The 57,671-nt window shown below is 67.7% G+C and carries 51 protein-coding genes and 1 tRNA gene (2 of these 52 only partly in view); 23 read left to right on the top strand and 29 right to left on the bottom strand.

The window, feature by feature from the left end; genetic code table 11:
- Together OG225_RS27690 and OG225_RS27685 are read left to right on the top strand one after the other, a co-directional pair.
- Positions 1–434, top strand: partial view of a uroporphyrinogen-III synthase gene (locus OG225_RS27690; protein ID WP_216908032.1) — the end only. Its footprint begins 814 nt before the window's first position; 434 of the gene's 1,248 nt are visible here — the last part of the coding sequence; its start codon lies beyond the left edge, outside the window; the stop codon is at positions 432–434.
- A gap of 46 nt (positions 435–480) precedes the next feature.
- Positions 481–1,239 carry a sirohydrochlorin chelatase gene (locus tag OG225_RS27685; RefSeq protein WP_405177939.1) on the top strand — a complete coding sequence of 253 codons (759 nt, stop codon included), beginning with the start codon at positions 481–483 and terminating at the stop codon, positions 1,237–1,239.
- An 89-nt stretch (positions 1,240–1,328) separates the two neighbouring features.
- On the opposite strand, the gene OG225_RS27680 is transcribed toward OG225_RS27685, so the two are convergent.
- Positions 1,329–2,012, bottom strand: coding sequence for a GlxA family transcriptional regulator (locus tag OG225_RS27680; protein WP_405177938.1), 684 nt, complete (start codon positions 2,010–2,012; stop codon positions 1,329–1,331).
- Between OG225_RS27680 and OG225_RS27675 the strand changes: the two genes are divergently transcribed.
- The 4 genes from OG225_RS27675 to OG225_RS27660 all read left to right on the top strand — a co-directional run bounded on the left by OG225_RS27675 (position 2,001) and on the right by OG225_RS27660 (position 4,432).
- Positions 2,001–2,366, top strand: a complete 366-nt coding sequence (locus OG225_RS27675) for a hypothetical protein (protein WP_405177937.1) — start codon at positions 2,001–2,003, stop codon at positions 2,364–2,366. The genes OG225_RS27680 and OG225_RS27675 overlap by 12 nt on opposite strands.
- 120 nt (positions 2,367–2,486) lie before the next feature.
- Positions 2,487–3,464: an alpha/beta hydrolase gene (locus tag OG225_RS27670; RefSeq protein WP_405177936.1), complete on the top strand. Its 978-nt coding sequence runs from the start codon at positions 2,487–2,489 to the stop codon at positions 3,462–3,464.
- Positions 3,465–3,497: 33 nt separating this feature from the next.
- Positions 3,498–3,833: a TfoX/Sxy family protein gene (locus tag OG225_RS27665; protein ID WP_405177935.1), complete on the top strand. Its 336-nt coding sequence runs from the start codon at positions 3,498–3,500 to the stop codon at positions 3,831–3,833.
- Between the two features lie 146 nt (positions 3,834–3,979).
- On the top strand, positions 3,980–4,432 hold the full coding sequence (locus tag OG225_RS27660) for a VOC family protein (protein WP_405177934.1): 453 nt from the start codon (positions 3,980–3,982) through the stop codon (positions 4,430–4,432).
- Positions 4,433–4,483: 51 nt separating this feature from the next.
- Here OG225_RS27660 and narI read toward each other — a convergent pair whose 3' ends face one another.
- From narI to OG225_RS27640, 4 genes are read right to left on the bottom strand one after another with little or no spacing between them, the layout of a single operon-like run.
- The gene (gene narI, locus OG225_RS27655; RefSeq protein ID WP_216908017.1) at positions 4,484–5,242 is read right to left on the bottom strand and encodes a respiratory nitrate reductase subunit gamma; all 759 of its coding nucleotides are present in this window, start codon (positions 5,240–5,242) and stop codon (positions 4,484–4,486) included.
- Positions 5,239–5,919, bottom strand: coding sequence for a nitrate reductase molybdenum cofactor assembly chaperone (gene narJ / locus OG225_RS27650; RefSeq protein ID WP_405177933.1), 681 nt, complete (start codon positions 5,917–5,919; stop codon positions 5,239–5,241). Before narJ ends, narI begins: the two co-directional genes overlap by 4 nt.
- Positions 5,920–5,977: 58 nt before the next feature.
- Positions 5,978–7,714, bottom strand: a complete 1,737-nt coding sequence (gene narH / locus OG225_RS27645; RefSeq protein WP_405177932.1) for a nitrate reductase subunit beta — start codon at positions 7,712–7,714, stop codon at positions 5,978–5,980.
- Between the two features lies 1 nt (position 7,715).
- Positions 7,716–11,471, bottom strand: coding sequence for a nitrate reductase subunit alpha (locus OG225_RS27640; protein ID WP_405177931.1), 3,756 nt, complete (start codon positions 11,469–11,471; stop codon positions 7,716–7,718).
- Positions 11,472–12,441: 970 nt separating this feature from the next.
- Between OG225_RS27640 and OG225_RS27635 the strand changes: the two genes are divergently transcribed.
- Positions 12,442–13,218, top strand: coding sequence for a helix-turn-helix transcriptional regulator (locus tag OG225_RS27635; protein WP_405177930.1), 777 nt, complete (start codon positions 12,442–12,444; stop codon positions 13,216–13,218).
- Between the two features lie 371 nt (positions 13,219–13,589).
- Positions 13,590–14,537, top strand: a complete 948-nt coding sequence (locus OG225_RS27630; protein WP_405177929.1) for a hypothetical protein — start codon at positions 13,590–13,592, stop codon at positions 14,535–14,537.
- A gap of 9 nt (positions 14,538–14,546) precedes the next feature.
- Here OG225_RS27630 and mtnC read toward each other — a convergent pair whose 3' ends face one another.
- The 9 genes from mtnC to OG225_RS27585 form a co-directional block, all read right to left on the bottom strand.
- Positions 14,547–15,254 (bottom strand): acireductone synthase, encoded by a 708-nt coding sequence (gene mtnC, locus OG225_RS27625; protein WP_405183385.1) that lies wholly within the window; start codon positions 15,252–15,254, stop codon positions 14,547–14,549.
- 5 nt (positions 15,255–15,259) lie between these two features.
- A complete protein-coding gene (locus OG225_RS27620) occupies positions 15,260–15,835 on the bottom strand; it encodes a 1,2-dihydroxy-3-keto-5-methylthiopentene dioxygenase (protein WP_405177928.1) in 576 nt (191 codons plus the stop codon).
- On the bottom strand, positions 15,832–17,499 hold the full coding sequence (gene mtnA / locus OG225_RS27615; protein WP_405177927.1) for an S-methyl-5-thioribose-1-phosphate isomerase: 1,668 nt from the start codon (positions 17,497–17,499) through the stop codon (positions 15,832–15,834). The genes OG225_RS27620 and mtnA overlap by 4 nt, the downstream gene beginning before the upstream one ends.
- 106 nt (positions 17,500–17,605) lie before the next feature.
- Positions 17,606–19,918 carry an arylsulfatase gene (locus OG225_RS27610; RefSeq protein WP_405177926.1) on the bottom strand — a complete coding sequence of 771 codons (2,313 nt, stop codon included), beginning with the start codon at positions 19,916–19,918 and terminating at the stop codon, positions 17,606–17,608.
- A gap of 306 nt (positions 19,919–20,224) precedes the next feature.
- Positions 20,225–20,404 carry a hypothetical protein gene (locus OG225_RS27605; protein ID WP_405177925.1) on the bottom strand — a complete coding sequence of 60 codons (180 nt, stop codon included), beginning with the start codon at positions 20,402–20,404 and terminating at the stop codon, positions 20,225–20,227.
- A gap of 125 nt (positions 20,405–20,529) precedes the next feature.
- Positions 20,530–22,329 carry an NTP transferase domain-containing protein gene (locus OG225_RS27600; RefSeq protein ID WP_405177924.1) on the bottom strand — a complete coding sequence of 600 codons (1,800 nt, stop codon included), beginning with the start codon at positions 22,327–22,329 and terminating at the stop codon, positions 20,530–20,532.
- 109 nt (positions 22,330–22,438) lie between these two features.
- Entirely contained in the window at positions 22,439–23,188 is a 750-nt protein-coding gene (locus OG225_RS27595) for a VOC family protein (protein ID WP_405177923.1), read from the bottom strand.
- Positions 23,189–23,207: 19 nt separating this feature from the next.
- On the bottom strand, positions 23,208–23,525 hold the full coding sequence (locus OG225_RS27590; RefSeq protein WP_405177922.1) for an MGMT family protein: 318 nt from the start codon (positions 23,523–23,525) through the stop codon (positions 23,208–23,210).
- A 3-nt stretch (positions 23,526–23,528) separates the two neighbouring features.
- The gene (locus tag OG225_RS27585; protein ID WP_405177921.1) at positions 23,529–24,308 is read right to left on the bottom strand and encodes an alpha/beta fold hydrolase; all 780 of its coding nucleotides are present in this window, start codon (positions 24,306–24,308) and stop codon (positions 23,529–23,531) included.
- A gap of 93 nt (positions 24,309–24,401) precedes the next feature.
- On the opposite strand from OG225_RS27585, the gene OG225_RS27580 reads away from it, so the two are divergent.
- Positions 24,402–28,235 carry an ATP-dependent helicase gene (locus OG225_RS27580; RefSeq protein ID WP_405183384.1) on the top strand — a complete coding sequence of 1,278 codons (3,834 nt, stop codon included), beginning with the start codon at positions 24,402–24,404 and terminating at the stop codon, positions 28,233–28,235.
- 103 nt (positions 28,236–28,338) lie between these two features.
- Positions 28,339–32,286, top strand: a complete 3,948-nt coding sequence (locus OG225_RS27575) for a UvrD-helicase domain-containing protein (protein WP_405177920.1) — start codon at positions 28,339–28,341, stop codon at positions 32,284–32,286.
- Positions 32,287–32,294: 8 nt separating this feature from the next.
- Here OG225_RS27575 and OG225_RS27570 read toward each other — a convergent pair whose 3' ends face one another.
- Positions 32,295–32,693 (bottom strand): hypothetical protein, encoded by a 399-nt coding sequence (locus OG225_RS27570; RefSeq protein WP_216907990.1) that lies wholly within the window; start codon positions 32,691–32,693, stop codon positions 32,295–32,297.
- A 139-nt stretch (positions 32,694–32,832) separates the two neighbouring features.
- On the opposite strand from OG225_RS27570, the gene OG225_RS27565 reads away from it, so the two are divergent.
- Together OG225_RS27565 and nudC are read left to right on the top strand one after the other, a co-directional pair.
- Positions 32,833–33,897, top strand: coding sequence for a potassium channel family protein (locus OG225_RS27565; protein WP_405183383.1), 1,065 nt, complete (start codon positions 32,833–32,835; stop codon positions 33,895–33,897).
- A gap of 15 nt (positions 33,898–33,912) precedes the next feature.
- Complete coding sequence (nudC, locus tag OG225_RS27560) at positions 33,913–34,812, top strand: NAD(+) diphosphatase (protein WP_405177919.1); 900 nt, start codon at positions 33,913–33,915, stop codon at positions 34,810–34,812.
- A 77-nt stretch (positions 34,813–34,889) separates the two neighbouring features.
- Here the strand turns inward: nudC and OG225_RS27555 are convergent, their stop codons facing one another.
- Entirely contained in the window at positions 34,890–35,120 is a 231-nt protein-coding gene (locus OG225_RS27555) for a mycoredoxin (RefSeq protein WP_109528594.1), read from the bottom strand.
- Between the two features lie 204 nt (positions 35,121–35,324).
- Between OG225_RS27555 and OG225_RS27550 the strand changes: the two genes are divergently transcribed.
- The 3 genes from OG225_RS27550 (at position 35,325) to OG225_RS27540 (ending at position 38,411) form a co-directional block, all read left to right on the top strand.
- Positions 35,325–37,472, top strand: a complete 2,148-nt coding sequence (locus tag OG225_RS27550; RefSeq protein ID WP_405177918.1) for an ATP-dependent DNA helicase UvrD2 — start codon at positions 35,325–35,327, stop codon at positions 37,470–37,472.
- A gap of 112 nt (positions 37,473–37,584) precedes the next feature.
- The gene (locus OG225_RS27545; RefSeq protein WP_405177917.1) at positions 37,585–37,947 is read left to right on the top strand and encodes a hypothetical protein; all 363 of its coding nucleotides are present in this window, start codon (positions 37,585–37,587) and stop codon (positions 37,945–37,947) included.
- Between the two features lie 194 nt (positions 37,948–38,141).
- A complete protein-coding gene (locus tag OG225_RS27540) occupies positions 38,142–38,411 on the top strand; it encodes a WhiB family transcriptional regulator (protein WP_216907984.1) in 270 nt (89 codons plus the stop codon).
- A 317-nt stretch (positions 38,412–38,728) separates the two neighbouring features.
- Here the strand turns inward: OG225_RS27540 and OG225_RS27535 are convergent, their stop codons facing one another.
- From OG225_RS27535 to OG225_RS27520, 4 genes are all read right to left on the bottom strand, one after another.
- Complete coding sequence (locus OG225_RS27535; RefSeq protein WP_405177916.1) at positions 38,729–40,072, bottom strand: ABC1 kinase family protein; 1,344 nt, start codon at positions 40,070–40,072, stop codon at positions 38,729–38,731.
- Positions 40,073–40,155: 83 nt separating this feature from the next.
- Positions 40,156–41,019 (bottom strand): hypothetical protein, encoded by an 864-nt coding sequence (locus OG225_RS27530; protein WP_405177915.1) that lies wholly within the window; start codon positions 41,017–41,019, stop codon positions 40,156–40,158.
- 150 nt (positions 41,020–41,169) lie between these two features.
- Positions 41,170–41,364: a hypothetical protein gene (locus tag OG225_RS27525; protein ID WP_405177914.1), complete on the bottom strand. Its 195-nt coding sequence runs from the start codon at positions 41,362–41,364 to the stop codon at positions 41,170–41,172.
- Positions 41,365–41,783: 419 nt separating this feature from the next.
- Positions 41,784–43,169, bottom strand: a complete 1,386-nt coding sequence (locus OG225_RS27520; protein WP_405177913.1) for a zinc-dependent metalloprotease — start codon at positions 43,167–43,169, stop codon at positions 41,784–41,786.
- Between the two features lie 161 nt (positions 43,170–43,330).
- Between OG225_RS27520 and OG225_RS27515 the strand changes: the two genes are divergently transcribed.
- The gene (locus OG225_RS27515; protein WP_216909629.1) at positions 43,331–44,353 is read left to right on the top strand and encodes a PDZ domain-containing protein; all 1,023 of its coding nucleotides are present in this window, start codon (positions 43,331–43,333) and stop codon (positions 44,351–44,353) included.
- A 13-nt stretch (positions 44,354–44,366) separates the two neighbouring features.
- Here OG225_RS27515 and OG225_RS27510 read toward each other — a convergent pair whose 3' ends face one another.
- A complete protein-coding gene (locus tag OG225_RS27510; protein ID WP_216909631.1) occupies positions 44,367–44,945 on the bottom strand; it encodes a PPA1309 family protein in 579 nt (192 codons plus the stop codon).
- 242 nt (positions 44,946–45,187) lie between these two features.
- On the opposite strand from OG225_RS27510, the gene OG225_RS27505 reads away from it, so the two are divergent.
- Positions 45,188–48,193, top strand: coding sequence for a UPF0182 family protein (locus OG225_RS27505; RefSeq protein WP_405177912.1), 3,006 nt, complete (start codon positions 45,188–45,190; stop codon positions 48,191–48,193).
- A gap of 97 nt (positions 48,194–48,290) precedes the next feature.
- Here the strand turns inward: OG225_RS27505 and OG225_RS27500 are convergent, their stop codons facing one another.
- Entirely contained in the window at positions 48,291–48,812 is a 522-nt protein-coding gene (locus OG225_RS27500) for a transglycosylase family protein (RefSeq protein ID WP_405177911.1), read from the bottom strand.
- 609 nt (positions 48,813–49,421) lie between these two features.
- Here OG225_RS27500 and OG225_RS27495 point away from each other — a divergent pair.
- The 3 genes from OG225_RS27495 to OG225_RS27485 all read left to right on the top strand — a co-directional run bounded on the left by OG225_RS27495 (position 49,422) and on the right by OG225_RS27485 (position 50,258).
- Positions 49,422–49,495 (top strand) — tRNA-Met (locus OG225_RS27495).
- A 157-nt stretch (positions 49,496–49,652) separates the two neighbouring features.
- Complete coding sequence (locus tag OG225_RS27490; RefSeq protein ID WP_405177910.1) at positions 49,653–49,901, top strand: hypothetical protein; 249 nt, start codon at positions 49,653–49,655, stop codon at positions 49,899–49,901.
- Between the two features lie 147 nt (positions 49,902–50,048).
- Positions 50,049–50,258, top strand: coding sequence for a hypothetical protein (locus OG225_RS27485; RefSeq protein WP_405177909.1), 210 nt, complete (start codon positions 50,049–50,051; stop codon positions 50,256–50,258).
- A 45-nt stretch (positions 50,259–50,303) separates the two neighbouring features.
- Here OG225_RS27485 and OG225_RS27480 read toward each other — a convergent pair whose 3' ends face one another.
- Both OG225_RS27480 and OG225_RS27475 read right to left on the bottom strand, forming a co-directional pair.
- Complete coding sequence (locus OG225_RS27480) at positions 50,304–50,720, bottom strand: low molecular weight phosphatase family protein (protein WP_405177908.1); 417 nt, start codon at positions 50,718–50,720, stop codon at positions 50,304–50,306.
- Between the two features lie 149 nt (positions 50,721–50,869).
- Positions 50,870–51,829 (bottom strand): PstS family phosphate ABC transporter substrate-binding protein, encoded by a 960-nt coding sequence (locus OG225_RS27475; protein WP_405177907.1) that lies wholly within the window; start codon positions 51,827–51,829, stop codon positions 50,870–50,872.
- A gap of 311 nt (positions 51,830–52,140) precedes the next feature.
- Here OG225_RS27475 and OG225_RS27470 point away from each other — a divergent pair, with 311 nt between their 5' ends.
- Both OG225_RS27470 and OG225_RS27465 read left to right on the top strand, forming a co-directional pair.
- Positions 52,141–52,833, top strand: coding sequence for an ArsR family transcriptional regulator (locus OG225_RS27470; protein WP_405177906.1), 693 nt, complete (start codon positions 52,141–52,143; stop codon positions 52,831–52,833).
- A gap of 50 nt (positions 52,834–52,883) precedes the next feature.
- On the top strand, positions 52,884–53,558 hold the full coding sequence (locus OG225_RS27465) for an arsenate reductase ArsC (RefSeq protein ID WP_405177905.1): 675 nt from the start codon (positions 52,884–52,886) through the stop codon (positions 53,556–53,558).
- Positions 53,559–53,659: 101 nt separating this feature from the next.
- Here OG225_RS27465 and arsA read toward each other — a convergent pair whose 3' ends face one another.
- Genes arsA through OG225_RS27440 form a run of 5 tightly spaced genes read right to left on the bottom strand, consistent with a single transcriptional unit; the run spans position 53,660 to position 57,390 of the window.
- On the bottom strand, positions 53,660–55,432 hold the full coding sequence (gene arsA / locus OG225_RS27460) for an arsenical pump-driving ATPase (protein WP_405177904.1): 1,773 nt from the start codon (positions 55,430–55,432) through the stop codon (positions 53,660–53,662).
- Positions 55,433–55,437: 5 nt separating this feature from the next.
- Positions 55,438–55,842, bottom strand: coding sequence for an arsenite efflux transporter metallochaperone ArsD (gene arsD / locus OG225_RS27455; RefSeq protein ID WP_405177903.1), 405 nt, complete (start codon positions 55,840–55,842; stop codon positions 55,438–55,440).
- 13 nt (positions 55,843–55,855) lie between these two features.
- Positions 55,856–56,266: an arsenate reductase ArsC gene (locus OG225_RS27450; protein ID WP_355091356.1), complete on the bottom strand. Its 411-nt coding sequence runs from the start codon at positions 56,264–56,266 to the stop codon at positions 55,856–55,858.
- Positions 56,267–56,281: 15 nt separating this feature from the next.
- Positions 56,282–57,025 (bottom strand): aquaporin, encoded by a 744-nt coding sequence (locus tag OG225_RS27445; RefSeq protein WP_405177902.1) that lies wholly within the window; start codon positions 57,023–57,025, stop codon positions 56,282–56,284.
- The gene (locus OG225_RS27440) at positions 57,022–57,390 is read right to left on the bottom strand and encodes an ArsR/SmtB family transcription factor (RefSeq protein WP_405177901.1); all 369 of its coding nucleotides are present in this window, start codon (positions 57,388–57,390) and stop codon (positions 57,022–57,024) included. Before OG225_RS27440 ends, OG225_RS27445 begins: the two co-directional genes overlap by 4 nt.
- A gap of 197 nt (positions 57,391–57,587) precedes the next feature.
- On the opposite strand from OG225_RS27440, the gene OG225_RS27435 reads away from it, so the two are divergent.
- Positions 57,588–57,671: the start of a hypothetical protein gene (locus OG225_RS27435; protein ID WP_405177900.1), read on the top strand. Its footprint extends 279 nt past the window's final position; the window shows 84 of its 363 coding nt (coding positions 1–84); it begins with the start codon at positions 57,588–57,590; its stop codon lies off the right edge, out of view.

Genomic DNA, 57,671 nt, shown 5'->3' with positions numbered 1-57,671 from the left:
ACGTCGCGGAGGAATTGCCGCGGCGCGCCAACCGGATCCAGGCCGCCGGTCACCAGATCAGCGTGCGCGGCGGCTGCGTCGTGGTCGACGGTGTGGTGCGCCAACTCGCGCCCGCGCCGATGGCTCTGATGCGTTCACTCGCCCGCCAGCCCGGTCGGGTCGTGTCCCGGGAGGATCTGCTCGCGGCGCTGCCCGGTGGCGGCGACGACACCCACGCGGTCGAGACGGCCATCGCACGGTTGCGTGCGGGCCTCGGCACCCCCAAGGCGATCCAGACCGTGGTCAAACGCGGCTACCGGCTCGCGCTGGACGCCGTCGAATGCCCGGACAACTTCCCGCGTCAGCTGGACGGACAGCGCCCCCCGCTGCCCGGTATGAACACGCCCGCTCGGGCTTCGCGCTATGTCCAGTCGATGGGGAGCTGGTCGGCATGACGGCGCGACGACGAGCGGGACGGAACTGCGTAGACGGGCCGGAGTCGTGACCTCGCCCGCCCTGGTCCTGGTGGCGCACGGCACCAGGAGCACCAGGGGCGTCGAGATGATCGCCGCGCTGGCCGAAGCGGTGTCGCGGGAACTGACCGCGCGAGCGGAACCCGCGGGCGAGTGGGCGATAACCCAGGCGCCCGTGGTCCGCACGGCGTTCGTCGACGTGCTCGGTCCCTCGCCTTCGGAAGTGCTGCGCGATCTGGAAGCGGCGGCGGGATCGGTTCCCGCCGTGGTGGTTCCGGCGTTCCTCGCCTCCGGCTACCACGTCTACCAGGACGTTCCGCGTGAAGTCGCGGAGAGCGGACACCCCACCGTCGCGGTCACCAGGGCGATGGGCCCGGACCCGGCGTTGGCGCGCGTCATGACCATGCGACTTCGTGCCGCCGGTTGGCGACGCGGCGACGCGGTCGTCCTGGCCGCCGCCGGCTCGTCGGATGCCAGGGCGCGCAAGGATGTCCGGCGCTCGGCGGCCCTGCTCGCCGAACACCTCGGCGCACCGGTGCGGATCGCCTACGTCGCGACCGGAGCCCCTCGCGTTCCCGAGGTCGTCGCAGATCTCAGGGAATCGGGCGCGCGCCGCGTGTTCATCGCCTCGTACCTGTTGGCGCACGGCCTGTTCCAGCAGCGTCTGCACGAGGCGGGCGCGGACGGCGTGGCCGAACCCATCGGCGTGCACCCGGCCGTCGTCCGGCTGATCGCCGACCGATACCGCACCGCCGCAGCGGAATTGACTCGGGTCCGGGTTCTCTGAAGCGCCGGTCGCCCCGCACTACAGCGCGTGACGTGGTGACCGGGTGAAGGACGTCCGGTAGGCGCTCGGTGACAGTCCGACCTGGCGAATCATGTGCTGGCGCAGTGATTCCGCCGAGCCGAGTCCGCAGTGGCGCGCACCTGGTCCATGGGCAGGGTGGTGGATTCCAGGAGTTCGCGGGCGCGGTGGACGCGCTGGTGGGTGAGCCATTTCTGCGGGCTCATCCCGGTCTCCTCGTGGAATCGGCGGGTCAGGGTGCGCACGCTGGTGCGCGCGTGACGCGCGAGTTCGTCCAGCGACAGGGAAGTATCGAGCCTGCCCATGGCCCATTCCCTGGTCGACGCCAGTGACAGTCCGTTCTCCGGTGGCAGTGCGGTGTCGAAGAATTGGGCCTGGCCGCCGGGGCGCACCGGTGTCACGACGGCGAGGCGGGCGACGGCATTGGCGATACTCGATCCGTAATCTGTGCGAATCAGATGCAGGCACAGGTCGATTCCGGCCGCGGCTCCCGCCGCGGTGGTGACGGGCCCGTCCTCGATGAACAACGCGTCGGTGCGGACCGTCAGTTCCGGATACAGCGCGCTCAGTTCGTCGGCCAGACCCCAGTGCGTGGTCGCCGCGCGTCCGTCACGTCGAAGCCGCCGATTCCGGCACTGACCACCCCGGGTTCGGCGGTGCAGACCGTCACCGAATAGCCGGGTTCGCCGTCGACGGTCACCGAGCCGATGTACGAAATATCCTGTCCCAGAAGGGAAAACATCATGCCTAAGCATGTCATCGTCGGTCGTGGCGGCACGGCGACGGCCACCGCGACCGTCTTCAATACCCACACCTGGCCGGAGGCTGTTCCGCCGCTGTTCGGCGCGATCCTGTCGGCAGCCGAGCGGGCGGGCGCGGATCTGGTGATGCTGGCTCTCGCGGGTGTCGAGCCGCCGACCCTCGAGGTCATGACCGACCGTGAACTGACCCTGCTCGGCCTCGGCGACCCGTTCTGGATCGAGGTGTTCGAGACCTATCACATGTCGCACCGGACGTTCCTCGTCGACGATTCGGCGCTGCGCGACACCTTCGGCGTCGGCGCGACCGCTCTCGACGACGTGTTGAAAACGGTCGTGCCCTCCCCGTGAGCCGAATGCACCGTTGCGGGTATTCACGGTGAAACGTGCGTTTGCGGCCGAACACGCCCGGTGAGTACGCGAAACACCACGAACACACCGACCGGGCTGGTATTGCGGGACACTCGAATCATGCATCGGCTCGTGAGCTGTTCGATCGCCGTCCTCGCCGCCTTCGCCGCGCTCGTGTGGCCGCCGGTCGCGGCGGCCGACCCGGGATCCGGCATCGTCGACGTCCGTCCGCTGGGCGGACGTCAACTCGAGGTGGTGGTGTACTCGGCCGCCATGAACCGGACCATCACCCTGTGGATGTCGCATCCCGGCGCGGGCGCGCCCGCGCTGTACCTGCTCAACGCGGTCGACGGCGGCGAGAGCGGCGGCCCGTGGCCGCGCCGGACCGATGTGGAGGATTTCTTCGCCGACAAACCGGTGAACGTCATCGTGCCGATGGGCGGGCGCGCGAGCTACTACACCGATTGGATCACCGACGATCCGGTGCTCGGCCGCAACAAGTGGACCACGTTCCTGACCAGGGAACTGCCCCCGCTGCTCGACGAGCGTTTCGGGATGACCGGGCGCAACGCCGTGGCGGGGCTGTCGATGTCGGCGACCTCCGCGCTGAACCTGGCCATCGCCGCGCCCGAGCTGTATCAGGCCATCGGCGCCTACAGCGGTTGCGCGCGCACCAGCGACGTGGCCGGGCAGCTGCTCATCCAATCCGAACTCGCCCTGTTCGGCGGCAATGCCGCGAATATGTGGGGCGCGCTGAACAATCCGGCCTGGGCGGAGAACGATCCCGTGCTGCACGCCGACCGGCTGCGCGGCAAGGCGCTCTACATCTCGGCGGGCAACGGACTGCCAGGTCCGCACGATACCTTCGGCGCGCCCGGCATCGGCGGCAATCCCGGCGCGCTGCTGGATCGGCTCCTGGTCGGCGGCGTCATGGAGACGGTCGTCGGCAGGTGCACCCGCCCGCTCGCGGATCGGCTCGCCGCACTGGACATACCGGCCACCGTCGACATGCGCGCCGCGGGCACTCACGCCTGGCCGTACTGGCAGGACGACGTCCACCGTTCCTGGCCGATGTTCGCCGCCGCGCTCGGCGTCTAGGACGTGTCGGTGCCCGGGTCCACACTGGTGACCATGGCATATGACGAAGAACTCGCCGAGCGCGTCCGGGAGCTCGTCGGTCCGGCTTCGGGGTTCACCGAGAAGAAGATGTTCGGCGGCCTGGCATTCCTGGTCGGCGGAAACATGGCGGTCGCGGCCAGCGGCAAGGGCGGTTTGATGGTGCGCGTCGATCCGAGCCTCGGCGGCGATCTACTCGATGGCGAACGGGTCCAGTCGATGGTGATGGGCGGACGCGAGATCGACGGCTGGCTGCGCGTGAGCGCCGAAGCGGTCGAGGCGGACGCGGCCCTGCGCGAATGGGTCGAACGCGGCGTAGCCTATGCGAGATCGCTACCGGCCAAGAGGTAACCGATGGTTCCGGACCCGGTCCGACCAGGGAATTTCGGTATCGAGAAAAAGACTTCGGAAATTTCTGCCGAGATATGTCGAGCGGGGCGCGGTGGTTCCGACCGAAGGGGGACAGCAGGTCATCACCACCTCAGAAGGAGCACATCATGTCCGTCAACACCTTCCTCTGGTTCGAGTCCGAGGCCGAGCAGGCCGCCAACCGCTACGTGGAACTGGTGCCGAATTCCCGCATCGTCGATATCGCGCGCCACCCCGACGGCTCGGCCTTCATCGTGACCGTCGACCTGGACGGCCAGGCGATTACCCTGATGAACGGCGGCCCCGGCCACCCGCTGACCGACGCGGTCTCGATCCAGCTGATCGTGGACACCCAGGAGGAGGTCGACCGGCTGTGGGACGCGCTTACCGAGGGCGGCGAGCCCGGCAGTTGCGGCTGGCTCACCGACCGCTACGGACTGTCCTGGCAGGTCGCCCCGGCCGGACTGCCGGAACTGATGATGGGCGACGATCCGGTCAAGAGCGCCGCGGCGGGCGCCGCGCTGCGGACGATGTCGAAATTGGATATCAAGGTGCTGCGCGACGCCTACGACAACGCCTGAATACCGGATGCCCGCCCACCGGACGTGGTGGGCGGGCATCTCGGGTGTTCGTCAGCGCCAGCGTTCCGGCGTGACCGGGGAATCCCAGGCCCGCGCGTAGCGGCGGGTGTCGGGCGCGTCGGACTGCTTGTGCCGGTACACGATGTAGGGCCTGGTGAAATAGCCGATCGGCGCGCTGAACATGTGCACCAGCCGGGTGTAGGGCCACATCGCCACCAGCGTGAGCACGACCAGTCCGTGCAGCTGGAAGGTCCACGGGGTGTCGACCATCAGCTCCGGGCTCGGGTTGAGGCTGAAAAGGCTACGGAACCACGGGGATACGGATTCGCGGTAGTTGTAGGTGCCCCACAGCAGGTTGCTGCCCCAGGTATTGAGCAGGCCGGAGACGAGCGCGGCGGTGAGCAGCACGTACATGAATTTGTCGTTGGTCGTGGTCGCCTTGCGCACCGCGGTGACGGTCAGGCGGCGGTACAGCAGGATCCCGACGCCCGCCAGCACCGACAGACCCGCGATCGACCCCGCGCCGACGGCGATCACGTGGTAGGTGTGTTCGGAGATGCCGACGGCCGCGGTCCACGATTCCGGGATCAGCACGCCGAGCACATGTCCGCCGAAGACGCCGAGCATGCCGAAGTGGAACAGCGGACTGCCCAGGCGCAGCAGCCTGCTCTCGTAGATCTGCGAAGACCGTGTGGTCCAGCCGAATTGATCGTTGCGATAGCGCCAGATGTGACCGAGTACGAACGAGGTGAAGGCCACGTACGGCAGGATCAGCCACAATTCGGTCGGTAGGTGCGGGGTGTAATTCATCGTCGGCCTTCCGACTGGGCGAACATCGTGGGATCCATCGCGAAGGGATCGAGTCCGACCTCTTCCTCCGGCGGGCCCTCGGCCGCGAGTTCGGCGATACGCCGCCGGTCGGCCGTGGTGAGCGGTGGCATCGTCGCGGTGACCGCGCCGAGCACGCCCGCGTAGGGAGAACCGCTGTCCGACAGCGACAGTCGGAGCAGTTCGATCACCGGCAGGTGCTCGCCGAGCAGGCGTTCCCCGCCGATCGGGTCGACGGTCGCGGAGAATTCGAGCAGCACCGGCAGGTGGTCGGGCAGTTCCTCGTCGCCCAGTTCCACGCCCGCGTGCTTGTAGGCGTGCTTGAAACGCAGCAGCGCCATACCGCGTTTGCGGGTGTCGCCGAAGGCGTAGAACGTGAGGTGCATACTCGCGCGCCTGCGCATGTCGAAGGTCTCGACATAGCTCGCCGCGAGTTCGATCGGCGGCGTCACGCGCAGATGCGTCAGCAGGCGGTCGATCTGCGTGCGCACGTGCTCGGGCAATTGCGCTGTCACGTCGCTCAATTCGTCGAGCATGGCCAGCAGATCGGCGGACGGGTAGTCCAGCAGCAGCGCGGCCAGTCGCCACACCAGGCGGCGGTCGCGGTCCGACATCGGAATCGTCGGTTCGGGACGGCGGCGGATCTTCAGCAGGCTCATCGCGCCACTCCGTCGCCGTCGACGGGGCGGAGGGCTCGGAGGCCGCCGACGCGGCGGGTCATCGCGGCACCACGTCGACGGCGGGGGTGACGGTTTCAGCCGACGGACCATGCGCGGCGCCGTTGCCGGCATGGTCCGTCGAGCCGTTCCCGGCAGCGCCGTTGCTGCCGTTCCCGGTGACGCCGTTGCCGTTGGTCGACTCGGCGGTGGGCAGCAGGCCCGAGGTGGATTTGCCGTCCCAGTTCAGCAGGTTGATCCGGTTCGACTTCTCCTCCGGCGCGGCGCCGTTGTTGTCGTTGAGCTGGAATTTCTCCACCATCTGATCGAAGGCGGTCATTCCCGGTCCGCCGTCGGTGTCGAGGCTGCATCCGGTGGCCAGCGCGTCGAGCTGATGCGCCTGCGAACCCGCGCCGTTGGGGATCACGTACCGGTGTTCGTATTTGGCGATCGCCAGCAGCCGGTACAGCGCCTCGATCTCCTCCGGTTCCAGCCGTACCGAGGGTGCGATGTTCGGATCGGGTTCCTCACCGAGGTTCACCGATCGCATGAACGCCCGCATACCCGCGAGTCGTTGCAGCGCCGCGCGGACCGGTCCGACGTCACCCGCGGTGAACAATTCGGCGAGGTATTCCACCGGAATACGCAGCGCGTCGATGGCGCCGAACAGATTCGACGCGCTCTCGCCGTCGTGACCGGTCTCGGACAGCACGTCGACCACCGGCGAGAGCGGCGGCACGTACCAGACCATCGGCATGGTGCGGTATTCCGGATGCAGCGGCAGCGCGATCTGGTAGTCGACGATCAGCTTGTAGACCGGCGAATCCTGGGCGGCCTGAATCCATTCCGGTGAGATCCCGGCCCGTTCCGCCTCGGTGACGACACGCGGGTCGTGCGGGTTGAGGAACACACCCAGCTGCGACGGGTAGAGATCCTTGTCATTGGTGACCGAGGCCGCTTCCTGCACCTTGTCGGCGTCGTAGAGCATCACGCCGATGTAGCGCAGCCGTCCCACACAGGTCTCCGAGCAGACGGTCGGAATTCCCACTTCCACGCGCGGGTAGCAGAAGGTGCACTTCTCCGCTTTGCCCGTCTTGTGGTTGAAGTAGATCTTCTTGTAGGGGCACGCGGTGACGCACTGCCGCCAACCACGGCATTTGTCCTGGTCGACCAGCACGATGCCGTCTTCGGCCCGCTTGTAGATCGCGCCGGACGGGCAGGAGGCCGCGCACGACGGATTGAGGCAGTGCTCGCAGATGCGCGGCAGGTAGAACATGAAGGTCTGTTCGAACTCCAGTTTCACCTGGTCCGACAACCGCGACAGCAGCGGGTCCTTGCCGACCTGCTCCGGACCCGAACCCAGATCGTCGTCCCAGTTCGCGCCCCAGGTGACCTGCGTGTCCTCGCCGGTGATCAGCGATTTGGGCCGCGCCACCGGCACCGTGTCGATCGGCGGCGACGACAGCAGATTGTCGTAGTCGTAACTCCACGGCTCGTAGTAGTCCGACACCGTCGGCATATCGGGGTTGGCGAAGATGTTCAGCATTCGCTTGAGCCGAGAGCCCGACTTGAGGGTCAGCTTTCCACGCTTGGTGAGCGTCCAGCCGCCCTTCCACTTCTCCTGGTCCTGGTACTGGCGGGGATAACCCTGTCCGGGACGGGTTTCCACATTGTTGAACCAGACGTACTCGGTGCCGCCTCGGTTGGTCCACGCCTGCTTGCAGGTGACGCTGCAGGTGTGGCAGCCGATGCATTTGTCCAGGTTCATCACCATGGCGAGCTGTGCCATAACACGCATATCAGTACTCCACGTCCTGGCTGCGGCGACGAATCGTGGTGACCTCGTCGCGCTGATTTCCGGTGGGCCCGTGGTAGTTCAGCGCGAAGGACTGCTGGGCGTACCCACCGATGAGGTGTGAGGGTTTGATCATGATCCTGGTGAGCGCGTTGTGGATGCCGCCGCGTTTGCCGCGGGCCGCGCCCACCTCCGGTGTGCCCTCGATACGCGGCACGTCGACGGCGCGGTCCTGGGCGTGGTACATGAAGACGGTGCCCTCCGGCATCCGGTGCGACACGATGGCGCGGGCGACGACGATACCGTTGCGGTTGATCGCCTCGATCCAATCATTGTCGGCCACACCGATTTTCGCCGCGTCCTTATCCGACATCCAGATCGACTGACCGCCGCGCGAGAGCGTCAGCATGTGCAGGTTGTCCTGGTAGGCCGAATGGATGGACCATTTGGAATGCGGCGTGAGGTACCGCACCGTGACGCCGTTGGCGCCGACGTCGCCGACGCCGGGTTCGCTGAACAGGGCTGTCATATCCAGCGGTGGCCGGAAGATCGGCATCTGTTCGCCGAGTTCGACCATCCAGTCGTGGTCGAGGTAGAAATGCTGGCGGCCGGTGAGCGTATGCCACGGCTTGAGCCGTTCGGTGTTGATGGTGAACGGTGAGTAGCGCCGTCCGCCGGTCTCGCTGCCCGACCATTCCGGCGAGGTGATCACCGGAACCGGCCTGGCCTGGGTGTCGGCGAAGGTGATCCGCTTACCCTCGTGTTCGGCCGCCAGATCGGCGAGTTCGGTGCCGGTGCGCCGTTCCAGCGCCTCGAAACCCTCCACCGCCAGCCTGCCGTTGGTGGTACCCGACAGCGCGAGGATGGCCTCGGCCGCGTGGGTGTCCTTGGCCAGCGACGGCCGTCCCTGTGCGATCCCCGACACCACGGTGCCGTTCATCCCGGCCAGGTAGGTGACCTCGGCCTCGGGGTAGGTGGTGACCCCCTTGGTGGTCAGGCCGAGTGTCTCGACGAGCGGCCCGAGGGCCGCCATCTTCTCCGCGATATTCGGGTAGTCACGTTCGACCACCACGATCTTCGGCATGGTCTTGCCCGGAATCGGCTCGCACTCGCCCGCTTTCCAGTCCAGCACCTTGCCGCCCACCTGGGCCAGGGCATCGGGCGAATCGTGCTGCAACGGCACCGCGACGATGTCCTTGCGCTTGCCGAGATGCTTCTCCGACATCCACGCGACGCCGCGGGCGATACGATGGAAGGCGTCGAAATCGGTTTTCGCCTCCCACGGCGGTGAGATCGCCGCGGAGAACGCGTGCACGAACGGGTGCATATCGGTCGAGGAGAGGTCGTGCTTCTCGTACCAGGTCGCCGCGGGCAGCACGATATCGGAGAACAGGGTCGTGCTCGTCATCCGGAAGTCCAGTGACAGCAGCAGATCCAGCTTTCCGGTGGCCGCCTTGTCCCGCCACACCAGTTCCTGCGGGCGCACACCGGTGGCGTCGGTGGTCTGCACATTGGAATCCGCGCCGAGCAGGTGTTTGTGGAAGTACTCGTTGCCCTTGCCGGAGGAGCCGAGCAGGTTCGCCCGCCAGACGGTCAGGCAGCGCGGGAAATTCTCCGGTGCGTCCGGATCCTCGCAGGCGAAACGCAGGTCTTCGGATTTGAGGCCGTCGACCACGTAGTCGGCCGCCGATTTACCCGCCGCCTCGGCCTCGTCGGCGAGATCGAGCGGATTGCGGTTGAAGGTCGGGTAGGTCGGCATCCAGCCGAGCCTGCTCGCCAGCGCGATATTGTCCGCGGCGGTGCGGCCACGGAAGGTGCCCTTGCCCAGCGGGGAGGCGAACGACTGCGAGGTGAACGGGTCGTAGCGCCACTGGTCGTTGGTCAGGTACCAGAACACGGTGCCCTGCATCTGCCGGGGCGGGCGCTGCCAGTCCAGGCCGAAGGCCAGGGTGGACCACCCGGTGACCGGACGGCATTTCTCCTGTCCGACGTAATGCGCCCAACCGCCGCCGTTCACGCCCTGGCAGCCGGTGAGCAGCGTCAGCGTGAAGAAGGCGCGGTAGATCTGGTCGGAATGGAACCAGTGGTTGGTGCCCGCGCCCATCAGGATCATCGAGCGACCGCCGGAACGTTCGGCGTTGTCGGCGAATTCACGGGCGACCCGCGCGGCCTGCACGGCGGGAACGCCGGTGATGGTCTCCTGCCAGGCCGGGGTGTACGGCTCGGAGGCGTCGTCGTAGCCGGTCGGCCAGGTGCCGGGCAGGCCGTCGCGCCCGACGCCGTACTGCGCGAGCAGCAGATCGAAGACCGTGGTGACCCGCCTGCCCGCGACCGTCATGGTCGGTACGCCGCGCACCAACACACCGGCGGTATCGGTGTCGAAACGCGGCAGGCGCACGGCCATCGAGCCGCGATCGGGCGCGTCGTAGAGGCTCAGCAGCGGGTCGACGCCTTCGAGGTCGAGATTCCACTTGCCCGCGTCCGCCTCGTTGAAGCGGTGGCCGAGGGAACCGTTGGGCACCACCGGATTCGCGGCCGCGTCGAGCAGCACCGGCTTGTGGGCCGCGCCCTCGTCGGTGTGACCCAGATCGGCGGCGGTCAGGAATTTGCCCGCCAGCGCGCCGTCGTGGTGATAGTTGCCGTCGGCGTCCCAGCCCTGCGGATCATCGAGGCAGACCAGATACGGCAGGTCGGTGTAGCGCTTGATGTAGTCCAGGAAGCGCGGGGTCGGGCGGTCGACGAAGAATTCCTTGAGGATGACGTGGCCCATCGACATGGCAAGTGCCGCATCGGTTCCCGGGTGCGCGGCCACCCATTCGTCGGCGAATTTGGTGTTGTCGGCGTAGTCGGGGGAGACCACGACGACCTTCTGCCCCCGGTAACGCGCCTCGGTCATGTAGTGCGCGTCCGGGGTGCGGGTCACCGGGACGTTGGAACCCCACATGATCAGGTAGCCCGCGTCGAACCAGTCCGCCGATTCGGGTACGTCGGTCTGGTCGCCGAACACCTGGGGCGAGGCGACGGGCAGGTCGGCGTACCAGTCGTAGAACGACAGCATCGAGCCGCCGAGCAGCGAGATGAAGCGGGCGCCGACGGCATGGCTGACCATCGACATCGCCGGGATGGGCGAGAAGCCCGCGACCCGGTCGGGTCCGTAACGCTTGATGGTGTGCACGTGCGCGGCCGCCGCGATCTCGGCGGCCTCCCACCATTCGGCGCGCACGAATCCGCCCTTGCCGCGCGCGGATTTGTAGCGCGCCGCCTTCTCCGGATCCTCGACGACGGCCTCCCAGGCCAGTACCGGATCCTTGACCTTCTCCTTGGCTTCCCGGTACAGCTCGAGCAGCACGCCGCGCACATACGGGTAGCGGACCCGGGCCGGGGAGTAGGTGTACCAGGAGAAGGACGCGCCGCGGGGGCAGCCGCGCGGCTCGTATTCGGGTTTGTCCGAGCCGACGGAGGGATAGTCGGTCTGCTGGGACTCCCAGGTGATCACGCCGTCCTTGACGTAGATCTTCCACGAGCACGAACCGGTGCAGTTGACGCCGTGGGTGGAGCGCACCACCTTGTCGTGCGCCCAGCGATCCCGGTAGAACTCGTCGGCGCCGCGCCCGCCGACCTTGTGCAGGCTGCGCTGATCGGGCGAGACCTCGCCGATCTGGAAATACTTTCCCAATCGGAGCAATGCGTCACCCGCGTTCGCGGAAGGCAGACCCGCCCCACCGGAGGGTCCGGAATTCCGAGTGCGTGAATTAACCACGACGCCCCCTTCGAGCAGTTGAGTTGGGCTGTTGCACCGACTTTAAGGAGGTCGGCACCCGTGGCCAAACGAATCTCTCACAGCGCGCTCGGGCCCTCGGTGAGTTGTGAGATCGGCGCAACCTCGTGGTCATTGCGCATGGCGCCCGATTCGTCGCGCATGTCGACGCGACCAGGGGTGATATGCCCTGACCGGCAGAAATACCGTCCCGGGTGGATGTATCGGGGGCTTGGCGGTGATGCTTTGGAAACCGGGGCTTCTCGGACGCTTAATATTTGTTAACACGGACCGCGGGGTATCCGGAGGGCCTCGGGGCCACATCCGGGGCGGTCGCGCGGCCGCCGTGCGGGGCGGCGCGAGGCCCGATGAATCGTTTTTCCATCGATTAGCTGGTCGGTCGGTTTATTCATTCGACGGTATTTCCGGACAGCAGTAACTGTCTTCGTTTTCCACGGATCGAATTGATCGAGTTTCTGGTCGCGTCGTGATGTCCGGTATGTCGGGGGTCTGCGCCCGACTCTCGGGCGGTGTCCCCCGCTCGGCTTCCGAGCTGTCGTGGACATGTCATCCGCCTGCGTGTCGGCGGCGCGCCGCCGCGACATTCCGGCGCGCGGTTGCTATGAGCGCGCCCCGAACTACCCGGAGTTCAATGCGGCTGTGGCATCATCCGATTCATGACCAAGATCTTTGCTGTGATGTAGCCAACATACCGCGAGTCCCGCTAATATAAAGAAATAATATCGTTTAATATCAGTCGCTATGGGCAGGCGCCCGCATAGTTGACGATGGGAGCCAGGTGCCGCCCGGTCTTTCCCGTATCGATCAGGTCGGGGAGGGCTCATCCTGTTCTCCATGGTGAAGTGCTCGAATCGTTGATACGTCTACAGTTTCATAGGAGCGGATTGCTGTGCCACGCAAAACGACGGACGTCGGCGTAGGGAATCTATTGCGACCGCCCACCTTCGGGGGGTTGCTGCGACGACTCAGGGACGAACGGCGCATATCTCGGGAGAAACTGGCATTTGCCGCCGGTGTCAGCTCCAGCTATATCACGCATCTGGAGGGCGGCGATCGTGATCATCCGACCAGGGCGGTGGTCGACGCGTTGATTCGATATCTGGACCGGATCAGCCCGCTCGGTGACGCCGAGCGTAGGCATCTGTTCGACCTCGCGGGTCTGGCCGAGGACCGGTTCCCCGGCGTCGAGGAACTGCGCGGGCAGATCAGCGACGACATGCGCAACGGGCTGGTCGTGCACGAGCCGAACGCGGCGTGCTACCTCGATACCAGATGGAACATTCTGTCCTGCAACGATTCCTACGCCAGTGCGTTCTCCGGACTGGTCGACGACGGCAACATGCTGCGCTGGTTTTTCGGCAACGAGTTGTCCACCCGGGTGATGGTGGAGTGGGAGCGCGAGGCCGCGATGACCGTCGACTGGTTGCGCGGACTCATCGGACAATCCGGCGACACCGAGTGGGCCGCGGAATTGCTGGCCGAACTGGGCGAATATCCGGAATTCCGGCGGATGTGGGCGGCCGGGGGGACCACATACGGGCGCGACAGTCCGCACATGCATCTGCGGGATCCGGACTCCGGCGATTGCTTCAGCCTCGACGTCCAGATGTTCCGTGTCGATTCCGGGAATCATCCGGGCAGAATCCAATTCTTTCTCGGAATCCGCACCCCCTGTCTCGGCCCCGCCGAGAGCGCGGCATCGGTGTCCGGCGTGGATCACGGTCGGTAGCCGGGATGCGGCGGCGGCGAATGCCTCGCGACGTTCGGCCGCGTCGTCGCCACGACGGCGACCGGACGAAAACGAACTGTCGTGGAAGGCGATCCGACGAGGGGCATATGGTGACCGTACCGGTCGACCGACAGGCCGCGATGGTGTTGCTGGCGATATGCCCGAACCCGGTCCCGTGGCCCGCCGGTGCGGTAGGTGCCCTGGCCGGTGCAGGTACTTCACAGGGTGCGGGAGATGTCGGAGATTGTATGGACAACGATGGTGGAAGCGTATTTGATCCGTTTATCACGGTGTGGGCAATTACTTACGGAACCGTGATTCGATGAGCAGCACGTCCATGGATTGCGAAAACATTGCGGGAGCGATTGCGCATGGTCGATGAGGTCGAATTGGTACCCCACATCTCGTTGGCGGCGGCGGCCGACTGTGGGAACGGAACGTTCGCGGTATGCGGGGACGAGGGCAGAGCACTCTGGTACGGCCCCTTCCTGGACAGTGACGACGACCATCCGCACGGTGATCGTTTCGCCGGTGCGATGGCCGCGGCGGTACGGGCGGTGTGGCTGGCAGGGCGGGTGCGGGCGGATTCCGGATATCCGGAGGCGACGCTGCATCTCACCGTCACCGAATCCGATCTCGACCGGGTGACCCTTGCGTGCACCGCGTCGATGTCCGGTCTCGCCCTGGCCGTCGAGGTATCCGAGGACAACCCGGCGATGGACTGGTGCCAGGTCTTCGGCAGGCTCGATTGGAATCCCGGAGCACTGATCGATCTGGTCGGCGAGACGGTCGAATCCAGGACAGCGGAGAGCGGGCAAGGGCGCCACCTCCGATCCGTAGTGATGTACGACGACCCGAAGGAGAGCATGCCTGTGACGCGCAACGCTGGTACCGGTCCGGCCGGTTCGCTCGGTCCGCAGGTCGACCCCGGTGTGGAGTTGCGCGCCGCGTTGGAGGCGTTACTGCTGCACGACGCGATGGGTATCGACGCCAGGATGCGCCATTCGATCGCCGCCGTCGTGCACCTGGCCGTCGACGCACCCCACGGCCCACCCGAGGACGCCGAGGAATTCCTCGGCCGCCTCGACGCGTCCTGGCTGGTGGCGGCGTGGACCGGTCACGATACCGAGATGTCGTTGATCGCGACGCTCGCCGCGGGCGAGGTGCCGACCCTGTCCTGGTGCGAACTGATGTTCACCACGGCGCTCGCGCCCTGGTCGACCAGCCCCGTCGCGGTGCACGCGCGCCGCATCTTCGCCGCCGTCCAGCACGGTCGCATCGGTTCGGTCCGCCCCTCGGTCCGGGTCTACGGAGCCTGAAGGCCGGAACTACCGGGCCCGAAGGCCCGCACTCGCCCTCGGGTGGATCTGTTCGAAGGAGTCCACCCAGCGGTGCGGCGGTCTCGGACGCTGGGGTTCGCCCGGACGGTGCACACCGACCACCGACCAGCCCGCCGCCACGGCGGCGTCGAGTTCGTCCGGATGATCGGACAGGAACAGGATTCCCGACGCGGGGGTGTCGACGGCCGCCGCGATCGTCTCGTAGGACGCCGACTCGCGTTTCGGACCGGCGGTCGTCAGATCGAAATAGTCCCCGATCAGGGAACCCAGGTCGCCGCCGCGGGCGAAGGCGAACCAATCGCGCTGATTGCGCACCGAACCCGACGAATACACGTACAGCCGCAGTCCGGCCGCGTGCCAGGCGGTGAGCGCGGGCACGACGTCGGCGAAGAATTCGCCGTGCAGCGCGCCGGAACGGAAACCCTCGGCGCAGATGAGGCCCTGCGCGGTCTTCAACGGTTCGGCCTTCACATCCGAACCGAGCCAGCCGCGCAGGATCTCGGCTACCTCGTCGACGTCGGCGTCGGGGCGACCCGCCGCATCCCTGGTTCCCGCCAGGACCGGCGCGGCCGCGCCGGTCCGGTTCTCGCGCAACCAGTCGCCGAGCCTGGCCCGGGTGTAGCCGTACAGATCCTCCCGTACCGAATCGGTCGGGCTCGTCGTTCCCTCGATATCGATTACGACGGCGGTGATCACGTCGGTCACGGCGCGGTCAGCAGCTCGTCGAGGGTCGGGAAACCCGCGCCGATGGGATCTCCGGTGAAATCTCCGACCCAGCCGTCGGCCTCCTCGAAGAACCGGATCGCGATGAAATCGGGGCGGGTGCCCATATCGAACCAGTGCCGCGTGCCCGCCGGCACCGACAGCAGATCCCCGCCCTCGCACACCACGGCCAGCACCTCGTCCTCCAGGCGCAGGTAGAAGCAGCCGCGTCCGGCGGCGAAGTAACGCACCTCGTCCTCGGCGTGCCGGTGCTCGTCGAGGAATTTGGCCCGCGCTCCCGCCGCGGTCTGCTGCCAGGCCGGATCGGCGTCGTCCGGGTGGATGCGCGCGATATCGATATGGCGGTAGCGGCCCGACGCGTTGAGGACGGCGACTTCGTCGGCGTAGTGGGCGAGTAATTCGTCCGACGCCACCGACGCGGCGTCGGCCACGACCGGCCAGCGGTCGAAAGCGATACCGCGACGGGCCAATTCGGCGGTGATCACCGCGTCGTCGGTGGTCCGCACCCGGACCTCGGCGGCGTTGTCGGCGGCCATGATCTGCAAGAGTGTCATCTCGGTCCGATCTCCATCAGGTCGGTGTCGGCGGCGAAGGCGTGCCGCCGTCCGGAACGGGTCACCAGCTCGCAGAGCGCCTCCAGGCACTCGGCGCGGTCGCGAGCCTGGGCAAGAGTGTCCCCCCACGCGGTGATGCCGTGGCCCGCGATACCGAAAATCGGTGGTGCGCCGGGGGATTCGGTCAGGTAGCGCTCGACGTCGGCGCCGATGCGCGCGACGTCGCGCCAGTTCGGGAAGATCGGAATCTCGATCACCCCGGGGTCCGCGCCGCCCAGACCCTTGATGAGTTCGTAGTCGGAGATCCGCAGCACGGTGATCTCCTCGCGCGCCCCGGTCCGGGTGGACAGTGTCGTCGCGTGCGGCGGGTGGATGTGCACGACGGCCGCGGCGTCGGTGCTCCGGTAGACCGCGGTGTGGATGGTGGTCTCGGCCGACGGCCTGCGGCGCTGTCCGGGTTCGGGCACCGAATCGGCGACACCGACGGTGACCATATCGTCGGCGGTCAGCTCGCCCTTGGACAGTCCGCTACCGGTAACCACGGCCGAATCACCTTGCCGCACAGAGATATTGCCCGCCGTGCCGGGCATCCAGCCACGCAGGTACAGCCCGCGCGCCAGTTCCGCCACGGCCGTGGCTTCGGTGGCGGCGGCGTCTCCGCCCGCGACGCCGTCGCGATAGGCCACCCCCGCCTCGGTGACCACGGCGCTCACCAGCGCGGCGGGGGTCACGTCGAAGGCCGGGTTGAACACCCCGGTGCCCTCCGGGGCGGTCACGACGCCGCCGAAACCGGTCACCTCGGTGGCGGCGCGCTGTTCCACCACGATCTCGGCGCCGGTGGCCATATTCGGATCGCGGGTCGATTCGGGCGCGACCACGATGAACGGGATCCCGTGGTGGCGCGCGGCGAGCGCGAGCATGTAGGTGCCGATCTTGTTGGCGACGTCGCCGTTGGCCGTGATGCGATCCGCGCCGACCAGCACGCAGTCGACCTGCCCGGTCGCCATGGCCCAGGCCGCGGCCGAATCGATGGTGAGCCGGTGCGGGATACCGGCCTCGGCCAGCTCCCACGCGGTCAGCCGCGCGCCCTGCAACAGCGGCCTGGTCTCGTCGACCAGCACTTCCTCGATCGCGTCGCGTTCGAACAGCACCCGGATCGCGCCGATCGCGGTGCCGAAGGCGCTGGTGGCGAGGCGGCCGGTATTGCAGTGCGTCAGCACCCGCAACGGTCGGTCGCCGAGTAGTCCCCGTACCAGGTCGGCGGTGTTGGTCGCGGCGGCGCGGTTGACCCGGCCGTCCTCGGCCAGCATGTCCAGCGCCGTGGCGAGCACGGCGTCCGCGCCCCGGGGCGCCGCGGCCGTCGCCCGGCGTACCGCCCAGGCCAGATTCACCGCGGTCGGCCGCGCTCGGGCGATCCTGTCCGCTTCCGCCCGGACGCGGTCGAGGTCGACCACCCCGTCGACGGTGTGTGCCGCGGTGGCGATGACCACGCCGAACGCGCCCGCGATCCCGATGGCGGGGGCCCCGCGGATGGCGAGTGTCGAGATCGCGTCGATGATCTGCTCGACCGTGCTCAGACGCAGTTCCCGCACCCGACCGGGCAGTCCGCGCTGGTCGATGGTGAGCAAGGCACCGTCATCCCAGATCAGGGAACTGTCGTCCATCAGGTGCATCCTTTACCGCGGAGAAGAACTGCATAGTGCCTGGTGAACGGTATCCGAAAGGAGCCTTCGCCCGAAAATCGGGCGGTACGCCCACGCGCTCGCGTCCTCATTCGGCCGCGTATTCCGCTTCGCGCTCCACGGCATCGATGGTCGCGCGCGGGACGCGGATCGGGCCGGGGACGTAGCTGACGGCACGCAGATCGCCGGTGTAGTGGAACGGTCCGCGTCGCGCGCGCAGATCCCACGACACCGGGCCGCGGGCGTCGACGCCGACCGAGATGCCCGTCCACGGCGACATTCCGACCAGTTGGACCTGGTCGGTGAGTTCGGTGTCGGGAAGACCGTCGACGACGATCCGGAAATCCTGGCGCAGTCGCGGCCGGATCACCGTCTCGACGGTGATCCGATTCGTGCCCGGGGGCAGCGGCTCGGTCGTCGCCGACCGGTAGACCCCGTAACTGTTCACCCCGACCACGACCCGCCCGTCCTCGATGTAGACCAGATATCCGCCGAGCGGATCACCGTGGGCGACGAGCACGCCTTCGTCTCCGGCGCGATATCCGCCGAGTTCGGCGGTCACGGTGAAGTCGCGGTAGGCGATCAGGCGCTGGGAGCGATAGCGCTCGAGGGTCGGCGTGCCGGGGAGCAGGCGCACCGGTGCGCCGAGGCGGGCTTCCTCGGGGCGTCGGCGCGCGAGATCCTGCCTGGTGAGGAGGGGGAACACGGTATTGGCCCACGCCGATTCGTCCCAGGCCGCCGCGAGTTCGGCGACCTTGTCCGGGAATCGGTCCGACAGGTCGTGGAGTTCGGTCGGATCTGCGCGCACGTCGAACAGTTGCCAGGCCGGTGCGTCCAGTTCGGCGCCGGGGCCGTGTAGCGAGAGCAGTTTCCAGCCGTCGCGGTAGAAGCCCCGGTGGCCGGTCATCTCCGAATACTGTTCGGTGTGCGTGGTGGTGGCCCGCGGGTCGCGCAGCAGCTCGGCCGCCGAGGTGCCGTCGAATGTCTTGGCGGGTAAGCCGTGACGCACGCCCGGGTGCGAGAGTCCGACCAGATCCAGCAGCGTGGGCGCGAGATCGGTCACGTAGGCGTACTCGTGCCGGATGCCGTTGTCGCCTTCGGCGCGCGCCAGACCCTTCGGCCAGGACACGATCAGCGGAACCCGCACTCCGCCCGCGAAGGTCTGGCCCTTGTAGAAGCGGAACGGCGTATTCGAGGCCTGACCCCAACCGCGCGGGTAGTGCACGCCCAGTCGCGCGGTGCCGATGAGCTCTTCGTCGTGCGCGACATCGGCGATCCAGTCGGGATCGTCGATATGGGCGAATTCGGCGAAGTAGCTGCGGGTCCCCTCCGGTCCGCCCTCGGCGGTGCCACCGTTGTCGGAGGTGAACACCACGATGGTGTTGTCGAGTTCCCCGAACTGTTCGACCACGTCCAGAACGCGGCCCAGGCCCTGGTCGACGCTGTCGACCATGCCCGCGTACACCTCCATGTACCGCGCGAATCGTCGCTGTTGTTCCTCGCTCAGCGAATCCCATTCGGCCGCTTCGTAACCTGGCCCGGTATCGCGGGCCTTCTGGCCGGTGCCCTCCGGGAAGAGTCCTTGCGCGAGCTGGGCGGCGAAACGGCTCTGCCGCAGCGCGTCCCAGCCTTCGGCGTAGCGACCGCGGTACTTCGCCAGATCCTCGGGTTTGGCCTGCAACGGGCCGTGCATGGCGACGTGCGCGAAGTACAGGAAGAAGGGTTTGGACCCGTCGTGGGCGCGCAGATCCTTCAGGTAGCCGATGGCCTTGTCGGTCAGGTCGTCGGTGAGGTAGTAGTCCGGCGGATACTCCTCGATATCGACCACCGAGGAATCCGAGACGAGCTGGTTCGGGTAGTAGAAGGAGTTCAGCCCTTCCAGCGAACCGTAGTAGCGGTCGAATCCGCGCTGGGTCGGCCACGAATCACGGTGTGCCGCGGGATTCATGGTGGCATCGCGCACCAGATGCCATTTGCCGACGGCGTAGGTGGCGTAGCCGCCCGCGCGCAGGATCTCCGGCAGGGTGAGCACATCGTCGGCCAGTTCCAGCCGCAGGCCAGGATATCCGGGGTCGGCATTGGCGACGAAGCCGAAACCCGCACGGTGGGAATTGATTCCGGTCAGCAGCGCGGCCCGCGACGGCGAGCACAGCGGCGTGGTGTGGTAGTTGGTGAGCCGAACCCCGGCGGCGGCCAGCCGGTCCAGGGTCGGGGTGTCGATCTCCGAGCCGAACGGGCCGATATCGCTGTATCCCATATCGTCGACCAGGGCCACGATGATGTTCGGCGCGTCGGCGGGCGCGGTCGGCGGGTAGGTCCACTCGGGGGTGGATTCCGCCGTGGTGCGTCCGACGGCACCGCCGAACGACGCGTACCCGCGCGCGTGGGAGGGGACAGCCATCCGGACAGTCAAAGAGGCGCGCGGCCGGGTCGCCAGTGTTCGGCGCAGGATGCGTGGAACGGGTGCTCGGATCCGAGGTCGCCGATAGGGTGGCGGCGCTCGCGGTATGTGCCGGGAAGCGTTCGAGTTCGCACCGGCTTCCGTGGTCGGCGGGGAATTGTGAAGTGCGACGAAATTACGGCACGCCGGTATAGAACATTACAATTCGGCGTGCGTGCCGGGTCCATTCTTCGGGTTATTCGGAAGGTCGCGGAAACACACTGCGACCGCCGGTACCGGTACCGGCGGTCGCAGTGTGTTCGTCAATCAGTTCTGGCCGTGGCGGCGCTCCGCGTCACGCTGCGACGGCGGCCGCTGACTGCCCTCCATCTGCGGATCCTCGGGCGATCCCGCTCGGCCCATGCCCTGCTCCTGGCGCTGCTGTTGCTGCTGCCTCGGCATCTGCTTGGGCGTTTTCTTAGGCGTCTTCTTCGACTTTTCAGCCATCTCCACTCGGTCCTTTCCGAAGTGATGTGTCCGAAGTGATGTTTTATTCGCCTAACACTGATCACCATAGCGAGTGGATATGGCTATCGGAAGAGGAATCGAGAATATTATTCGGGCTCCGGTATTCAGGCCGGTAGTGGCAGGAATTCGGCGACGACTCCGTCGGCGGCGCCCGCCGGGACGAGGACCAGACCGTCGCTGTCTACGAGATCGCCGAGGTGCGCGGTGCTGGTCTGCGGCTCGCCCAGCCAGCCACCGGACGCGGCGAAGCGTGCCGGGACGACGCGGGGGACCGTGGAGGTGATGGCCGCGGCGTTGTGCAGCGGCCCGGTGAGCGTGCGGCCCGGCTCGGCGTCGGTGCGTCCATCGACGATCGCGGCGGCCAGCGTCATCAGGGTCGCGACGGCGGCGAACGGGTTACCTGGCAGGCCGAGCACGGTCGTGCCGGATCGCAGTTCCGCGACGAGGGTGGAACCGCCGGGACGCAGTCGCAATCGGTGCACGAGCACGCGGGCGTGCGCGCGGGCGATCGCGCCGCGCAGCTGGTCGGCCGCGCCGCCCCCGGTCGCGCCGACGATCACCAGCAGGTCGATATCGTCTGTGGCGGTGAGTACTTCGTCGAAACCGGAGGCGGTGTCACGCAGGTGCACCCGATCCGAGGTGCGAATACCGTAGTGGGAGAGGATATCCGGGAGCACGGGACCGATCGAATCGCGCGTCTGCCCGATGCGCAGAGGTCCGTCGCTGCGAATCTCGTCGCCCGTCATCACGATTCGCGCGCGCACCGGTCCGCGCACGAACGCCTCGGTCACCTCGACGCTGGCCGCCGCGGAGACCAGCGCGGGCGTGACGCGGGTGCGGGTGGCCGCGACGAGGTCACCGGGACCGCGATCCTCGCCGCGGCGGCGGATGTCCTCGCGCGCCGCGGTGTCCGGTAGTCGATGCAGGATGTGCCCCGGTCCGAGCTCGGCGAATTCGTCGCGCAGTACACCGGTGGTGCCGTCCGGCACGTGCGCGCCGGTGGCGATGCGCACCGCCTCGCCCGACAGCAGTCCCACCGGACGCTGACCGCCCGCGAAACCGATGTCACGGCGCAGCTGCCACGGCCCGTCGCCGCAGATCGCGTAACCGTCCATGGCCGACACGTCGAAGCGGGGCAGCGGGCCCTCGGCCGTCAACGGCGCGGCCAGCGCCGCGCCACCGACCGCGCGCAACTGGGTGCGATAGGCGGTGAGCCGGGACAGATCGGCGCGCAGGACCTGCCTGGCCTCATCGACGGTCAGCGGTGTCGGCGGTACGACGTCGGAGACGCGAGCCTCGGCGCCGGCCGAGGTTTCCGTCGCCGCGGTGACGGCGGCGGCTTCGGTACGCGCGCGTTGCAACTCGTCGTCGGTGTCGACATCGGCGACACCTGGCACCGGCACGATGACCGTCTCGGTGGGGATCAGGGCCTTCATCGGCTGGTTGATCAGCGAATCCAGTTTGCCGAGTTCGGCGACCAGCGCGGCCCGCCGCCACAGTCCGATCAGGTATTGCGGCCTGCCGTCGTCGTCGGCGGCGAAGACCGCGTCCGCACCGGTTTCGGCCTCCTGTCGAAGCAGTGTCGCGATCGCGGCGGCGGTCAGGAACGGCATGTCGGCGGCGAGTACCACCACCAGCGGAGCGGGATCGACGTCGAGCGCGCGCAGTCCCGCGTCCACCGCCGCGACCGGACCGGACCCCGGCGGCACCTCGCGCACCTGGAGGAATCGCGCGGCCAGGTCCGGCCGATGCGGACCGACCACCACCGTGCGCCCGCAGCCCGCGACGGCCGAGAGCGCGGCGTCGAGCAGCGTGCGTCCGCCGATGACGAGGCCGGGTTTGTCGATTCCGCCCATACGGCTGGCGCGTCCGCCGGCGAGCACGATGGCGTCGGCGGCTCTCATCGGAGCCGCCCGGAGGATAGGTACCGCATGGGCGACATGCTAATTCGTCGGCGGTCCCGCACGACGCGGCGCGACCTCGTCGTCGGCGGGGCGCACCGTGCTCACGCGATCAGGCGACCGTGTAGTCGGGCGCGGGACGCAGGAGACAGAATTCGTTGGCTTCCGGATCGGCGAGCGGCAGTCCGGGTGCGTCGCCGAGACTGCCCGCGGCGAGCGGCGTCGCGCCCGCCGCCCGGAGTCGGGCCACTTCCTCGGCCGGATCGTCGGCTGGGAATGACGTGAGGTCCAGGTGCAGGCGATTGCGACCGTATTTCTGTTCGGGGGTGTGCACGAACTCGAGCCAGCAGCCCAGACCGGTCGCCGAGCGCAATCCGGCGATCTCGGCGCCGCCGTAGGTCACCGGCCAGCCCGAAGCGGTCGACCAGAATTCGGCCAGCCGCACCGGATCCCTGGTATCGACCACGATGGCCGCGACCGCTCCGGTGTCGACGTATTGCTCGCGAGGTTCCAGTACGCAGAATTCGTTACCCTCGGGATCGGCGAGGACGACCCACGGCACCGCGCCCTGACCGATATCGATATGCCGTGCGCCGAGGGACAGTGCGCGATCCACCTGGACCCGCTGGTGGTCCAGCGAGCGGCTCGCCAGATCGAGATGGATACGGTTCTTACCCTTTTTGGTGTGCGCCGCGGGAAGGAACGTCAGCGCGATCTCCAGGCCGTCCGGATCGTGTGCCGCCACATCGACCTCGTCGGATCGATCGAGGGGCACCGCCCAGCCCAGTAGTTCGGCCCAGAAACCCGCGACGGACCGCGGCCGGTCAGCATCGAATACGACACGCGCCAGGCGGGTGGACATCCCTCCACGGTAACCCGCGTCATGTCCACCGATCCCGAAGTTCGGGAAACTTGAAACGCGCTGTCGCCAGATCCACCCGTCCGTCCCGGATCGGCACACCCTCCTCGGCGAGCAGCCGCAACTGCCGGTGGGCCAGATGGGCGGCGGGCCTGCCGCTCGCGCCGATCACCCGGTGCCACGGCAGGTCGGCGGAATCGGTGCGCATGATCCAGCCGACGGTGCGTGGAGTGGACAGCCCCGCCGCCATCGCGATATCGCCGTAGGTGGCCACCGAACCGCGCGGGATGCGTCCGACCAGGGCACGTACCTGTTCGATCTCGGCGTCGGAGGTCGGCATCGCTCAGCCGAGCGCCGCGCGCACGAGTGCGGCCGTCTCGGCGGGCAGGGATTGCGCGACCATGTGATCGCAGTCGAATTCGTGGACGATGAGCCGATCGCCGAGATGCGCGGAGAGCGCGGCGCGGAATTCCGGCGTCACGAAGGGCGGTGTCACCTTCATCGCCTGCACCAGGACGGTCGGCAGGTCGGCGGGCGGCAGCACGTGAGCGCGGGCCAGCTGTCCCCAGTAGGAGGTGACGGCGGGCAGGCTCATCCGCCAGCCGACGCGGCCCCCGGCGGTGGGGACCAGGTGCTCATCGAGTTCGGCGTCGAGCAGGCCGGGCGCGACGTCGGCCCACGCGCTGGCCAGTTTGTCGCCCCTGGCGTCCTCGACGTTCGCGTAGTCGGGGTGTGCCAGCGTGCTGCGCGCGATGTCCTCGAGCCGGACCGGGTCCAGGGCGATCGCGGGATCGAGCAGCACCAGCCCGCGCACCAGGCCGGGATGACGCCGCGCCAGGTGCAGTGCCGTCGCGCCGCCGAACGAATGCCCGACGACCAGGACCGGTTCGTCGGTCTCGGTCGCGAGCAGATCGACCAGATCCGCCACGATCTGTTCGAAATCCCACGGCGGCAGCGTGGTCGAGCGGCCGTGACCGCGCAGGTCGGGGGCGAGGACCCGGATCTCCGGCAGATACTCCTGTGCGAGCGCCGCCCAGCGCTGCCCGTGGCCGGTCAGCCCGTGCAGAGCGAGAACGAGTGGCCCGGAAGCGGGACCGTAGCGGTGCACATGCGGTTTCGACACGAGACCATTCTGTCGTGTGCGCGCCGGGCGGCAACTCACAGAGGCGGGGGAGCGGCGGGTCTGTCGTAGCCGTCTGTTGCAATAGCGCGCGTGGTGCGATCGGATAGCGCGGTGCGACTTGTTCGCCGGAACGCAGCGGCACCCAGGGCCAGGCTCTGGGGCGCCGAGGTGCGCGCGCTGTTCGAAGCCAACGCGGCCGTCGGCCCGATCCGGCCCGGCTGGCGGCCGTGGCAGGTGCTCGGCGGTCCCGGCACCGGGAAGACGGCGCTGCTGGTCGACCTGGCGGCCGACCGGATCGCGGCCGGGGCGGATCCGGAATCGGTGCTGGTCCTGACCCATTCGAAACAGGCGGCGAGCGCGGTGCGCGACGCGGTCACCCGGCGTTTGGCCGGACCGGGCGGCGCCGAGGGCGGCGTGCCCGGCGCCACCAGGGAACCGCTGGTGCGCACCCTGCACTCCTACGCCTTCTCGGTGCTGCGCAGGCATGCCGTCGCGCACGGCAACCCGCCGCCGCGTTTGCTGACCGGTGCCGAGCAGGACGCGGTCCTGCGGGAGATGCTGCGCGGCGACCTGACCGATATGGCCGCCGGGGCGAACGGTCTGTGGCCGGAACGACTCCGTCCCGCGCTCGGGCTCGCCGGATTCGCCGAACAGTTGCGCGACCTCATGCTGCGGGCCACCGAACGCGGACTGGGGCCGGAGGATGTGGTCCGCCTCGGTCGCGAGCACGACAAGCCGGAATGGGTCGCCGCGGGCAGATTCGCCATGCGCTACGAGCAGTCCATGCTGTTGCGCTGGTCGGTCGGGGTCGAGGCGCCGGAGGCCACCGCGCCCGCGCTCGACGCCGCGGAGCTGGTCGGCGCGGCCCTCGACGCGCTGGCCGGTGACGGTGAACTGCTCGCCGCCGAACGCGCCCGGATCAGATATCTGCTGGTGGACGACGCGCAACATCTCGACCCGCAGGCCGCGCTGCTGGTGCGCGTGATCGGCGACGCCGCCCACACCTCGGTCGTGGCCGGAGATCCGGATCAGGGCATCTTCACCTTCCGCGGCGCGGATTCGACCTTCCTGACCGATCTCGATACGCCCTCCGGTCAGCGCATCGTGCTGCGCGAGAGTCATCGGGCGAGCGCGCCCGTGCGACTGGCGGTCGCCAGGGTCGCGGCGAAATTGCCGGGCAGCGGTCCGCAGCGGTTCTCGCCGCCCGCCGGGGACACCGGCACCCTCGACGGCGGCGCTGCCGTGCGGGTGCGCGTCCTGGCCACCCCCGCCAAGGAGGCGGCGCTGATCGCCGACCATCTGCGGCGGGCGCATCTCACCGCCGGGGTGCCGTGGTCGGACATGGCGGTGATCGTCCGTTCCGTTCCGCTCTCGCTCGCACCGTTGCGGCGGGCGTTGCTCGCCGCCGGTGTCCCCGTGCAACAGCCCGCGCTCGACGTGCCGTTGGCGCGGCGGCGCGGCGCGGCATGGATGCTGCTGGCATTGCGCGCGGTGCTGGCCACCGAGCGCGGGCCCCGCGCCTCGGCCGAACTGTTCTCCGCCGAGGACGCGCTGGATCTTCTCGGCGGCCCGCTCGGTGGCGCCGACCAGATCAGCCTGCGGCGATTGCGACGCGGTATCCGGCGCAGTGTGCTCGACGCCGAACGCAGGGAAGCGAAAGCGGCCCGCGGCGTGGAGGTTCCGGTCGACGACCCGGTGGGGCCCCCGCCGGAGGACGACGAACGCTACATCAGCGAATCCGATTGGGATCAGGCCGATTACGCCGCCGAACCGGACGCGGCGACCGAATTCGAAGGTGCGGTCCCGGAGGTCGACGGGGAACCGGCCGGCGTCGACCCGCGATGGCAGGCCGACGACATCGATCGGTACGACAACGACGTCGACTGGGGTCTGGAAGCCGCGGCGTCCTCCGATTCGGCGGAACGGCGCTCCCGTGCCGTGCCGGATCGGCCCGAATGGATCGACCATCTGTCCGAACGGGACGTTCCGGATTCCGAACGGGACGATGCGTCGTTCGTCGTGGACGGAGACGATCTTGTCACCGTGCCCGCGAACATGGGCGAGGCCGAGTCCGAACGGGATGACGAGAGTTCCGATCGGAACTCTCTGATCAACCGCCCCTCCGCGGAAGTCCTGCGCGAACTCCTCGTCGGCGCGGACCCGCGCGACCTGCTGTCGGGCCTGACCGATGTCGAAGCGGCACCGCTGAAACGCGTTATCGACGCCCTGGACAAGGCCCGCAAGGCCAGAAGCGACGGCGCGGGTCTGGAAGACGTGCTGTGGGCGCTGTGGATCGCCTCGCGGCTGGAACGGCGCTGGGTCACCCAGTCCGAACGCGGCGGTGCGACGGGGATGCAGGCCGACCGGGATCTCGACGCCGCCGTCGGACTTTTCGACGCCGCGGCGGCCTATGTGGACAGGTTACCGCGCGCGAGTATCGAAGGGTTCGTCGAATACCTTGTCCAGCAGGAGATTCCGCAGGGCACCGCACCGCTGACCGCGCCGGGTGAGGCGGTCGCGCTGCTGAGCGCGCACGCCGCGGCGGGCCGGGAATGGGATGTCGTCGCGGTGGCGGCCGTGCAGGAAGGTATCTGGCCCAACCCGCGTGCGCGCGGCACCCTGTTGCACACCGAGGATCTGGTGGATCTGACCGCCGGAATCGATCCGTCCGGCGATCGGGTGAGCCGCGCCGCGCCGATCCTGGCCGAGGAACGCCGACTGCTGCTCGTCGCCTGTAGCCGGGCCCGCCGGTCGCTGTTGGTGACCGCGGTCGAATCGGTCACGGGGGACCGGGATCTGGTGCCGTCCCGCTTCCTCGGCGAGCTGCTCGGCCACGACGACGACAGCGAACCCGGCGCGGTGCCGATCGCCGATCCCGGCCGCGCGCTGGTGATGCACGCGCTCGTCGCCGAATTGCGCGGGGTGGTCTGCGACGACGAGGCCGACCCCGAACGCAGGCGGCGCGCGGCCCACCAGCTGGCCCGGCTGGCCCAGGCGGGTGTGCCCGGCACCCACCCCGAGGATTGGTACGGCACCGGCGAACTCAGCTCGCCGCGTCCGCTGTGGGGTGCGGACGAGACCTCTATATCCCTGTCGCCTTCGACGGTGGAGATGCTGCGCACCTGCCCGCTGCGATGGGCGCTGGAACGGCACGGCGGCACCGATGGCGACAACCCGCACGCGGTCAAGGGCAATCTGGTGCACACGCTGGTGCAGGCGCTCGCGGGCCGCGTCCCCGAGCCCCAGGTGCGCGCCGCGCTCGATCGGGCGTGGCAGGCCGTCGATCCCGGCACCGCGTGGCATTCGCGGCAGGAACTGCGCCGCACCGAGGCGATGCTGGAAACGTTCATGGCGTGGGTGCGCAATACCAGGGGCGAACTCACCCAGGCCGGTGTCGAGGTGAGTGTCGACTGCGAGTTGCCCGGCCGCACCGAGGACGAGGCCGCGGTCCGTATCAAGGGTCGGGTCGACCGGCTCGAACGCGACGCCTTCGGCCGATTCGTCATCGTCGACGTGAAAACCGGGAAGTCGCCCATCACCAAACAGGCCGCCGCCGACCACGCCCAGCTCGCGACCTACCAGGTAGCCGCCGCCTTGGGCGCGCTCGACCTGCACACCGACTCCGCCGACGCGGAATCCGGCGCGCCCGGCGAACAGTCCGCCCCCGAGAGCGCCGAGCCGGGCGAACCGGGTGGTGCGCGCCTGGTCTACGTCGCCAAACCCAATGCCAAGGAGGGCGCGACCCAGCGCATGCAGGAACCCCTCGACGCCGAGGCGCTCGACTCGTGGCGCACCACCATCCACGACGCCGCCACCTCGACCCGTGGCCCCAGCTACCTTGCCATGCGCAACGACGGTTGCCGCCACTGCGCCGTTTCCGGCAGCTGCCCCGTCCAGGACACGGGCAGGCAGGTCACCGACGAATGACCCCGCCCCACCCCGGCGAACCCGATCATCACGCGTACACGGCGGCATCCCGAGTCACGGGGTGCCGCGTCGCGGTGTGTGCCGGGGTAGCCGAGGGAAGGCGATGAGCGGGGTCACCCCACACCAACTCGCAGCGGCGTTGGGGTTGCCGCCGCCGACCGACGAACAGGCGGCGGTGATCGCCGCGCCCGCGGGTCCGACACTGGTCGTCGCGGGCGCGGGCGCGGGAAAGACCGAGACGATGGCCGCGCGGGTGGTGTGGCTGGTCGCCAACCGGCAGGTGCTGCCCGAGCAGGTGCTGGGGTTGACCTTCACCCGGAAAGCCGCGCAGCAGTTGACCTCCCGTATTCGCACCCGCCTCGCGCGGCTCGCGGGCGCGCCACTGCTGCGTGAACTCGACCCGACGGGGGAGTTGCGCACGCAACTGTCGGGCGCGGAACCCGAGATCAGCACCTACCACTCCTACGCGGGTCGGCTGCTGACCCAGCACGGTCTGCTGCTCCCGGTGGAACCGTCGGCGACCCTGCTCACCCAGACCCAGCTCTGGCAGCTCGCGCACCAGGTCGTGCGGACCTGGGACGGTGACCTCGACACCGAGCGGACCCCGGTGTCGGTGACCGAGGCGGTGCTGTCGCTGTCGGGTCAGCTGGCCGAACACCTGGTCGAGCCGGAACAGTTGGCCGAGGCGCACACCGAACTCGAGAAACTGGTGCACACCCTGCCCGCTGGTCCCCGCCAGCGCGGCGGTCCGAGCCAGTACCTGCGCGGATTGGTGCAGGTCCAGCGCGAACGCGTCGCCATGCTCCCGCTGGTCGATCAGCTCGCCTCCGCCCTGCGCCGTCGCGGCGCCCTCGATTTCGGCGCGCAGATGTCGCTGGCCGCCCGCCTGGCCGCCGACCACCCCGAGGTCGGCGCCGCCGAACGCGACCGCTTCCGTCTGGTTCTGCTCGACGAATACCAGGACACCGGCCACGCCCAGCGCATCCTGCTCGCCGCCCTCTTCGGCGGCACATCGACTTTCCCCACCGCCCACTCTCACTCCACGCGCAGCACCGACAAGCGCGGGGCGCACAGCGAATCGTCGGCGGTCACCACCGATGAGCCGTCGACTGGCTCTCGGCGTGACACGTCCGAAAACGGTGATCGGCCCCGGCTGGCGGTCACCGCGGTCGGTGATCCGATGCAATCGATCTACGGGTGGCGCGGGGCGTCGGCGGCGAATCTGCCACGGTTCGCGACCGATTTCCCCACCGCCCCCGGCGTTCCCGCGCCCACACTGCCCCTGCTGACCAGCTGGCGCAATCCCCCCGAGGCGCTGGCGCTGGCGAATCTGGTCGCCGAACCGCTGCGGATCGGAGCCAGGGACAAGGGCGGGGTGACAGTCGACGCGTTACGTGCCAAACCGAACGCGGAACCGGGTGTCGTGGCCCTCGCGTCGACCGAAACCGTCGCGCAGGAGCGTGACTGGATCGCCGAGCGGATCGCCGCCGAATGGTCGGCGCGGCGCGGCGCTGGTGAGCCGCCGCCGACCTCCGCGGTGCTGGTGCGCCGCAACGCCGACGCGTCACCGTTGGCCGAGGCCCTGCGCGAGCAGGGGTTACCGGTGGAGATCGTCGGACTCGGCGGATTGCTCGCTACGCCCGAGGTCGCCGATATCGTCGCGACGCTACGACTCGTCGCCGAACCCTCGGCGGGCAGCGCCGCCGTCCGTATCCTGACCGGCGCGCGGTGGCGTATCGGCGTCACCGATATCGCCGCGCTGGCCCGCCGGGCACGTGACCTGTCGATCAGCAGACTGTCGGGCGGGGAGGCCACGGACATCACCGACAGCGCCACCCTCGCGCAGGCGCTGCGCGAGGTCGCGCCCGAACCGGCCGAGCAGGCCGGACTCGCCGACGCCATCGCCGATCCCGGTCCGCCCGAACAGTATTCGGAGACCGGATTCGCGCGCGTCGAGGCGCTGGGGCGCGAGCTGTCGGCGTTACGCGAGCGCAGCGCCCAACCGCTGGCCGAATTGGTCGCGGATGTGGAACGCACCATCGGTGTCGGTGTGGAAACCCAGGCGCGCCGTGCGATGGCGGGAACCGGGGCCGGGCGCGAGCATCTCGACGCGTTCGCGGAAGTGGTCGCCGGGTACGCGGCCGATTCCGGGGCCACGCTCGGCGGTCTGCTGGCCTTTCTCGCCGCCGCCGAATCGGTGGAGAACGGCTTGGAACCGGGCGAGATCGAGGTGGCGCGCGACCGCGTACAGGTGCTCACGGTGCACGCCGCCAAAGGGCTCGAATGGGAGGTCGTCGCCGTACCGCACGTGGTCCGCGGACTGTTTCCCTCCGGCACCGCCTCCGGTACCTGGCTGGGCGCGCTCGCCGAACTCCCGACCACCCTGCGCGGCGACCGGATCCAGGACGACGCCGCCGAGGGCGTTCCCGTACTCGACCTGACCGACCTCTACGATCGCTCGGATCTCGAACGCGCCGTCAAAGCGCACAAGGACGCCCTCGAACGCAGACGGATCGACGAAGAACGCCGACTCTTCTACGTCGCGCTCACCAGAACCGAACGCGTACTGCTGGTTTCGGCGCACCACTGGGCCGAAACCGGCTCGACCCCCAAGGGCCCCTCCGATTTCCTGCTCGACCTGAAGAACGCGGGCGAAACCCCCGACGGCCCCGTCCACGGCGCACTAGAGATCGCCCGCTGGGACGACCCCCCCGACGCCGACGCCGTCAACCCCTTCACCGACAACCCGGCCACCGCCGAATGGCCGCGCGACCCACTCGGCCCACGCCGTCTCCCCATCGAGCGCGGTGCCGCCCTGGTGCGCGCCGCCTTGGACGAACTCCGAACGAATCCCCCCGCTCCCGCGAAGAAATCGGGACGCGCCGGGGCTTCGGCGTTCGCTTCGCTGCCCGCGGCCGGACCTGCCGACGACTCCGCGGTCCCGCATACGACTTCGGCCGCCCATCGGTCCGGCGACGATACGGAATCGCTCGGAGCGGAATCCCCCATGCCCGCCGACCATCCGTACGAGGATTTCGGCGCTTCGCTCGATGATCACCGGCCCGGCGACTACCCGTCGGAGACGAACCCGCCGGTCGGTCAGCCGGGGGACTACCCGCCGCCCGACGACTACCCGGTCGCCGACTACCCACCCGACGAATTCGAACCCGCGGACGACCCCTACCTCCATCACGACTTCCCGCTGGTCGATTTCGCCGCACCCGAGGACTACCTCACCGACGACTACGCCCCGTTCCCCGACGATTTCGCACCCCCGCCCGACGACTACCTCCCGCCGGACGAATTCTCCGTCGACCCGAACGATCCCGACGGCTGGACCGCCGACGTCGACGCCCTGCTCGCGGAATTCGAAGCCGAGCGCGTCGCCACGCAGGAAGTGGAACTGCCGGGACAGATTCCGGCGACCGCGCTGGTGGAGATGCGGGCCGATCCGGCGAAACTGGCGCGGCGGCTGCGTCGTCCGCTGCCGTTCCCGCCGAATCCACTGGCCAGACGCGGTACGGCCTTCCACGCCTGGGTGCAGCGCTGGTTCAGCGGCACCCGGCTGATCGGCCTGGACGAGTTGCCGGGCGCGGGCGGGCCGGAAGCCGTCGACGGCGGCGTCGACGCCGAGCTGACCCGCATGCAGAACGCGTTCCTCGAGTCGCCGTGGGCGCACCGCAGCCCGCTGGAGGTGGAGATCCCGTTCGAGACGTCGATCGCGGGCACGGTCATCAGGGGCAGGATGGACGCGGTGTTCGCCGAACCGGGGGGCGGCTGGGTCGTCGTCGACTGGAAGACCGGGGCCGAACCCGGTCCCGCCGACGAACCCGCGGTGGCCATGCAATTGGCGATCTATCGTCTGGCCTGGGCGCGCCTGATGGTGGCGAGGACCGGCCTGCCGGAAGCGGATGTACTCGAAAAGATCGGCGCGGCTTTCCATTACGTGCGATCGGGTCACACCGTCGCCCCGGTGGAACTACCGGGGCCGGAGGAACTCGCCGAACTCATCCGCACGTCGGCGCCACCGCGCGAGCCGACCGAGCGATGAACCGGTGCTCAGCGACGCGAGGATCGGGCGACCTTCAACGCCTGGGTGATCAGCGGGATCTGCAACGGCAATCGCGCCACCGACCCGATCTTCATCGCCTGCGACGCCTTCTTGTTGTTGACCGTGTCGACGGTGAACTGCACGTTCGCGGGGAGTACCGCGATGAAGAGCAGCGCGGCGAGGCGGCCGCCGAAACCACGGGTGCGCGGCACGGCGAGCGCCGCCGCGACGCCGATCTCGGCCACACCGGAGGCGTAGGTGTAATCGCGTGGCTTGCCGGGCAGCGATCGGGGCACGATCGAGTCGAAGAATTTCGGGGTGACGAAATGCATGACCCCGGCGCCGAACAGGAGCAGGGACAGTGCGAGAGCGGGACGCCGCCCCGCGTCCGATGTGTTTTCTGCCATACGGATACCCTGGCATCCATCGGTGTTCCCGTCGAGGCCGGGCGCTATCGCCGTAACGGAGTAGGCTCCCGTGCTGTGCCGGAGGTACAGGTAATGCCGGAGTTGGCCGGTTCGACGAGCGGCAGGGGTGGTGGCACCGGTGTTGGGTGACTTCGGCGACAGGTCGCGCGCACTCGGATTGACCAGTCGTCCGGATTTCGCGCTGGTCGGCCTGCTTCGCATTCCCGAGACCCAGACCAGCCCGTGGGCTTCGCTGGTCAGGCGCGTCCTGTTCGCGATCGGACTGCTGTTCACCGCCGCGATGGTGGTCTACCTCGGTCGCGACGGCTACCACGACAACGCGGGCGAGGACATCTCGTTCCTCGACGCGTTCTACTACTCCACGGTCTCGCTCTCGACCACCGGTTACGGCGATATCGCCCCGGTGTCACCCGAGGCCAGGCTCGCGAACATCATCGTCATCACGCCGCTGCGGCTGCTGTTCCTCATCGTGCTCGTCGGTACCACCATCGGTGTGCTCACCGAGCGTTCCCGCCAGACATTCAAGATTCAGCGTTGGAGGCGCAGCGTGCGTAATCACACCGTGGTCGTCGGATACGGAACGAAAGGACGGACCGCGATCCACGCGATGATCGCCGACGGTGTGCAACCCGCGGATGTCGTGGTCGTCGACACCGACACGGTCGCGCTCGAGGCCGCGGGCAACGCGGGCCTGGTGACCGTGCACGGTTCGGCCACCCAGTCCGACGTGCTGCGATTGGCGAGCGTGCAGAACGCGGCGTCGGTGATCGTCGCCACCAACCGCGACGACACCGCGGTACTCGTCACGCTGACCGCGCGGGAACTCAACAAGGCGGCCAAGATCGTCGTCGCCATCCGCGAGGCCGAGAACACCCATCTGCTGCGCCAGTCCGGCGCCGATTCGGTGGTGGTTTCCTCGGAGACGGCGGGCCGGTTGCTCGGCATCGCCACCACCACCCCCACCGTGGTCGAGATCATGGAGGATCTACTCACGCCCGAACAGGGATTCGCGGTCGCCGAACGCGATGTGGAGCCGTCCGAGATCGGCGGCTCCCCGCGCCATCTCAGCGATATCGTGCTCGGCGTGGTGCGCAACGGTGAGCTGATCCGCGTCGGCGAACCCGCGGTCGACGCCATCGAGGGCGGCGACAAGCTGCTCTATATTCGTCGCGTGCTCAAATGAGACTAGTGTCGAAGCGTGTCTTTCGACTTGAATGCCGTGCCGCTGCTGTCGCGTTCCGCCGTCGACCGGGCCGATACGCTCCGGGCCGATGACCAGGCTCTCAAGGAAGGCTGGAGCGAAGCACGGCTGCTCCGGCTGAACCGCAAGGGTCAGTTCCGCTTCGCCGAGGGCGCCCTGGTGCTGGAGTCCGCCGTCGAGTGGTCGGCCGAACCGAACCCCGCCGCGGTCTTCCTCGGTATCGCCGAAGGAAGACATCTGTGGGCGGTGCGCGATACCGATCTCGCCGGTGAACTGTCCGATCTGCGCATGCTCGTCGGCGAGATCGACGACTTCACCGCCGGGGTGCTCACCTCCGCGCTCGCGCTGCTGAACTGGCACGACAGTGCCGGATTCCATGCCGTCGACGGGGTGGTGACCGCGCCGATCAAGGGCGGCTGGTCCCGTGTCACCGAGAACGGCGCCGAGGAGTTCCCGCGTCTGGACCCGGCGGTCATCTGCCTGATCCACGACGGCGGCGATCGCGCCCTGCTGGCCCGCCAGCACGCCTGGCCGCCGAGGCGGTACTCGATCCTCGCCGGTTTCGTGGAGGCGGGCGAATCACTCGAGCGGTGCGTGGAACGCGAGATGAAGGAAGAGGTGGGTCTCGACGTGCGCGATATCCACTACCTGGGCAGTCAGCCGTGGCCGTTCCCGCGCTCGCTGATGCTCGGATTCGCCGCTGTCGCCGATCCCGAACAGCCGCTGGTCTTCTCGGACGGTGAGATCGCCGAGGCGCAGTGGTTCACCAAGGACCAGGTCAGAACGGCGTTGACCGACGGGGACTGGTCCGCACGCGAGGACGGTCCGCGCCTGCTGCTGCCCGGTTCCATCTCCATCGCGAGGACCATCGTGGAATCCTGGGCGGCGCTGGACTGATCGTGACCGCGGCCGTATGCCCGTCGGGGATACGGCCGGGGCCGGGTGGGCTGGAACCGTTCTCAGGCGAGGGTTTCTCAGGCGAGGGTGGCGAGTACTTCTTTGACGGCGGCGAGCGACGGATTGGTCGCGGTGGAGCCGTCGGCGAATTTCACCGTCGGCACGACGTGATTGCCGTTGTTGACGCTCCCGACGAATTCGGCCGAGGCCGGATCCTGCTCGATGTCGATCTCCACGTAGCTGATACCCGATTCCTCCAGCTGCTTCTTCAGCCTCCGGCAGTAACCACACCAGGTGGTCGAGTACATGGTCAGGGCGGGGGTTGCGTCAGTCACCCAACCTTCAACACCCCGCGTACCGATCCTGTTCCTGTGTCGCCGAAAATCGGCGATGCGCCGGTCGACTCATCGTCGCGGGTGGAGCGAGTCCGACACGGCACGAGGGTGAAGCGGCGCCGGGAGATCGGCGAGCCCGGTCGAATGTTCGTTGCGGAGCTGTCGGAGGGGGCTGTCATGATGGACGCCGTGCCCGCACTCGACCTCGCCGCCCTCGATCCCGAGCAGACGGCCGCCGTCCGGGCGCCGCGCGGGCCGGTCTGCGTACTCGCGGGCGCTGGAACGGGCAAGACCAGGACGATCACCCACCGGATCGCCCACCTCGTCTCGGCCGGGCATGTGAAGGCCGACCAGGTGCTCGCCGTCACCTTCACCGCGCGCGCGGCGGGCGAGCTGCGCGGCAGGCTCCGCGACCTCGGCCTCGGCGGCGAGGCGAATCAGGTGCAGGCACGCACCTTTCACGCGGCGGCTCTGCGGCAGCTGAAATACTTCTGGCCGCAGGTCGTCGGCGATGTCCCGTGGCGTCTGATCGACAGCAAATTCCCGATCGTCGCGCAGGCCGCCAATCGCGCCGGACTCTCCTCGGCCACCGACAGCGTGCGCGACCTGCTCAGCGAGATCGAATGGGCCAAGGCCTCGCTCATCGCGCCCGAGGACTATCCGGCGGCCGCCGCCGCGCGCCATCGTGAACCGCCCTACGACGCGCAGCGGGTGGCCGAGGTCTACGCGGCCTACGAATCGCTCAAGACCACACCGGACGGCCTACTGCTCGATTTCGACGATCTGCTGCTGCACACCGCGGCCGCGCTCGAGGACTATCCGGCGGTCGCCGAGGAATTCCGCGGTCGTTACCGCAGTTTCGTCGTCGACGAATACCAGGACGTCACCCCGCTACAGCAGCGCGTACTCGGCGCCTGGCTCGGTGAGCGCGACGATCTGACCGTCGTCGGTGACGCCAACCAGACCATCTACTCCTTCACCGGCGCCACCCCGAGCTACCTGCTCGATTTCTCCCGCCGTTTCCCGGAGGCCACCGTGGTGCGGCTGGAACGCGACTACCGGTCGACCCCGCAGGTGGTCTCGCTGGCGAACCGGGTCATCGGCGCGGCGCGCGGCCGGATCGCGGGCACCAGGCTGCAACTGATCGGACAACGGCCCGACGGCCCGGAACCGATCTTCGCCGAACATCCCGACGTTCCGGCCGAAGCCGCCGCGGTCGCGAGCGAGATCCGCCGACTCGTCGACGCGGGCACACCCGCCTCCGAGATCGCGGTGCTGTACCGGATCAACGCCCAATCCGAGTCCTACGAGCAGTCGCTGACCGAAGCGGGACTTCCCTATCAGGTGCGCGGCGGCGAGGGTTTCTTCCAGCGCGCCGAGGTGCGCCAAGCCGTTTCGATGCTGCGCCAGGCCGCCTCGCGCGAGGATCTGCCCGAGCAGTCCACGAGCGGTGAATCACTGGTCATGCTGGTTCGAGCGGTGCTGGCCCCGGTCGGGCTCACCACGACCGAGCCGACCGGCGCGCAGGCGAGGGAGCGCTGGGAGTCGCTGGTCGCGCTGGTCCGGCTGACCGAGGAACTGCTCGGCCAGGACGAGAGCCTCGATCTCATCGGTCTGCTGCGCGAACTGGCCGCGCGCGCCGAGGCCAGGCATCCGCCGACCGTGCAGGGCGTCACGTTGGCCTCGCTGCACGCGGCCAAGGGGCTGGAATGGGACGCGGTCTTCCTGGTCGGCCTCGCCGACGGCACCCTTCCGATCAATCACGTCATGGCCGACGACGGTTCGGTCGCCGATTTCGCGGCGCTGGAGGAGGAACGGCGACTGCTCTACGTCGGCGTGACCAGGGCCCGCGAATACCTGCGGCTGTCCTGGGCATTGGCGCGCACCGAGGGCGCGCGCCGGACCAGGCGCCGGTCCCGGTTCCTCAACGGCGTCGTCCCCGATGAATCGCCCGCGTCACGGATCGCCGCACCCGTTGTCGAGGCCAAGGGAATCAGGCCCACCTGCCGGATCTGCGCGAAACCGCTCATCGGCACCTACGCCACCATGCTCGGCCGGTGCCCTCGCTGCCCGGCCGAACTCGACGCCGTGCTGCTGGAGACGCTCAAGGAGTGGCGCAGCGAAAAGGCCGAAGCGCTTCGGGTGCGCGAATTCGTCGTCTTCACCGACACCACGCTCACCGCGATCGCCGAGCAACTGCCCTCGGATGACGGAGCGCTCCAGGCGATTCCGGGGATCGGCGCGAAGAAGATCGTCCAGTACGGCGCGGACGTCCTCGCGATCGTCGCGTCGCGACGTCGATCCACATCACAAAACCGCAGGTAGAAAATATGTTGTCGGTTTCGCCGACATTGCATATGGTGGGAATCACGCACCGGGAGGTCATCCCGGCGCGCACAGTTCCGACAGATTTCGAGTACAGGAGGGAGGCAGACCGATGAACGGCATCGTGAATATCAGCGCTATCGACATGTTCGGTGGTGGCGCGCGCATGCCCATCTCAGCCTCCCGGGGGGTCCTCGCTTTGCAGGGGACCGGTCTGTCCTTCGTAGGCGCTCTCGGCGGCGGGGCGAAAGTCTCGCGCACCCATCAGCCGATCTGCGCATCGATGCAGGACAAGACCAGCGGTAGCTGGCACCCGGAGGCCGTCGAGGTCCCCGGTGGCTTCGCGTTCGACACCGGATATCAGCAGGCATCCGCACTGCTGGAAAACCCGGCGGCCGATACGCAAGCAGCCCGCCTCCGCACCGCACACCCGGCGACCGTGATCAGGAATCGACACAGATGTCGATCTAGGTAGGGGACTCCCCGCACCTCCTGGCCACGGATCGCATCGAAGCGAAACCCGTGGCCATTTGTTTTAAGCGGCTCTTCAGCCGTTTGCCACCGGTTTCGTGGACAAAGTAACGAACCGCTGCAAACAAGCTGAAGGAGAACGACGTGTTCACCGCAGAGAGCTGGCCACAAGCCACTACTCACGTGACATGCCGAACCGTGGCAGGGCCGACCCGCACCCGTGAGGTCAGCAAAGTCCTGCCCTGTCGGGCGGAGGATCCCGACCTCTGGTTCGCCGAGAGCCCCGCTCAACTGGAGCAGGCCAAGGCACTGTGCGAGTCCTGCCCGATCCGCAAGGGCTGCCTGAACGCGGCTCTGGATCGTGCTGAGCCCTGGGGTGTTTGGGGCGGTGAGATCTTCGACCAGGGTGTCGTGATCGCCCGCAAGCGTCCGCGCGGTCGTCCGCGCAAGGTCGCGATCTCCGCATGAGCGGGATCCGCGAACACACCCGGACACGGTTCACCGGGCCCATGATCACGCCGTGCGTCGCCATGGCGTGGATCGTGGGCCCGGAGCCGAGGTCTTTCCTCCCTCCGGTCGCTGAGGCCCCGTCATTGCCGCACCCCCACGGCGCCCAGGAACGAGAAAGCAGACCAGCCGCACACCGCGAGATCCGGCGTGTGGCTAGTTTGCGTTGTGCGACAAGGTCTTTCGCCGCCGAGGCGGCGCGCTTCTTGTCGGCATGATCCCTCGTGCCGAGAAGTGGCGCGCCGCCCGGCGCGAAGTTCGAAACCGTACCGGCGCTGTCAGCTGGCCGAGCGCTCCTCGCGGAGTCCCGGGAGCCAGGTGTTGGCCAATTGCATGAACGGGATCTCGGCGTCGAGCTGGGCCAGGATGCCCACCGACCCGCCGAGCACGCGGAAGATCATCACGTGTTCGGCGGGAAGTTGCAGGGCGCGTGCGGTTTTCATCTCGGGGCTGGAGAAATCCGATGCCTTGCCCGCTACCCGCTGCATCCATTTACGGGTGAAGTGGAACGACTCGGTTCGGATCGGGTCGGTGAACGGACGCAGGTAGTCGGCGATCTCCTCGTCGGCGAGCTCCCGGCCCGGGATCACCCACCCGTTGTCGTGGAGCAGGTCGGTCAGCTCGTCGAACCGTTCGTCGAGGGCCAGCGACAGCATCCGGCCGAGTACGGAGGGGAAACCGTCGGGCAGCGGCGCGCAGGCGCCGAAATCGATGACGGCCAGTTTGCCGTCGGCGAGCATCATGAAATTGCCGGGGTGCGGGTCGGCGTGCAGCAGACCGACCGTCTCCGGAGAGGAGAAGTGGAACCGCCCCATCAGCAACGCGACCCGATTGCGCAGGTCGCGGGTGCCCTCCGGATCCCGCGCGCCGTCGGCGATGATCTTCGACACCGCGGTTCCGTCCAGCCATTCGGTGACGATCACCTTGGGGGCGGAGGCCACCACCTTGGGCACCACGATCTCCGGGTGACCGTCGAACGCCTTCGCGAAGGCGCGCTGGTTGGCGCCCTCGTTGCGGTAGTCGAGTTCTTCCTCGGTGCGTTCGGTGATCTCGGCCAGGATCGGTTTGACGTCGGCGCCGGGAATCACGGAGGAGATGAGACCGGTCATCCTCGACAACGTCTTGAGATCGGCGCGCAACGCCTCGTCCGCCCCCGGGTACTGCACCTTCACCGCGACGGTCCGACCGTCCGACCACACGGCCTTGTGCACCTGGCCGATACTGGCCGCCGCCGCCGGGGTGTCATCGAAGCTCTGGAAGCGCTGCCGCCACTGGGTGCCGAGCTGCTGGTCGAGCACCCGGTGCACCGTCGCGGCCGGCATCGGCGGCGCGGCCGCCTGCAACTTGGTCAGTGCCTCGCGGTAGTGCTCGCCGAATTCCTCCGGGACCGCGGCCTCCATCACGCTCAGCGCCTGGCCGAATTTCATCGCCCCGCCCTTGAGCTCGCCGAGCACGGTGAACAACTGCTCGGCGGCCTTCTGGTTCAGGTTCGCGCTGATCTCCGATCTGTCGCCCCCAGCCAGCCTCTTGCCGAAGCCGACTGCCGCGCGTCCGGCGATGCCGAGCGGAATCTTGGCCAACTTGGCATTGCGGGACGAGCGGCGGCGCACAATCTCGGACACGTACCCATCATGGCGGAAGGACCAGGGGGATCGCCATCGTAATGTGATCTCGGTCCCTGTCCGATCCGTGGTCGCGACCCCGTTCACGCCGGTACGCCCGCCGAAACGGCGCGACATCCGCATTCCCCGTGCGGTGCCCAGTAGCGCTGCTGGATGAGATGGGAATCCAGATCCAGTTCGAGTGTGGTGTCCAGGGTCGCCGGGGTGCGCAGCGGTGAACAGGCCACGATCGACTCGACCTCGTTGAGCGCCAGCGCGGCGGTGGCGGCGATCGCGGCGGGTGCGGCATGCCCGACCCGGCCGAGCAGTTGGGCGGCCAGGTGCGGCCAATCCGCGTCGAGGTCGGAGCGGGTCAGATCCGCGCAGCGCAGGCAGCTGGTCTCGCCGGGCAGGACCAGCGGGCCGATGATGCCCTTGCCGTCGCGAATCCTTACTTGCAGATGCGGTATGCGATGCAGCACCAGCTCGCTCACCAGGTGCGGATCGGCGACCACATCGTCGGCGAGGATGACCAGATCAGCTCGCCACGCCGCGCTCGCCACGTCCGGCACCGGTCCGCGTGAGCGCGCCGGACGGATCGCCAGGCGGCGCAGGCCCGTGGTCAGCGTGTCGGAGAGCGGACCCAGTCCGTGTAGCCGCACCGATCTGACCTGCCGTTCGCGGGTTCGCGGGTGTACGAGCAGTCCGGCCTCATCGATTTCGGTGAGCAGCGCCACCGCACGATCGGCGGCGATGCCGTTCTCCCCGGCCTGCCAGATGATCTGCGGGCGCGTCTGCAAGCCGTCCAGTAGTCGGATGAAGGCGAGCACCGTCGCGGTGTCGAGACCGGGCGGGTCGATCAGCAGAGCTTTTTCCGGATCCCAGCCCAACTGCACCACCCCCGACGGGCGGACGAGGACCGTCACCCGCGGATTCAGCATCGGCCCCCGCACAGGATTCGTTGTCATGCCGGAAGTATGCGGGTGCCCGGGTACCGCGAAGGGGGTGAATCCTGGGGTTATCCACAGGAATTCGCGTTGTTCACAGGGCAATTCTCGGACGTGCGATTGTCCGTCTCGGTGTCCGCGATCCACACCGCGGCGATCCGACCGCGGCGACTACCCCTCCTGGTAGAGCCGCTGGCACGGCAGCGGGCGCATTTCCCGGGTCACGCGATTGTCGACGCGCACCGCGCGGGCGGGCAGCAGTCTGCGCATCTCCGCGACGAAGGCGGCCGCCGCGGATTCCTCGGCCCGATAGTGCATCGTGGGTAGCCCCTCGATACCGGACTCGACAGCTATGTGGCGTTCCATCACTTCGACCTCTGACCGTCATCTGTCCATCGAGCCGAGCAGGTCGGGCATCGGTCGTCTCCGAGTGCCGTGGCTGAACGTGTCAGCGAGAAGTTCGGCATCACGCCTCCACATCGTCTGGTAGCTGGCTGGCTCTTACTGGTTCGCTATTGACGGTAACACGGTTACCAACTCGTGACTAGCTTTGGTCTCGACAACCCTGAAATGGACCGATGACCAGCACTTGGGTCGAAATTTCAGACTCGAAGCAGATTGAGCGAACTCACGTGACGCGATTGGCTATCGATTAGCTGTATTCGGTTCGAGCTCAGTGCTCGGCTGTCCGGCCATGCGACACGTCGTGTGCGGTCCCGCGCCGGGATGAACGCGGCCCGCTTACGTGAGCGGTCCCGCACTCGCCGCTTCGCGCGCCTCGGCGGTCACTCGCCGTCGTCGTCCTTCTTCTCGCGCGCCGCCCGCTCGGCGGCCTCGCGCGCCTCGGTCGCCGCCAACTGCGCCATCGGATCGTCGAAAGCGGTTGTGCCGCCGCCGATCACCGAATCGATGAAACCTGCGGGCGAATCGAGGTCGTCGGAGTCGGGCAGCAGGTCGGGATGTGCCCACACGCCGTCGCGGGCTTCCATTCCGGCGTCGGTGCTCAGACGCCGCCACAGCGCGGCGGCCTCACGCAATTTGCGTGGACGCAGTTCCAGACCGACGAGGGTGGCGAAGGTCTGTTCGGCGGGGCCGCCGGTGGCACGGCGGCGGCGCAGGGTTTCGGCGAGCGCGCCCGCGCCGGGCAGACGTTCGCCGACGGCCTCGGTGACCACCACCTGCACCCAGCCCTCGATCAGGGCGAGCAGGGTCTCCAGACGTTCGAGTGCCTGCTTCTGTTCGGGTGTGGTCTGCGGCTCGAAGGTGCCCTTGGACAGCAGTTCCTCGAGTTTCGACGGATCGCCGAGCGTCATCGGGTCGATGCCCTGGGCCGCTTCCTCCAGCGCGGAGAAATCCATCTTGATACCGCGCGCGTAATCCTCCACCGCGCCGAGCACCTGCTGGCGCAGCCACGGCACATGCTGGAACAAGCGCTGGTGGGCGGCCTCACGCGCGGCCAGGAATACCATGATCTCGCTCTCCGGCTGTTCCAGGCCCGCGCTGAACTCGGAGATCGCGGCGGGCAGCAGCGCGGCGGTGCTGCTCGGACCGAGCGGTAGGCCGATATCGGTCGAGGTCAACACCTCTTTGGCGAGTTGGCCGAGAGCTTGGCCGAGTTGTGAACCAAAGGCGAGTCCGCCCATCTGGCCCAGCATCCCGACCATCGGTGCCGCGAATTCGCGTGCCTCCTCCGGCAACTGCGAGGTCCACATACCCGAGATCTGCTCGGCGACCGGATCACACAGCCGTTTCCAGGTCGGCAGCGTCTCCTCGATCCAGTCGTTGGGCGTCCAGGCGACAGTTCGACCCGCGCCGGCGGGCAGGGTGGTCGCACCGTCGAGCCAGAGTTCGGCCAGGTGCGCGGCATCCGCGATCGCCTTGGCCGTGGTCTCCGAGACGGGAGCCACCGACGAACCGAGCTGCTGGCGGGCCAATCTCTTGGCGACGTCGTAATTGACCGGACCGGCCTGCGCCGACCCCGGCTGGCCCATCCCGCTGAGCATCTGTCCCAGCTGGGTCAGCATCTGTCCCAGTTGCGACGGATCGAACCCGCCCGCACCACCCGTCGCGAACCCGAACGGGTTGTTCGGATCGGCACCGCTCGGCTCCTCGCCACGCTTGCGCGCGTCGTCGTCATCGCGGTTCGAGAATCCGAATGGGAGGTCAGTCATACAGCTAACGTTACGCGGGCGACAGGCACGAACAAGGGATGGTGGCGTGGCTCGCGCCGGTGCGGGCGCGATGTTCGCGAGGGGCGAACGGGTGGACGCGCGGAGGCTGGAAAATCTGCCTGCGCCGCCCGTACGCGCGGCCGAACACTATGGTGGGCCTGGTGAATCGTCGGATCATGACCCTGGTGGCCGCCCTCGTCCCGGTGCTGATACTCGGTGTGATCGGCACCGTGGTCACCGTGCCGTATGTCGCGCTCGGTCCAGGACCCACCTTCAACACACTCGGCGAGGTCGACGGCAAACAGGTCGTCGATGTGCAGGGCGCGGCCGTCGATCCGACGACGGGTCACCTCAATATGACGACGGTCTCGGTGCGCGACGGCCTGAACCTGTTCGAGGCCTTCGGGTTCTGGGCCAGCGGCCAGCACGGACTGGTGCCGCGCGCCGAGGTCTATCCACCCGGGGTGCCGCGCGAGGAGATCGACAAGTCCAACCAGCAGGATTTCAAGGATTCCGAGGGCAACGCCGAGGTCGCCGCCCTGCATTTCCTGAATCTGCCGACGGTGGTGCTCATTCGCAAGGTCGGTGACGGACCGGCCGCGGGTGTACTCGAACCGGGTGACGAACTGATCAGCATCAACGGCGCGCCGATCGCCGCGCCCAAGGATGTGGTGACGGCGGTCTCGTCGCAGCCGCCGGGCAGTGAACTCACCGTGGCGTTCCGTCGCGGCGCGGGGGAGCAGACCGCCGAGATCGTGCTCGCCGCGCGCCCGGACGATCCGGCCAAGGGCTACCTGGGCGTCACCCCCGGCGAGGGCGCGCGCCCGCCGATGGAGGTCACCTTCAACCTCGCCGATATCGGCGGTCCGTCGGCGGGGCTCATGTTCAGTCTCGCGCTGATCGACAAGCTCAGCCCGGGGGAACTCGACGGCGGCAAATTCGTGGCGGGTACCGGAACCATCGATCAGGACGGCAAGGTCGGGCCGATCGGCGGCATCCAGTACAAGATGATGGCCGCGCGCGAGGTCGGCGCGGAGACGTTCCTGGTCCCCGCCGCGAACTGCAACGAGGCCAGGCAGCGAACGCCGGAGGGATTGCGGCTGGTCAAGGTCGAGAATCTGGACGGCGCGGTGAAATCCCTCGATGACATCAGCGCGGGCCGCGAGACCGTGAGCTGCGGCTGAGGAACCCGGGCCGTCAGTCGAAGGTGTTGTGCAGCGCCTCGACCAGGTTGGGCGCGAGGTTGGGATAGGTGAGCAGGTCGAGGTCGGCGAATTCCTCGTCGTCCTCGGGACGCAGTTGCAGCAGGCACAGCGACGCGCCCTCGCGCAGTACCGCCGCAAGCAGTCGCGCCTCCCTGCGTTCGGGATGTGATTCGGCCGCCGCGCGGGCCGCGGCGTCGGCGGCGTCGTGATCGGCGAGCAGCGGGGCGAGCGCGTCGTCGAGGGTGCTCTCGGCGTCCGGTGGCAGCACGACGATCTCCTGGACCAGCACACAGCCCTGCACCGCGGGCGGCCATGTCGTGGTCGCGAGGAATTCGTCCAACGCCATCGATCCGCCGGTGATGTCCTCGGGGAACGCTTCCTGAGCGATCGGGGTGAGTTCGTTGCCCTGATCGAGCTGATCGATCAGACCGGGTTCGGCGGCGACCAGATCGGTCGTCGGTACCAGCGCGAACATCTGCGGGGGGTTGCCCCAGCCTTCGGCGTCGGCGAATTCCGCCACCTCACGGACGGAGCGGGCGAGGACGAGTTCGGCGTGCAGGTCAGCGGTCACGCAAACATCCTCGCATCACCTCGGGACCGGCCGTGGCGGGACTCGGCGACTCGGCCGCCCGCCGCCCCGGTGACGCGCGCTGAATCGTATTTCCGATGCTGAACAAGGTCACCGAGCCCATTCGATGTCCGTTTCCGTAGAGTGGGCGCCAGATGGTCCGAACAGGATCACCCGCATCAATCGGACTGCGGTGCATCGCCCGGCAACGGAGCGGACGCCGCCGGACCTTGGAGAGTGGCATCGTGGGCATGCGGCCCCCCACCGGCTTACCTTCGTTGTCCCGCCGCAGCCGAGTGCTGCTCGTGGCAGCCGTCGTCATCGCGGCATTGCTGCTGCTGGGACCGCGGCTGACCGACGCCTATACCAATTGGTTGTGGTTCGGCGAGGTCGGCTTTCGAAATGTCTATCTGACGGTCGTGCGCAGTCGCGTCATCCTGTTCGCGGCGGTGGCGATCTTCGTCGGCCTCGTGGTGTGGCTGGCGTTGCTGCTCGCCTATCGGACCCGGCCGGTCTTCATCCCGGTCGCCGGGCCGAACGATCCGATCGCCCGCTATCGGACCACCGTCATGAGCAGGCTGCGCCTGTTCGGCATCGGTATCCCGGTGGTCATCGGCGTGCTGTCCGGCCTGGTCGCGCAGTCGAACTGGGTCGTGCTGCAACTGTTCCTCAACGGCGGGGATTTCGGCCAGCAGGATCCGCAGTTCCACCTCGACGTCGGCTTCTACGCCTTCGACCTGCCGTTCTACCGCATGGTGCTGAACTGGCTGTTCGTCTCGATCGTCATCGCGTTCTTCGCGAATCTGGTCACTCACTACATCTTCGGCGGACTGCGCCTGAGCGGCCGCGAGGGCACGCTGACCCGGCCCGCGCGCATCCAGCTCGCGGTGCTCGCCGGGACGTTCGTACTGCTCAAGGCGGTCGCCTACTGGTTCGACCGCTACGACCTGCTGATGAGCAGCCGCAAGGAGCCGACCTTCACCGGTGGTTCGTTCACCGATATCAACGCGGTGCTGCCGGGCAAGCTGATCCTGCTGTCCATCGCGGTCATCTGCGCCATCGCGTTCTTCGCGGGCATCGTGCTGCGTGATCTGCGGGTGCCCGCCATGGCGGCGGCGCTGCTGGTGCTCTCCTCGATCCTGGTCGGCGCGGTGTATCCGCTGATCGTCGAACAGTTCTCGGTGCGCCCGAACGCCGCGGACAAGGAAAGCGACTACATCGAGCGCAATATCGCCGCGACCAGGCAGGCGTACGGGATCACCGACGACAAGATCGAATACAAGGACTACCGGGGCGAGAGCCGCAAATCCCCGCTGGAGATCCCGGTCGACGCGGCCACCATCGGCAACGCCAGGCTGCTCGACCCGAATATCCTGTCGCCGACGTTCACCCAGTTGCAGCAGCTGAAGAACTTCTACGGCTTCCCCGAGTCGCTCGACATCGACCGCTACACCCTCAACGGCGACGTGCAGGATTTCATCGTCGCGGCGCGCGAACTGCATCCCGCGGCGTTGAGCGGCAACCAGACCGACTGGATCAACAAGCACACCGTCTACACCCACGGCAACGGTTTCGTCGCCGCGCCCGCCAACCGCGTCAACAAGCCGCAGTCGGAAGATCCGAACGCGACCGGTGGCAGCAGTGACAGCGGCTACCCGATCTTCATGGTCAGCGATCTGTCGACCGCCGCGGACCGGCAGCGGATCAAGGTCGAACAGCCGCGCGTCTACTACGGCGAGCTGATCTCGCAGTCGAATCCTGACTACGCGATCGTCGGTGCCGTCGACGGCCAGAACCCGCGCGAGTACGACTCCGACACGGCGTCCTACACCTACGAGGGTGCGGGCGGCGTCTCGATCGGCAACTGGTTCAACCGGCTCGCCTTCGCCGCCAAGTACGCCGAGCGCAACATTCTGTTCTCCTCGGCCATCGGCGACGATTCCAAGATCATCTTCAATCGCAGCCCGAAGGAGCGCGTGCAGAAGGTGGCGCCGTGGCTGACCACCGACGGCAATGCCTACCCCGCCGTCGTCGGCGGCCGGATCGTCTGGATCGTCGACGCCTACACCACGCTCGACAACTACCCGTACGCGCAGACGACCTCGCTCGACGGCGCGGTCGAGGACAGCATCGACAAGAAGACCGGGCGGTTGCTGCCGCGCAAGGAAGTCAGCTACATCCGCAACTCGGTCAAGGCCACCGTCGACGCCTATGACGGCACGGTGACCCTCTACGAGACCGATTCCTCCGATCCAGTGCTGCAGGCGTGGCGCGGAGTGTTCCCCGGAGCGATCAAGCCGGAAAGCGAGATCTCGCCCGAATTGCGCGCGCATTTCCGGTATCCCGAGGATCTGTTCAAGGTCCAGCGCGAGATGTTGACGAAGTACCACGTGGACAACCCGCGCGAGTTCTTCACCAACAACGCCTTCTGGTCGGTGCCCGCCGACCCCACCGTCGAGGCCCAGGGCGGCGGCACGTTCAACCAGCCGCCGTACTACGTGCTGCTCGGCGACGCCGCGACGAACAAACCGGTGTTCAACCTGACCAGCGCGATGGTCGGCTACAACCGGCAGTTCCTCTCCGCGTACATCTCGGTGCGGTCCGACCCAGACGGGTACGGCAAGTTCACGATTCTGCAATTGCCGACCGACACCCAGACCCAGGGTCCACAGCAGACGCAGAACAGTATGACGACCGCGGATCAGGTGTCCCGCGAGAAAACCCTGCTGTCCAATTCCAACAAGATCAAATACGGCAATCTGCTGACCCTGCCGATCGCCGACGGCGGCATCCTCTATGTTGAGCCGTTCTACAACGAACGCAATACCGGCCCGACCACGTCCACCTTCCCGCAGTTGCTTCGCGTACTCGTCAGCTATCGCGACGAGGCGGGCAGTGTGAAGGTCGGCTATGCCGCGACACTCGCCGAGGCGCTGAACCAGTTGCTCCCCGGCGCGGGGGCGTTGGCGACTCCGTTCGGTGGCGATCCGGCGACCAGGCCGAAACCGGGGACCGTGCCGCAGGTCACCGAACCCACCCAGCCGCCACAGTCGGGCGGTACCCCGCCGACGGCCGGTACCGTCACTCCGCCGACCGGTTCGTCGCCGGCGAAGGACGCGGCGGCAGCCGAGCTGAACAGGAAACTGGAAGCGGTGCGCACCGCCATGCGCACCGGCAACTTCCAGGACTTCGGTAAGGCGCTCGACGAGCTGGAGGCCGCGGTCAAGGCCTACCAGGAGGCCGGTCGCTGATCCGGAGAGATCCTCCGGAAAACACAGAACGGCGCCGCTATCTCCCAGTGATAGCGGCGCCGTTCCTGTAGACGCTGTGTCGCTGACGGGGTCGGCGTCAGCGGCCCAGCGAGTCGATGAGCGCGCTGTTCTGCTCGAGGACGGCCTGGTACTGCGATTCGAGGCCGTACTGCTTCGCCAGGTCGGCGCCGGCGCTCTTGGCCTGGTCGACGGCGGAGACCGCGCTGCTCGGGAGTTCGGCGGGCAGTTCGGACAGGATCTCCGGCTCGGGCTCCGCGGTGCGCAGGTACTGTCCGCAGACCGGCCAGGCGCCGACGCCCTGCGTGGCGAGCACGTTCTCCGCGACGCGGATCTGCTCTTCCTTGCTGGCGCCGTGGGCCGAGCCCTGTCCGCCGTTGGCCGACCACGTGCTCGGCGAGAACTGCAGGCCGCCGTAGTAGCCGTTACCGGTGTTGATCCCCCAGTTGCCGCCGCTCTCGCACTGCGCGACGCCGTCCCAGTCGTGGGCGGGCGCGGCCGATGCGGTCGCGGTGGAGAGTGCGAACGGGACGGCAACAAGGGCGCCGGTGACGGCTGCGAAGCCGAGGGCGCGCGCGCTGAACTTCCGGTTCTCAGACATATGATTTTCCCTCCCTGTACGCACCGACTCGGCGTGGATTTCGCCGGTCCCTGTCCCCAGGAAATCGGGGTTCTCGCACCACGGGACAGGGTTTCCGGTGGTCGACGGTGCGAGCTGGAGCCCATCCGCGGATTGCCTCCGGGCCTGATTCGACGGTAACGAAGAAAACTCGGCAGATCACATCTTGATAACTCGCGCATTGTATGAAGCGAATAGCGGGTATATGTGTATTCATGCAGGTGGGAAACGCCATGGCAAGCGTTTTCTATAGTGCAGTTATAGTGCCGTGATGTGATCGAGATTACCATGAAATAGTGTTCCGCGTCACGTTTCGGTATCTCTCTCGGGGTGTAAGCGCCTCGGTATCCCGATGGGTGGGAATTTGAAACATCATTCCGTCGAATAACGTGTATCGCTGGGGCGCTCATCGAGTCACCGTGGGCGCCGGGTGCGTCACGTCGCGGTGGGCCCTCGGTGTGCAACGCGCCTCATTCCGGGCCCGATCCCCCGCCTACGGTCGACTTTCGGTGGCGCTGACCTGGTGTGATGACATGTGGCGGCGGTGATTTGCCTTCTGTGCGCCGACATGTGTAATGTTGTGTTTACCGACGCGGGGTGGAGCAGCTCGGTAGCTCGCTGGGCTCATAACCCAGAGGTCGCAGGTTCAAATCCTGTCCCCGCTACAAACGGCCCAGGCCAGAGAGATTTCGGTCTCTCTGGCCTGGACTATTTTCGGCGTTCGGGGTCCCTTTTTCTCCCTTATTGTCGGGAAGCACGGCACCCTGCATGGGTTCTGCTCCCTGTTTGCTCGAACCGGGCGTTGGCACAGGAGGTCTCTACATGGTCACCTACGATGCGGGTGTCTCCCCGCGAGTACTTATCGCAGGCACGATCGGCGAGCCCTTCCACCCCGTAAGGCTGGAAGTGAGCAAGTACACGGGAAGCGTCGACAGCCTCGATAGCAGCGGTGTTCGCTGGAACAGTTGGGATGTGTTGATCCTTGGGCCTGACGCCACGCTCATGGAGGATCTGGCTGATGTCGGTGAGCGCCTGCGCGTGATACAGCTCGGACAGCATCCCTTAGCTTAGGTCGCCCCATTCCTCGAACATACGTTCGCACTATAGTAGCTGTCGGTGAACTGACCTACCGGGGCAGCGCGCGTCGATCCTTCTTTCGCAACGACTCCGCAGTCACCGCGACGGCGGCCCGAGAGATCGATACGTCACGGAGGTGCCATGACCGCGGTGTATCGATCCGGGGCCGCCGATGACGACCACCATGCCGTGTCGGACCCTCGACCGTTGCCGGACTCACCGGGTTATCCGGATCGCGTCTACCGGATCGCACGGGCCGCGGCTCCGCGTCCCGCGCTCGTCGCGGTCGCTGCGCCGAGCCTGCCGGTGTGCCGCCGTCGCGCACTCGATCCGGCACCCGACCTGATGTAGCCGCCGCGCACACCCCTCCCGCGCTGAAGGCGCGACACGGATTGGTCAGGCCGGTGGGGTGAGTTCGGCGAGCAGTTCATGGACGCGCGCGGCGATATCGTCGCGGACCAGGCGCATGCGTTCGATGCCTTCGATTCCGCGTTCGGAGGGTTCGTCGGTGTCCCAGTTGATGATCCGTACGCCTTCGACGGGTTCGATGTGGGCTTCGCGGCCGAGGGTGATTACCAGATCGACCGCGCGCAGCAGGCGTGGGTCGATCGGTTTGGGAGCTTCCTGACTCAGGTCGACGTCGACTTCCCGCAGCGATTGCACCGACAGTTCGTTGAGTGCGGTGCCGGGGCGGGTGCCCGCGGAGTAGGTGTCGACTTGTTCTCCTGCTGCCTTGCGCATCAGCCCGGCGGCCATCTGGGATTTGCCGCCGTTCTTCACGCACACGAACAACACTGCCGGTTTCGTGCTCACTGCTCTGAGATCCTTTCGGTCGAAGTCGTTGCCGCCGTGTAGGTATCGATCGCTGTCGATACCCACACGGCGGGTATGAACCGATGGTGCGAGCACCGTCGCGGCGGTGACCGATCGGTCGAGGCCGGGACTGTGGTCGCAGGGGCGGGTTACTGTCCGGCGGTTTCGACGATGTCGGCCAGTTCAGCGCGGGCTTGGGAGAGTTGCGGGCTGGTCATCGGGATGAATCCGGCCGTAGCGACGATCTTGGCGTTGTTGTTGATGTAGAACTCGGCGAACTTCTCCACCTGCGGCTTCTTCAACGCGGTGTCGGTGAGGTAGATGAACAACGGCCGGGCGAGGGGTTTGTAGCTGCCGTCCTGGGCGGTGGGCACCGACGGTGCGATACAGCCTTTGCCGCTGTCGATCTGGACCGCCCGGAGTTTGTCGGTGTTGTCCTCGTAGTAGGAGAAACCGAAGTAGCCGAGCGCTCCCTTGGCGGCGGCGACGCCGGTGACGGTGTCGTTGTCGTCTTCGCTGGCGCGGTAGTCGGTGCGGCTCGCGCCCTCTTTCCCGGTGATGGCCTGGGTGAAGTAGTCGAAAGTGCCCGATTCGGTGCCCGCCCCGAACAGGGACAACGGTTCGTTGGGGAAGGCGGGGTCGATCTCGTTCCAGCTCTTGACCGTCGAGCCCGGCTCCCACATCTTCTTCAACTGCTCGACGGTCAGGCAGGTGGCCCAGGTGTTGTCCTTGTGGACCACGACGGTGAGCGCGTCGTTGGCGACCTGCAACGCGCTGAAGATCACCCCGCGCTCCCCACAGGCTTTGGACTCGGCGCCGCTCATCGCCCGCGAGGCGTCGGAGATGTCGATCTGTCCGGCGCAGAACTTCTTGAACCCGCCTCCGGTGCCGGACGCGGTGACTGCGACCTGGACATCGGGATGTTCGGCCGTGAACAGATTGCCCGCGGCCACCGAAAGCGGTTCGACCGTGCTGGACCCGTCGATCACCACCGGCCCCGACAGTGGAGCCTCTGGTTCCGGATCGTCGCCTCCGCATGAGGTCAGGGCCAGTGCGGTGATGGTGGCGAGCGCGAGAACATGCAGGCGTCTGGCCTGACGGATAGCCATGTCGAGTGTGCCTTCCTGGTCGGTCCGATGTCAGCCGCGACCGGCTGAAACTCGTGGGGCAGATCTCTGGATCGAAGGATTTCGGGTGCGACAGCGCTGTTGGTGGCAGCGACGGGCGATCGACGGCAGTCGATCCGTTGGAGATCGGTGATCATCGATTGACGTTGAGGCCCTGCGGATTTCGGAGTCCCTGCTCCACAGGGATCTGTGCGCTCGGGTCGGCCCGGAGATGGCGACTCGAGTCCGAGTCGCCGTCGCCGGGCACTGCCTTGCGCTTGACCCACGATATTAGATCAGTGATTATTGAGTCAATGACTACTGAGGGATTATGGTCGGTGGAGCGGCGTGCCGAGGTGCACGCCGCGCTCGCCGACGTCACACGGGTGCAGATCGTGGACACATTGGCCACCGGCGACATGGCGTCCTCGGAGCTGTGCGCACGATTGACCATCCCGACCAACCTGCTGGCCCACCACGTACTGGTCCTCGAACGTGCGGGATTGGTCCGCAAGGAACGCTCGGAAGGCGATCGACGCCGTAGCTATCTGCGTCTGGTGACCGATTTCGGAGGACATCTGCTGCCACGCAGCGTGATCCCCGCACAACGGGTGGTGTTCGTATGCAGCCGCAATACCGCACGCTCACAGTTGGCGGTGGCCGCATGGACGCAGCGCAGCGAGGTACCAGCCACCTCGGCCGGTACCCATCCCGCCGAGAGAGTGCACCCGGGCGCGGTCGCCGCCGCCCGGCGGCACCGGATCCCGCTGCGACCCCAGCCGCCCCGCGCCGTCGGAGGGCTGGTGCAGCCGGGGGACCTGGTGATCGCGGTGTGCGACAACGCCCACGAGGAACTGCCCGCCGACTCCGCACGCCTGCACTGGTCGATCCCCGATCCGGTGCCCGCCGGCACCGACGCCGCGTTCGACCTCGCCCTGGACCAGATCCGCCAACGCATCGATCGCATCGCCGTCACCATCACCCCCGCCACCCAGCCCGCTCCCTGATCCAACCTGCCCATACAACGCTGTTCCCGTCGAACAAACTGGAGTTCGCCATGCCCGAAAGCCCCGTCGCCCCCGCCGCCTACGCGCGCGAGGATCTGACCATCGACCAGAAGCTGGCGCTCAAGACCGCCGCCACGCGATTGCAGACCGAGTTCGCCGACACCTTCGGGCTGGAGACCATCGAACGGTTCCTGCACTCCTCCTACGATCAATTCGCCGGACACGCGACGGTGGTCAACTACCTACCGCTGCTCGCCGAACGCTTCGCCCGCCAACGCCTGCGCGCGCTGGCACGCGTGGAGGGCAAGGTCGTCGACAGCAAGCCGACGGTGCTGTTCCTGTGCACCCACAACGCCGGACGCTCGCAAATGGCCCTCGGGTACTTCACCCACCTCGCCGGTGATCAGGCGGTGGCCTGGTCGGGCGGTTCCGAACCCGGCGCGGAGATCAACCCGGCCGCGATAGCGGCGATGACCGAAGTCGGTATCGACATCACCAGCGAATTCCCCAAACCATGGACCGAGGAGATCGTGCAGGCCGCCGACGTGATCATCACCATGGGCTGCGGCGACGCCTGCCCGGTGTACCCGGGCCGCCGCTACGAGGAATGGGTACTCGAAGACCCCTCCGGACAAGACCTGGCCTCGGTGCGCCCGATCCGCGACGAGATCGAGGAACGTGTCCGCCGCCTGCTCGTCGAACTCGACATCACCACCCTCGCCTGAGCTTTCCGCTCACCCAAGCCCGGGACGCGAGCACCAGCTCAGCGCTCACCGCCAAGCCCTGACCGTCTGACCACTCGCCACGCTGTGGTCATGAACCCGGCCTACACCGAGGTGGTGAGGCCGCCGGTGCCGATGAGTTCGGTCAACGCTTCGACCCCGGTCGGATCCTGGGTGCGGGCACCCACGATGGCCAACCGGGTGGCGTATCGGGTGGCGACGGTGTGGATCTCGTCGCTCTCACCTCGTGCGCGACGGCGCAGCAGCGGTGTGGAAGGACCGGCTGCGGCGACGCAGTTGTTGATCACCCACGCCCACGGGGTGATACCCGCGCGTTGCAGATCGGCTTGCAGTTCGGCTGCTTCCAGGACCGGGGTCGTCTCGGCGAGGGTGACGAGCACGATCTTGGTCTGGGCGGGGTCCTGCAACCGCATCAACGGTGTGGTGAAGGACTGGTGCTCGCCCATCTGGCGGGCGACTTCACGGTGGTAGGAGCCGGTCGCGTCCAGTAGCAGCAAGGTATGCCCGGTGGGTGCGGTATCGACGATGACGAACCGTCGCCGGGACTCATGAACGATGCGCGAAAAGGCTTGGAACACCGCGACTTCCTCGATGCACGGCGACCGCAGATCCTCCGCCAGCGCCGACTGCCCCTCGGCGTCGAGGTTGGTGCCTTTGGTGGCCATGACTCGTTGCCGGTAGCGGTCGGTGGCCTCGGCCGGGTCGATCCGCGACACCTCCAGATTCGCCACGGCCTCGGGCAGAGTGGTGTGCAGGTGGGCGGCGGGATCGGTAGTGGTCAGATGCACATCATGGCCTCGGGAAGCCAGCGCGACCGCGAGCGCGGCGGCGACGGTGGTCTTGCCGACACCGCCCTTGCCCATACACAGGATCAACCCGTGCCCGCCTGCCTCGATCTCGTCGACGAGACGAGCCAACGGCGCGTCGGGAACAGGCGTCGACGCCACATCGAGCGCGTGTACCGGTGGGTGATGATCGTCGAAGAAACACTCGAGAGCGCCGACACCGACGATATCGCCCGGGGCGAGTTCGACACGGTCGCAAGGTAGTTCGGCCAGCGCCGCAGGCATCGCCTCGATCGCGGCCTGCTCGCGCGCGTGCAGCGCTGTGGCGAGTGGATCGTCGCCGCCGGTGTCGGGGAGCAGGGCGTTGAGGACCAGGTAGCGGCCGGTGATGCCGGTGGACGCCAGTTCGTTCGCGGTGCGGTCGAGTTCGGTCAGCGTCGAGGTCTGGGCCCGGGCCACGAGCACCAAGCGGCTGCGTGCCGGATCTTGGAGCGCTGCTACCGCGCCCGCGTAGGCGGCACGATGTTTGTCCAGGCCAGACAGTGGACCCAGGCAGGAGGCATCACCCTTGCCCGTGTCGAGGAATTCGGTCCACGCTCCGGGCAGCCGCAGTAACCGGATGGTGTGGCCGGTGGGCGCGGTGTCGAACACGACATGATCGAAACCGTTGTCGCCGTCGCTGAGCAGATTCGTGAACTCGTTGAACGAGGCGATCTCGGTGGTGCACGACCCCGATAGCTGCTCGGTGATCGTCTCGATCTCTTTGGCGGGCAGCAGATTTCGGACCGGTGCGATGATTCGTTCACGGTAGGCGTCAGCGGTCTGCGCGGGGTCGATCTCGAGCAGTGACAGTCCGGGCACCGCGTCCAGCGCGGTCACCCTCGCTCCGACAGTGCGTCCGAAGACGTGTCCGAGGTTCGCGGCGGGGTCGGTGCTGACCAGCAGCACGCGGCGCCCTCGGCGGGCCAGGGCCACCGCCGACGCGCACGCCACGGAAGTCTTCCCGACCCCGCCTTTGCCGGTGAACAGCAGGAATCGGGGCGCGTCGGTGAGGAATCCGGGTGTGGCCACGGCGCTCAGCAACAGCCGCTGTCGGGTTGACAGCCCTCGGTCTCGGACAACCCCAGCAGCGCAATACCTGCCGGGGCGACCACAGCCTCGCTTGCCGACTCGACGGCCGCCAGCCCTGCCCAGCCCGCGATCTGGGCGCGGGTCGGGTAGCGGCCGGTCAATGCGGTGACGCCGTCCACGACCACGAGGGGAAGTCCCTCGGAGCCAGCGACTTCCAGGAACTTTCGCGCGGTGTCGCTGGTGGCGAACGCCATCGGGTCACCGGCGAGGTTGTAGCGGATCACGGCCGCGCCTTGCCTGCGCGCCCAGTCCATGTCAGCGGAGAATTCCACCAGGGCCTGGTCGAGGTCGGGGCCGCACACACCGGTGTTGCAGCACAGCGCGGGTTCGAAGATCTCTACGGTCGGCACAACGACTCCTCGTTCAGGCGTGGGTGGGCAGTAGTTCGGCGATGAGAGCCTCGACGCGTGCGCGGATATCGTCGCGGATCGGGCGTACCGCTTCGACGCCTTTGCCTGCCGGGTCCTCGAGTTGCCAGTCGCGGTAGCTCACTCCGGGCAGCACCGGGCAGGTGTCACCGCAGCCCATGGTGATCACCACATCGGAGGTCTCCACCGCGTCGTAGGTGAGGATCTTCGGGAACTGGGTGGTGATGTCGATCCCGACTTCGGTCATCGCCGCCACTGCGGCGGGATTCAACGACTCGGCCGGGGCGCTGCCCGCCGAGCGGACCTCGATCGCCTCCCCGGCCAGATGTGCCAGGAAACCGGCGGCCATCTGCGAGCGTCCGGCGTTGTGGACGCAGACGAACAACACACTGGGTTTGGATGCCATGTGAGGGTGTTCCTTTCAGACTCGAGGGAGCTTTTCGGGCTCGGGGTTGTCGTGGGGAACCACGACGTTGTCCGCGGTCGCGGCGCTGCCGGGATACAGCCACACGATCAACCCCAACCCCAGCACCGCGCCCAGGACCTGCGCGCCGACGAAGGCGGGTACCGAGCCCGGCGCGATACCGGCGAAGGTGTCGGAGAACATCCGGCCCACCGTGACCGCCGGATTGGCGAAGGAGGTCGAACTGGTGAACCAGTACGCCGCACCGATATAGGCCCCCACCGCCGCCGCCGACATCGCCGCCCGGCCTGTGCGCGCCAGCGCGAAGATCACCGCCAGCAACCCCGCCGTGGCCACCACCTCACCGACCAGATGACCATCACTGACCCTGTCATGGGTGGAGACCTGGAACGCACCGACCTCGAACATCACATTGGCCAACACCGCCCCGGCCGAACACCCGGCGACCTGCGCGCCGATGTAGGCCAGGACCTCGCCACCGCCGAGGCCAGTGCCGCTGCGACGTCCAATCCACCAATCCGCCAGTGAGACAACAGGGTTGAAATGCGCACCCGAGACCGGGCCGAACACCAGAATCAGCACGCCCAGACCGAATACCGTCGCGGTCGAGTTCTCCAGCAACTGCAAGCCGGTATTGCCGGGGGAAAGTTGCTCGGCGGCGATCCCGGAACCGACGACCACCGCGACCAGCAACGCACTGCCCACGAACTCCGCGACCAACCGCCGCGCCAACCCGCTCATCGGTCACTCCCCGGCACGGTGTCGGCAAGGAAGGTCGACAACTGTTGCAAGACGGCGGGCTCAACCCGGTAGTACACCCACGACGCGCGGCGTTCACTGCTGAGCAGTCCCGCTTCGCGCAGCACCTTCAGGTGATGCGAGATCGTCGGCTGGGTCACATCGATGCCCTCGGACAGGTCGCACACACACGCTTCGTGGTCGGCGCGGCTGGCCACCGCGCTCAATACCCGCAGCCGAACCGGATCCGACAACGCCTTGAATACCGCTGCCAGCGGCACGGCGGCCTCGGCCGAGAGCGGTGGGCGCACCACCGGGGACGGCGCACACTCCTGCACCGGCGTGATCGCGAGCTGCGACTTAGACATGGATCGATATTGACAGTTGTCGAACTGCATCGCAAGCAAACACCGAGTGAACGCCCTGTCGGGCACAGCCAGGCACAACCGACCGGAAGTCGACTTCGCCGATGGCGCTCAGCCGAGGACCGATCCCGGCCGGGCCGGTGGCGGCCCACAAATTCGGGGTTGCATCCGGTACCTGGGTACAGGCTTACCGTGAATTCATGACCACCGACGATCATTCCGATCCGATGATGAATCTTTCGGCGTGCACGCTACCGACCGTGCAACGCCCGACACGGCTGGCC

The organism is Nocardia sp. NBC_01377 (assembly GCF_045040005.1).
GTDB lineage: Bacteria > Actinomycetota > Actinomycetes > Mycobacteriales > Mycobacteriaceae > Nocardia > Nocardia noduli.
This window is presented reverse-complemented; position numbering and strand designations above follow the sequence as displayed.

Coding starts and splice junctions, on each gene's coding strand:
- OG225_RS27525 (WP_405177914.1), bottom strand. CDS start 41,364: ATGGAACGCCACATAGCTGTCGAGTCCGGTATCGAGGGGCTACCCACG.
- OG225_RS27470 (WP_405177906.1), top strand. CDS start 52,141: ATGACTACTGAGGGATTATGGTCGGTGGAGCGGCGTGCCGAGGTGCAC.
- OG225_RS27680 (WP_405177938.1), bottom strand. CDS start 2,012: ATGCTTAGGCATGATGTTTTCCCTTCTGGGACAGGATATTTCGTACAT.
- OG225_RS27530 (WP_405177915.1), bottom strand. CDS start 41,019: ATGACAACGAATCCTGTGCGGGGGCCGATGCTGAATCCGCGGGTGACG.
- OG225_RS27605 (WP_405177925.1), bottom strand. CDS start 20,404: ATGGCTGAAAAGTCGAAGAAGACGCCTAAGAAAACGCCCAAGCAGATG.
- mtnA (WP_405177927.1), bottom strand. CDS start 17,499: ATGGACGACAGTTCCCTGATCTGGGATGACGGTGCCTTGCTCACCATC.
- OG225_RS27590 (WP_405177922.1), bottom strand. CDS start 23,525: ATGCCGACCTCCGACGCCGAGATCGAACAGGTACGTGCCCTGGTCGGA.
- OG225_RS27500 (WP_405177911.1), bottom strand. CDS start 48,812: ATGTCTGAGAACCGGAAGTTCAGCGCGCGCGCCCTCGGCTTCGCAGCC.
- OG225_RS27450 (WP_355091356.1), bottom strand. CDS start 56,266: ATGGCATCCAAACCCAGTGTGTTGTTCGTCTGCGTCCACAACGCCGGA.
- narJ (WP_405177933.1), bottom strand. CDS start 5,919: ATGAGCCTGCTGAAGATCCGCCGCCGTCCCGAACCGACGATTCCGATG.
- OG225_RS27570 (WP_216907990.1), bottom strand. CDS start 32,693: ATGGCAGAAAACACATCGGACGCGGGGCGGCGTCCCGCTCTCGCACTG.
- OG225_RS27630 (WP_405177929.1), top strand. CDS start 13,590: ATGGTCGATGAGGTCGAATTGGTACCCCACATCTCGTTGGCGGCGGCG.
- OG225_RS27620 (WP_405177928.1), bottom strand. CDS start 15,835: ATGACACTCTTGCAGATCATGGCCGCCGACAACGCCGCCGAGGTCCGG.
- OG225_RS27485 (WP_405177909.1), top strand. CDS start 50,049: ATGACCGCGGTGTATCGATCCGGGGCCGCCGATGACGACCACCATGCC.
- narI (WP_216908017.1), bottom strand. CDS start 5,242: ATGAATTACACCCCGCACCTACCGACCGAATTGTGGCTGATCCTGCCG.
- OG225_RS27670 (WP_405177936.1), top strand. CDS start 2,487: ATGCATCGGCTCGTGAGCTGTTCGATCGCCGTCCTCGCCGCCTTCGCC.
- OG225_RS27665 (WP_405177935.1), top strand. CDS start 3,498: ATGGCATATGACGAAGAACTCGCCGAGCGCGTCCGGGAGCTCGTCGGT.
- OG225_RS27610 (WP_405177926.1), bottom strand. CDS start 19,918: ATGGCTGTCCCCTCCCACGCGCGCGGGTACGCGTCGTTCGGCGGTGCC.
- OG225_RS27545 (WP_405177917.1), top strand. CDS start 37,585: ATGAACGGCATCGTGAATATCAGCGCTATCGACATGTTCGGTGGTGGC.
- OG225_RS27550 (WP_405177918.1), top strand. CDS start 35,325: ATGATGGACGCCGTGCCCGCACTCGACCTCGCCGCCCTCGATCCCGAG.
- narH (WP_405177932.1), bottom strand. CDS start 7,714: ATGCGTGTTATGGCACAGCTCGCCATGGTGATGAACCTGGACAAATGC.
- OG225_RS27490 (WP_405177910.1), top strand. CDS start 49,653: ATGGTCACCTACGATGCGGGTGTCTCCCCGCGAGTACTTATCGCAGGC.
- OG225_RS27475 (WP_405177907.1), bottom strand. CDS start 51,829: ATGGCTATCCGTCAGGCCAGACGCCTGCATGTTCTCGCGCTCGCCACC.
- OG225_RS27595 (WP_405177923.1), bottom strand. CDS start 23,188: ATGTCCACCCGCCTGGCGCGTGTCGTATTCGATGCTGACCGGCCGCGG.
- OG225_RS27445 (WP_405177902.1), bottom strand. CDS start 57,025: ATGAGCGGGTTGGCGCGGCGGTTGGTCGCGGAGTTCGTGGGCAGTGCG.
- OG225_RS27520 (WP_405177913.1), bottom strand. CDS start 43,169: ATGACTGACCTCCCATTCGGATTCTCGAACCGCGATGACGACGACGCG.
- OG225_RS27660 (WP_405177934.1), top strand. CDS start 3,980: ATGTCCGTCAACACCTTCCTCTGGTTCGAGTCCGAGGCCGAGCAGGCC.
- OG225_RS27555 (WP_109528594.1), bottom strand. CDS start 35,120: ATGTACTCGACCACCTGGTGTGGTTACTGCCGGAGGCTGAAGAAGCAG.
- OG225_RS27440 (WP_405177901.1), bottom strand. CDS start 57,390: ATGTCTAAGTCGCAGCTCGCGATCACGCCGGTGCAGGAGTGTGCGCCG.
- OG225_RS27675 (WP_405177937.1), top strand. CDS start 2,001: ATGCCTAAGCATGTCATCGTCGGTCGTGGCGGCACGGCGACGGCCACC.
- OG225_RS27465 (WP_405177905.1), top strand. CDS start 52,884: ATGCCCGAAAGCCCCGTCGCCCCCGCCGCCTACGCGCGCGAGGATCTG.
- OG225_RS27575 (WP_405177920.1), top strand. CDS start 28,339: ATGAGCGGGGTCACCCCACACCAACTCGCAGCGGCGTTGGGGTTGCCG.
- OG225_RS27600 (WP_405177924.1), bottom strand. CDS start 22,329: ATGAGAGCCGCCGACGCCATCGTGCTCGCCGGCGGACGCGCCAGCCGT.